Annotated in this window: 55 protein-coding genes and 1 pseudogene (2 of these 56 cut by a window edge); 19 read left to right on the plus strand and 37 right to left on the minus strand. The window is 75.9% G+C overall.

Annotated features, from left to right (window positions below):
• The 4 genes in view from AC1050_RS13060 to AC1050_RS13075 are tightly spaced (at most 44 nt apart) and all read right to left on the minus strand, a layout consistent with a single transcriptional unit that may run on beyond the window.
• Window positions 1-433: the start of a DUF885 domain-containing protein gene (locus tag AC1050_RS13060; RefSeq protein WP_482387817.1), read on the minus strand. It extends 1,292 nt beyond the left edge of the window; the window shows 433 of its 1,725 coding nt (coding positions 1-433); the start codon lies at window positions 431-433; its stop codon lies off the left edge, out of view.
• A 44-nt stretch (window positions 434-477) separates the two neighbouring features.
• The gene (locus tag AC1050_RS13065; protein ID WP_482387818.1) at window positions 478-720 is read right to left on the minus strand and encodes an acyl-CoA carboxylase epsilon subunit; all 243 of its coding nucleotides are present in this window, start codon (window positions 718-720) and stop codon (window positions 478-480) included.
• A complete protein-coding gene (locus AC1050_RS13070) occupies window positions 717-1,316 on the minus strand; it encodes a hypothetical protein (RefSeq protein ID WP_482387819.1) in 600 nt (199 codons plus the stop codon). Before AC1050_RS13070 ends, AC1050_RS13065 begins: the two co-directional genes overlap by 4 nt.
• The gene (locus AC1050_RS13075; protein WP_482387820.1) at window positions 1,313-2,917 is read right to left on the minus strand and encodes an acyl-CoA carboxylase subunit beta; all 1,605 of its coding nucleotides are present in this window, start codon (window positions 2,915-2,917) and stop codon (window positions 1,313-1,315) included. The genes AC1050_RS13070 and AC1050_RS13075 overlap by 4 nt, the downstream gene beginning before the upstream one ends.
• Window positions 2,918-3,042: 125 nt before the next feature.
• Between AC1050_RS13075 and AC1050_RS13080 the strand changes: the two genes are divergently transcribed.
• The 3 genes from AC1050_RS13080 (at window position 3,043) to AC1050_RS13090 (ending at window position 6,413) form a co-directional block, all read left to right on the plus strand.
• Window positions 3,043-3,933, plus strand: coding sequence for a biotin--[acetyl-CoA-carboxylase] ligase (locus AC1050_RS13080; RefSeq protein WP_482387821.1), 891 nt, complete (start codon window positions 3,043-3,045; stop codon window positions 3,931-3,933).
• On the plus strand, window positions 3,930-5,024 hold the full coding sequence (locus tag AC1050_RS13085) for an adenylate/guanylate cyclase domain-containing protein (RefSeq protein WP_482387822.1): 1,095 nt from the start codon (window positions 3,930-3,932) through the stop codon (window positions 5,022-5,024). Before AC1050_RS13080 ends, AC1050_RS13085 begins: the two co-directional genes overlap by 4 nt.
• A gap of 105 nt (window positions 5,025-5,129) precedes the next feature.
• Window positions 5,130-6,413, plus strand: coding sequence for a multidrug effflux MFS transporter (locus tag AC1050_RS13090; RefSeq protein WP_482387823.1), 1,284 nt, complete (start codon window positions 5,130-5,132; stop codon window positions 6,411-6,413).
• Window positions 6,414-6,441: 28 nt separating this feature from the next.
• On the opposite strand, the gene AC1050_RS13095 is transcribed toward AC1050_RS13090, so the two are convergent.
• The 6 genes from AC1050_RS13095 to AC1050_RS13120 form a co-directional block, all read right to left on the minus strand.
• The gene (locus AC1050_RS13095; RefSeq protein WP_482387824.1) at window positions 6,442-7,722 is read right to left on the minus strand and encodes a pyridoxal phosphate-dependent aminotransferase; all 1,281 of its coding nucleotides are present in this window, start codon (window positions 7,720-7,722) and stop codon (window positions 6,442-6,444) included.
• Window positions 7,723-7,851: 129 nt separating this feature from the next.
• Window positions 7,852-7,974, minus strand: coding sequence for a molybdopterin oxidoreductase (locus AC1050_RS13100; protein ID WP_482387825.1), 123 nt, complete (start codon window positions 7,972-7,974; stop codon window positions 7,852-7,854).
• 105 nt (window positions 7,975-8,079) lie between these two features.
• The gene (locus AC1050_RS13105) at window positions 8,080-8,643 is read right to left on the minus strand and encodes a hypothetical protein (RefSeq protein ID WP_482387826.1); all 564 of its coding nucleotides are present in this window, start codon (window positions 8,641-8,643) and stop codon (window positions 8,080-8,082) included.
• 149 nt (window positions 8,644-8,792) lie between these two features.
• On the minus strand, window positions 8,793-11,522 hold the full coding sequence (gene adhE, locus AC1050_RS13110) for a bifunctional acetaldehyde-CoA/alcohol dehydrogenase (RefSeq protein WP_482387827.1): 2,730 nt from the start codon (window positions 11,520-11,522) through the stop codon (window positions 8,793-8,795).
• A 208-nt stretch (window positions 11,523-11,730) separates the two neighbouring features.
• Complete coding sequence (locus tag AC1050_RS13115; RefSeq protein WP_482387828.1) at window positions 11,731-14,244, minus strand: glycoside hydrolase family 65 protein; 2,514 nt, start codon at window positions 14,242-14,244, stop codon at window positions 11,731-11,733.
• Window positions 14,241-15,017, minus strand: a complete 777-nt coding sequence (locus AC1050_RS13120; RefSeq protein WP_482387829.1) for an HAD family hydrolase — start codon at window positions 15,015-15,017, stop codon at window positions 14,241-14,243. Before AC1050_RS13120 ends, AC1050_RS13115 begins: the two co-directional genes overlap by 4 nt.
• 270 nt (window positions 15,018-15,287) lie before the next feature.
• Between AC1050_RS13120 and AC1050_RS13125 the strand changes: the two genes are divergently transcribed.
• Together AC1050_RS13125 and AC1050_RS13130 are read left to right on the plus strand one after the other, a co-directional pair.
• Window positions 15,288-16,520, plus strand: coding sequence for an AGE family epimerase/isomerase (locus AC1050_RS13125; RefSeq protein WP_482387830.1), 1,233 nt, complete (start codon window positions 15,288-15,290; stop codon window positions 16,518-16,520).
• Between the two features lie 53 nt (window positions 16,521-16,573).
• On the plus strand, window positions 16,574-17,746 hold the full coding sequence (locus tag AC1050_RS13130; RefSeq protein WP_482387831.1) for an SLC13 family permease: 1,173 nt from the start codon (window positions 16,574-16,576) through the stop codon (window positions 17,744-17,746).
• A gap of 3 nt (window positions 17,747-17,749) precedes the next feature.
• Here AC1050_RS13130 and AC1050_RS13135 read toward each other — a convergent pair whose 3' ends face one another.
• Window positions 17,750-18,370, minus strand: a complete 621-nt coding sequence (locus AC1050_RS13135) for a helix-turn-helix domain-containing protein (protein ID WP_482387832.1) — start codon at window positions 18,368-18,370, stop codon at window positions 17,750-17,752.
• 90 nt (window positions 18,371-18,460) lie between these two features.
• On the opposite strand from AC1050_RS13135, the gene AC1050_RS13140 reads away from it, so the two are divergent.
• From AC1050_RS13140 to AC1050_RS13150, 3 genes are read left to right on the plus strand one after another with little or no spacing between them, the layout of a single operon-like run.
• Window positions 18,461-19,492 carry an NAD(P)/FAD-dependent oxidoreductase gene (locus AC1050_RS13140; protein WP_482387833.1) on the plus strand — a complete coding sequence of 344 codons (1,032 nt, stop codon included), beginning with the start codon at window positions 18,461-18,463 and terminating at the stop codon, window positions 19,490-19,492.
• Between the two features lie 53 nt (window positions 19,493-19,545).
• The gene (locus AC1050_RS13145; protein WP_482387834.1) at window positions 19,546-20,235 is read left to right on the plus strand and encodes an SAM-dependent methyltransferase; all 690 of its coding nucleotides are present in this window, start codon (window positions 19,546-19,548) and stop codon (window positions 20,233-20,235) included.
• A gap of 30 nt (window positions 20,236-20,265) precedes the next feature.
• Complete coding sequence (locus tag AC1050_RS13150; RefSeq protein WP_482387835.1) at window positions 20,266-20,745, plus strand: heme-degrading domain-containing protein; 480 nt, start codon at window positions 20,266-20,268, stop codon at window positions 20,743-20,745.
• A gap of 23 nt (window positions 20,746-20,768) precedes the next feature.
• Here the strand turns inward: AC1050_RS13150 and AC1050_RS13155 are convergent, their stop codons facing one another.
• The 7 genes from AC1050_RS13155 to rpmB form a co-directional block, all read right to left on the minus strand.
• A complete protein-coding gene (locus tag AC1050_RS13155; protein WP_482387836.1) occupies window positions 20,769-21,431 on the minus strand; it encodes an alpha/beta hydrolase family protein in 663 nt (220 codons plus the stop codon).
• Window positions 21,432-21,577: 146 nt separating this feature from the next.
• Window positions 21,578-21,748 (minus strand): 50S ribosomal protein L32, encoded by a 171-nt coding sequence (rpmF, locus tag AC1050_RS13160; RefSeq protein ID WP_482387941.1) that lies wholly within the window; start codon window positions 21,746-21,748, stop codon window positions 21,578-21,580.
• Window positions 21,748-21,870 (minus strand): type B 50S ribosomal protein L36, encoded by a 123-nt coding sequence (ykgO, locus tag AC1050_RS13165; RefSeq protein ID WP_482387837.1) that lies wholly within the window; start codon window positions 21,868-21,870, stop codon window positions 21,748-21,750. The genes rpmF and ykgO overlap by 1 nt, the downstream gene beginning before the upstream one ends.
• Window positions 21,867-22,130, minus strand: coding sequence for a type B 50S ribosomal protein L31 (locus AC1050_RS13170; protein ID WP_482387838.1), 264 nt, complete (start codon window positions 22,128-22,130; stop codon window positions 21,867-21,869). Before AC1050_RS13170 ends, ykgO begins: the two co-directional genes overlap by 4 nt.
• Window positions 22,131-22,140: 10 nt before the next feature.
• On the minus strand, window positions 22,141-22,446 hold the full coding sequence (gene rpsN, locus AC1050_RS13175; protein ID WP_482387839.1) for a 30S ribosomal protein S14: 306 nt from the start codon (window positions 22,444-22,446) through the stop codon (window positions 22,141-22,143).
• 2 nt (window positions 22,447-22,448) lie between these two features.
• Window positions 22,449-22,616, minus strand: a complete 168-nt coding sequence (gene rpmG / locus AC1050_RS13180) for a 50S ribosomal protein L33 (protein WP_482387840.1) — start codon at window positions 22,614-22,616, stop codon at window positions 22,449-22,451.
• Window positions 22,616-22,852: a 50S ribosomal protein L28 gene (rpmB, locus tag AC1050_RS13185; RefSeq protein ID WP_482387841.1), complete on the minus strand. Its 237-nt coding sequence runs from the start codon at window positions 22,850-22,852 to the stop codon at window positions 22,616-22,618. The genes rpmG and rpmB overlap by 1 nt, the downstream gene beginning before the upstream one ends.
• A 53-nt stretch (window positions 22,853-22,905) precedes the next feature.
• Here rpmB and AC1050_RS13190 point away from each other — a divergent pair, with 53 nt between their 5' ends.
• Window positions 22,906-24,015, plus strand: coding sequence for a CobW family GTP-binding protein (locus AC1050_RS13190; RefSeq protein WP_482387842.1), 1,110 nt, complete (start codon window positions 22,906-22,908; stop codon window positions 24,013-24,015).
• A gap of 67 nt (window positions 24,016-24,082) precedes the next feature.
• A complete protein-coding gene (locus AC1050_RS13195) occupies window positions 24,083-24,352 on the plus strand; it encodes a DUF7218 family protein (protein WP_482387843.1) in 270 nt (89 codons plus the stop codon).
• Window positions 24,353-24,415: 63 nt separating this feature from the next.
• Here AC1050_RS13195 and AC1050_RS13200 read toward each other — a convergent pair whose 3' ends face one another.
• Together AC1050_RS13200 and aztD are read right to left on the minus strand one after the other, a co-directional pair.
• Complete coding sequence (locus tag AC1050_RS13200) at window positions 24,416-25,342, minus strand: metal ABC transporter substrate-binding protein (protein ID WP_482387844.1); 927 nt, start codon at window positions 25,340-25,342, stop codon at window positions 24,416-24,418.
• Between the two features lie 92 nt (window positions 25,343-25,434).
• Window positions 25,435-26,808: a zinc metallochaperone AztD gene (aztD, locus tag AC1050_RS13205; protein WP_482387845.1), complete on the minus strand. Its 1,374-nt coding sequence runs from the start codon at window positions 26,806-26,808 to the stop codon at window positions 25,435-25,437.
• A 134-nt stretch (window positions 26,809-26,942) separates the two neighbouring features.
• Between aztD and AC1050_RS13210 the strand changes: the two genes are divergently transcribed.
• Window positions 26,943-28,745 (plus strand): cation:proton antiporter, encoded by a 1,803-nt coding sequence (locus AC1050_RS13210; protein ID WP_482387846.1) that lies wholly within the window; start codon window positions 26,943-26,945, stop codon window positions 28,743-28,745.
• A 112-nt stretch (window positions 28,746-28,857) separates the two neighbouring features.
• On the opposite strand, the gene AC1050_RS13215 is transcribed toward AC1050_RS13210, so the two are convergent.
• The 14 genes and pseudogenes from AC1050_RS13215 to AC1050_RS13280 form a co-directional block, all read right to left on the minus strand.
• A complete protein-coding gene (locus tag AC1050_RS13215; protein WP_482387847.1) occupies window positions 28,858-29,406 on the minus strand; it encodes a flavin reductase family protein in 549 nt (182 codons plus the stop codon).
• Window positions 29,403-30,026 carry an NADPH-dependent FMN reductase gene (locus tag AC1050_RS13220; protein WP_482387848.1) on the minus strand — a complete coding sequence of 208 codons (624 nt, stop codon included), beginning with the start codon at window positions 30,024-30,026 and terminating at the stop codon, window positions 29,403-29,405. Before AC1050_RS13220 ends, AC1050_RS13215 begins: the two co-directional genes overlap by 4 nt.
• A gap of 44 nt (window positions 30,027-30,070) precedes the next feature.
• A complete protein-coding gene (locus AC1050_RS13225; RefSeq protein WP_482387849.1) occupies window positions 30,071-31,462 on the minus strand; it encodes an FAD-binding oxidoreductase in 1,392 nt (463 codons plus the stop codon).
• 824 nt (window positions 31,463-32,286) lie between these two features.
• Window positions 32,287-33,162, minus strand: a pseudogene (locus tag AC1050_RS13230) (sulfurtransferase); the annotation flags it as partial.
• Window positions 33,159-34,058: a LysR family transcriptional regulator gene (locus tag AC1050_RS13235; protein WP_482387850.1), complete on the minus strand. Its 900-nt coding sequence runs from the start codon at window positions 34,056-34,058 to the stop codon at window positions 33,159-33,161. The pseudogene AC1050_RS13230 and the gene AC1050_RS13235, both read right to left, overlap by 4 nt.
• Window positions 34,055-35,689, minus strand: a complete 1,635-nt coding sequence (locus AC1050_RS13240) for a dipeptide ABC transporter ATP-binding protein (protein ID WP_482387851.1) — start codon at window positions 35,687-35,689, stop codon at window positions 34,055-34,057. Before AC1050_RS13240 ends, AC1050_RS13235 begins: the two co-directional genes overlap by 4 nt.
• Entirely contained in the window at window positions 35,686-36,624 is a 939-nt protein-coding gene (locus AC1050_RS13245; RefSeq protein ID WP_482387852.1) for an ABC transporter permease, read from the minus strand. The genes AC1050_RS13240 and AC1050_RS13245 overlap by 4 nt, the downstream gene beginning before the upstream one ends.
• Window positions 36,621-37,655 (minus strand): ABC transporter permease, encoded by a 1,035-nt coding sequence (locus tag AC1050_RS13250; RefSeq protein WP_482387853.1) that lies wholly within the window; start codon window positions 37,653-37,655, stop codon window positions 36,621-36,623. Before AC1050_RS13250 ends, AC1050_RS13245 begins: the two co-directional genes overlap by 4 nt.
• Window positions 37,652-39,337 (minus strand): ABC transporter substrate-binding protein, encoded by a 1,686-nt coding sequence (locus AC1050_RS13255; RefSeq protein ID WP_482387854.1) that lies wholly within the window; start codon window positions 39,335-39,337, stop codon window positions 37,652-37,654. The genes AC1050_RS13250 and AC1050_RS13255 overlap by 4 nt, the downstream gene beginning before the upstream one ends.
• Window positions 39,338-39,371: 34 nt before the next feature.
• Entirely contained in the window at window positions 39,372-40,556 is a 1,185-nt protein-coding gene (locus AC1050_RS13260; protein ID WP_482387855.1) for an acyl-CoA dehydrogenase family protein, read from the minus strand.
• A complete protein-coding gene (locus tag AC1050_RS13265) occupies window positions 40,553-41,776 on the minus strand; it encodes an LLM class flavin-dependent oxidoreductase (RefSeq protein WP_482387856.1) in 1,224 nt (407 codons plus the stop codon). Before AC1050_RS13265 ends, AC1050_RS13260 begins: the two co-directional genes overlap by 4 nt.
• A gap of 559 nt (window positions 41,777-42,335) precedes the next feature.
• On the minus strand, window positions 42,336-43,016 hold the full coding sequence (locus AC1050_RS13270) for a DUF305 domain-containing protein (RefSeq protein WP_482387857.1): 681 nt from the start codon (window positions 43,014-43,016) through the stop codon (window positions 42,336-42,338).
• Window positions 43,013-43,654, minus strand: coding sequence for a DUF3105 domain-containing protein (locus tag AC1050_RS13275; protein ID WP_482387858.1), 642 nt, complete (start codon window positions 43,652-43,654; stop codon window positions 43,013-43,015). Before AC1050_RS13275 ends, AC1050_RS13270 begins: the two co-directional genes overlap by 4 nt.
• 72 nt (window positions 43,655-43,726) lie before the next feature.
• Window positions 43,727-45,985 (minus strand): putative bifunctional diguanylate cyclase/phosphodiesterase, encoded by a 2,259-nt coding sequence (locus AC1050_RS13280; protein WP_482387859.1) that lies wholly within the window; start codon window positions 45,983-45,985, stop codon window positions 43,727-43,729.
• 147 nt (window positions 45,986-46,132) lie between these two features.
• Between AC1050_RS13280 and AC1050_RS13285 the strand changes: the two genes are divergently transcribed.
• Genes AC1050_RS13285 through AC1050_RS13300 form a run of 4 tightly spaced genes read left to right on the plus strand, consistent with a single transcriptional unit; the run spans window position 46,133 to window position 50,103 of the window.
• On the plus strand, window positions 46,133-48,115 hold the full coding sequence (locus AC1050_RS13285; RefSeq protein ID WP_482387860.1) for a glycosyltransferase family 2 protein: 1,983 nt from the start codon (window positions 46,133-46,135) through the stop codon (window positions 48,113-48,115).
• A gap of 13 nt (window positions 48,116-48,128) precedes the next feature.
• Entirely contained in the window at window positions 48,129-48,464 is a 336-nt protein-coding gene (locus AC1050_RS13290; protein ID WP_482387861.1) for an STAS domain-containing protein, read from the plus strand.
• Window positions 48,451-48,879, plus strand: coding sequence for an ATP-binding protein (locus AC1050_RS13295; protein ID WP_482387862.1), 429 nt, complete (start codon window positions 48,451-48,453; stop codon window positions 48,877-48,879). The genes AC1050_RS13290 and AC1050_RS13295 overlap by 14 nt, the downstream gene beginning before the upstream one ends.
• Window positions 48,880-48,924: 45 nt before the next feature.
• Window positions 48,925-50,103, plus strand: coding sequence for a PP2C family protein-serine/threonine phosphatase (locus AC1050_RS13300; RefSeq protein WP_482387863.1), 1,179 nt, complete (start codon window positions 48,925-48,927; stop codon window positions 50,101-50,103).
• An 8-nt stretch (window positions 50,104-50,111) separates the two neighbouring features.
• Here the strand turns inward: AC1050_RS13300 and AC1050_RS13305 are convergent, their stop codons facing one another.
• Both AC1050_RS13305 and AC1050_RS13310 read right to left on the minus strand, forming a co-directional pair.
• Window positions 50,112-50,618, minus strand: coding sequence for a metallophosphoesterase family protein (locus tag AC1050_RS13305; protein ID WP_482387864.1), 507 nt, complete (start codon window positions 50,616-50,618; stop codon window positions 50,112-50,114).
• 11 nt (window positions 50,619-50,629) lie between these two features.
• Complete coding sequence (locus tag AC1050_RS13310) at window positions 50,630-52,705, minus strand: SpoIIE family protein phosphatase (protein WP_482387865.1); 2,076 nt, start codon at window positions 52,703-52,705, stop codon at window positions 50,630-50,632.
• 218 nt (window positions 52,706-52,923) lie between these two features.
• Between AC1050_RS13310 and AC1050_RS13315 the strand changes: the two genes are divergently transcribed.
• The 3 genes from AC1050_RS13315 to AC1050_RS13325 all read left to right on the plus strand — a co-directional run bounded on the left by AC1050_RS13315 (window position 52,924) and on the right by AC1050_RS13325 (window position 55,199).
• Window positions 52,924-53,679, plus strand: a complete 756-nt coding sequence (locus AC1050_RS13315; protein ID WP_482387866.1) for an SDR family NAD(P)-dependent oxidoreductase — start codon at window positions 52,924-52,926, stop codon at window positions 53,677-53,679.
• A gap of 90 nt (window positions 53,680-53,769) precedes the next feature.
• Entirely contained in the window at window positions 53,770-54,396 is a 627-nt protein-coding gene (locus tag AC1050_RS13320) for a hypothetical protein (RefSeq protein ID WP_482387867.1), read from the plus strand.
• 68 nt (window positions 54,397-54,464) lie between these two features.
• On the plus strand, window positions 54,465-55,199 hold the full coding sequence (locus AC1050_RS13325; RefSeq protein ID WP_482387868.1) for a YcnI family copper-binding membrane protein: 735 nt from the start codon (window positions 54,465-54,467) through the stop codon (window positions 55,197-55,199).
• Between the two features lie 103 nt (window positions 55,200-55,302).
• Here the strand turns inward: AC1050_RS13325 and AC1050_RS13330 are convergent, their stop codons facing one another.
• The gene (locus AC1050_RS13330; RefSeq protein ID WP_482387869.1) at window positions 55,303-55,509 is read right to left on the minus strand and encodes a hypothetical protein; all 207 of its coding nucleotides are present in this window, start codon (window positions 55,507-55,509) and stop codon (window positions 55,303-55,305) included.
• A gap of 74 nt (window positions 55,510-55,583) precedes the next feature.
• On the opposite strand from AC1050_RS13330, the gene AC1050_RS13335 reads away from it, so the two are divergent.
• A protein-coding gene (locus AC1050_RS13335) for a MarR family winged helix-turn-helix transcriptional regulator (protein WP_482387870.1) crosses the window boundary here: on the plus strand, window positions 55,584-55,809 show its beginning. Its footprint extends 263 nt past the window's final position; the window shows 226 of its 489 coding nt (coding positions 1-226); it begins with the start codon at window positions 55,584-55,586; the stop codon falls past the right edge of the window.

The raw sequence follows: 55,809 nt of genomic DNA on the forward strand, positions 1-55,809 counted from the left end.
GCAGGCCGGTGAGGCGCTCGGCGATGGCGGCCCAGGCCTCCGGGCCCTCGTCCGCCTGGATGTCGAAGACGTCGCGGAGACCCTGCACGGGCGAGGCGATCACGTTCAGGTCGGCGAGCGTCTCACCGGCCTCGTGCAGCTCGACCTGCAGGCCCAGGCGCTCGCGCATCGCGGCGAGGGTCACCTGGTCCACCTCGTCGACGGGGTCCTGCCCGTCGAGCGCGCGCAGCGTCGCGCGGGCGGCGTCGGTGCGGGCCTCGTGGCCGGCAGGCGACAGGTCGGTCACCTCGTGGTCGTGGCCGGGGATGCCGAGCACGGTGGCGTCCATCGGGTCCAGCGCGGCCAGCGTCGTGACGTAGGCGTCGGCGATGGCGTCGATCGGGGTCGCGGGACGCTCGGGCGCCCCGCCGTCGGTGGTGGGTGCAGTGGTCACCCGACCGACCCTACCTGCGGGTCCCGGGGCGGGTGGAGCCGACCTCAGCGCAGGCTGGTGCGCCAGGCGTCGGCCCCCGGGCGCCAGGCGGCGGCCGCCCCGGGCAGGGTGCGGGCGCGGTCCGTCCACGCCGCGGACGCGGCACCGTCGTGGGCCGGGTCCTCGTCGTCGTGGTGCGCGGAGGCCGCCACCAGGCCGGCGACCAGCGCGGCGAGCTCGACGTCGTCGGGCGTGCCGCGCACCACCTGGACGTGCGGCGGGCGCGCGGCGCCGGTGCCGTCGGTCACGCCGGGTCCTCGCCGTCGTCGTCCGGGTCGTCGTCGAACGCGACCGGTGCGCCGCGCGCGGCGCCCCAGCCCTCGACGGTGTAGCCGCTGTCCAGCAGGCGCTCGACGATCTCGGCGCCGCCGTTGTCGACGATGCCCAGCACCGCGTCGATGGACTGGTCGCTCGGCCCCGCGGGCACGCTGATGACGAAGCCCAGGTGGAACTCGTCGGTGTCCTCGTCGGCGACGGGCTGCTCGGCGGGGCGGCTCTCGTCCTCCCACGTCATCCCGGTGAGCTCGGAGTGCATCCCGAGGTTCTCGTGCAGCAGGTCGTAGAGCCGCGCGTTCAGGCTGGACACCGCCGACTCCAGGGCCAGCACCCGCGGGTCCTCGTCGGCCTCGGAGGCACCGAACTCCGCGCGCACGCCGGCGGCGGTGTCCACGTACTGGTGCAGGGCCGCGGCCAGCGCGTCGACGGTGTCGTGCAGGGCGGCGGTGTCGACGCCCGGCAGCGGCTCGGGCCCGTGGGCGCCGCCCGCGTGGTCGTGGGCGTCGTGCCCGTGCTCGTCGGGCCCGTCCGGGCCGTGGCCGCCGGGCAGCTGCGGGTCGCCGGTCACAGCGGGATGTTCCCGTGCTTCTTGGCGGGCAGGGCGGCGCGCTTCGTGCGCAGCACGCGCAGCGCCCGCACGATCTGCGAGCGGGTCTCGGCGGGCGCGATGACCGCGTCCACGTAGCCCCGGTCGGCGGCGTCCCACGGGTTCACGATGGCCTCCTCGTACTCACGCGTCAGGCGCGCGCGCTCGGCGTCGACGTCACCGCCCGCGTCCGCGACCTGCTTGAGGGCGCCGCGCTGCAGGATGTTCACCGCGCCCCCGGCGCCCATCACGGCGATCTGCGCGGTGGGCCACGCGAGGTTCACGTCGGCACCCAGCTGCTTGGAGCCCATGACGATGTACGCGCCACCGTACGCCTTGCGGGTGATGACGGTGACGAGCGGGACGGTCGCCTCGGCGTAGGCGTAGATGAGCTTCGCGCCGCGCCGGATGATGCCGTTCCACTCCTGGTCGGTGCCGGGCAGGAAGCCCGGCACGTCGACGAACGTCAGGACCGGGATGTTGAACGCGTCGCAGGTCCGGACGAACCGCGCGGCCTTCTCGGCGGCGTCGATGTCGAGCGTCCCGGCCATGGTGAGCGGCTGGTTGGCCACGACCCCGACGGTGCGGCCCTCGACCCGGCCGAACCCGACCAGGACGTTCCGGGCGAACAGCGGCTGCACCTCCAGCAGCTCGCCGTCGTCCAGCACGTGCTCGACGACGGTGCGCATGTCGTACGGCTGGTTGTCCGAGTCGGGCACGACGGCGTCCAGCTCGAGGTCCTCGGCGGTCACCTCGAGGTCGGCCTCGTGCGGGTACGCCGGCGCGTCGGTCAGGTTGTTCTGCGGCAGGTAGGACAGCAGCGAGCGGACGTAGTCGAGGGCGTCGTCCTCGTCGGACGCGAGGTAGTGCGCCACGCCCGAGCGGGTGTTGTGCGTCGTCGCCCCGCCCAGCTCCTCGAACCCGACGTCCTCGCCGGTGACCGCGCGGATCACGTCCGGGCCGGTGATGAACATGTTGGACGTGCCGTCCGCCATCACGATGAAGTCGGTGAGCGCGGGCGAGTACACCGCGCCGCCGGCCGACGGGCCGAGGATCAGGCTGATCTGCGGGATCACCCCGGACGCCGCGACGTTGCGGCGGAAGATCTCCGCGAACTGGGTGAGGCCCGCGACGCCCTCCTGGATGCGGGCGCCGCCGCCGTCGCTGATGCCGACCAGCGGCATCCCGGTGCGCAGCGCCAGGTCCATCACCTTGGTGATCTTCTGGCCGTGCACCTCGCCGAGGCTGCCGCCGAACACCGTGAAGTCCTGGGAGTAGACCGCCACGGGGCGGCCGTCCACCGTGCCGTGGCCGACGACGACGCCGTCACCGGGGACGCGCTTGCGGTCCAGGCCGAAGTTGGTGGAGCGGTGCCGCACGAACGCGTCGAGCTCCGTGAACGAGCCCGGGTCCAGCAGCTGCTCGATGCGCTCGCGGGCGGTGCGCTTCCCGCGGGCGTGCTGCTTGTCGGCGGCCGTCTGCTCGGGCTCCGTGACGGCGCGGCGGTACCGGTCCGCGAGGTCGGCGACCTTGGCGGCGGTGCCGGCGGGCGGGGTCTCGGGCTGCACGGGGGTGTCGGTCACCCGAGGAAGGCTAGTGCGCGGACCCGCCGGCCGGGGTGGGCGAGGGCGACGGACCTGCGCGTGTCGGATGGTGCGGAAGCGACAACCGGGCGGCTGCGTCGAGCACGTGGGGGACGATGGGACGCGTGGAGGACGGGACGACGCACGACCCGGCGCGCGCGCCGCTGCGGGCGGACGAGGTGCGGGCGGCGCTCCTGGCGCCGGCGGGCCCCCTGCGCCGGTGCGTGGTGCTGCCGCGGGTCGGCTCCACCAGCACGGAGCTGCTGGCGCGGCTGCGCGCGGACCCGGGCTGGGCCGACGGCGGCCTGCTGACCGCGGAGCACCAGGACGCCGGGCGCGGCCGGGCGGGCCACGCCTGGACGACGCCGCCCGGCGCGGCGCTCACGCTGTCCCTGGCGGTGCGCCCGGGGGTGCCGCGCGCGCGGTGGGGCTGGCTCCCGCTGCTGACCGGGCTCGGCGTGGCGCGCGCTCTGCGCTCCGCGACCGGCCTGGACGCCGGGGTGAAGTGGCCGAACGACCTGCTGGTTCCGGCGGCGGACGGGTCGGACGTCCCCGGCTGGGGGTCCGAGCGCAAGGTGGCGGGGATCCTCGCGGAGGTCGCCCCCGACGGCGCGGCGGCGGTGCTGGGCATCGGCGTCAACGTGGCGCAGACCGCGGCCGAGCTGCCGGTGCCGAGCGCGACGTCGCTGGTCGCGGCCGGGGCGCGCGGGGTCGACCGGACGTCCGTGCTGGTCGCGGTCGTCCGCGAGGTGACCGGGCTGCTCGCGCGCTGGCGGGAGCACGACGGCGACGTGGCGGCGGCCGGGCTGGACCGCGAGGTCGCCGCGGCCTGCCGCACGCTGGGCGCCGCGGTGCGCGCGACGCTCCCGGACGGTTCCGAGGTGCGCGGGACCGCCGTGCGGCTGGCCGCCGACGGCGCCCTGGTGCTGCGCGCCCCGGACGGTGCCGAGCGGCTCCTGCTGGCCGGTGACGTACGTCACGTGCGTCCCGTGCGTGAACTAGGGTCGCAGGTGTGACGGACGGAGCTCAGGACGACGACGCGGGTGCCGCCACCCTCGGGACCAGCACGGCGAGGACCCGCGCCGCGGCGCTGGACGCGGAGCTGCTCGGCGGCCCGCGCACGCTGACCCTGCGCGACCTGGCCGAACGCTCCGGCCTGGACCTCGACACGGTGCGGCTGTACTGGCGGACCCTCGGGCTGCCGCACCCCGACGCCGACGACGTCGCCTTCACCTGCCGCGACTCCGAGGCCGTGGAGCGCGTCGCGGCGATGCTGCAGACCGACCACCTCGGCCGCCGCGCGATGATCTCGCTCACGCGGGCCCTGGGGCACACCAGCGACCGGCTGGCCCTCTGGCAGGTGGAGGCGCTGGTCGAGGACATGGCCAGCCGGCGCGACCTGGACGACCCGGCGGCCCGGCGGGCGGTGCTCGACGAGCTCGCGGAGCTGGTGCCGGTGCTGGAGGCCCAGCTGCTGCACTCCTACCGCCGGCACCTCGCCGCGATCACCGCCCGGTACGCCGTCGAGTTCGCCGCGGGCCAGGACGTCGCCGGCGACCCCGCGGCGCTGCCGCTGGCGCGCGCCGTCGGGTTCGCGGACATGGTGTCGTTCACCCGGCGGACGGCCGGGCTCGGGTCCACGGACCTGTCGGACTTCGTGCAGCGGTTCGAGACCGCGGCGCGCGACGTCGTCACGCAGTGCGGCGGGCGCGTGGTCAAGACCATCGGCGACGCGGTGCTGTTCGTCGCCGACGACGTGCGGACCGGCGCCAAGGTCGCGCTCGAGCTCGCGCGGGTGCTGGGCGGGGACCTGGACGTGGAGCGCGAGCGCGCCGCGGGCGGGCTGGCCGAGGGTGCCCGCGGGGTCACCCCGGTGCGGGTCGGCGTGGTCTGGGGGCGGGTGCTGTCCCGGTTCGGCGACGTGTTCGGGCCGTCGGTCAACGTGGCCGCGCGGCTCACCGACATCGCCGACCCGAGCACCGTGCTGACCGACCCGGCGACCGCCCGGCTGCTGCTCGACACCCCCGGCCTGGTCCTGCAGCCGCTGCCCGAGCGCGAGCTCCAGGGCATCGGCCCGCTGGCCCCGGTGCGGATCGCCACCGCCTGACCTGCGGGCCCGCCGGGCCGGCCGCCACGGCCGCCGCCCGTGCCCGCCGTGCGCGGGTCGAATCGATTCGCACCGCTCCGTGGCGCGTGGGACGATGCCGTCAACATGAGTACCGGCGACGCCCCGCTCCGTCCTGCCCCGGCCGAGACCGCACCGGTCGCGGCCGCCGGGTCCACCTCCGCCTTCCGCCCGAGCGCCAGGTACGTCCTGCTGCTCGGCGTGATGACCGCGCTGCCCGCGATCACGACCGACATCTACCTGCCCTCGCTGCCGGACGTCGCGCGCGACCTGGACACCAGCGCGGCGGCCGCCCAGCTGACCATGACGATGATGCTGATCGGCGGCGCCGCCGGTCAGCTCGTGATCGGTCCGCTGTCCGACCGGTTCGGGCGACGCGCCCCGGTGCTGGTCGGCGTCGCGCTGCACATCGTCACCTCGCTGCTGTGCGCCGTGGCGCCGGCGATCCTGCCCCTGATCGGGCTGCGGATGGTGCAGGGGTTCTTCAACGCGTCCGCGTCCGTGGTGGCGATGGCCGTGATCCGGGACCGGTTCGTCGGTCCGGACGCGTCGCGCCTGCTGTCCCGGCTGATGCTGGTCATCGGCGTGGCGCCGCTGTTCGCGCCGAGCGTCGGCGGCCTGATCGCCGGCGAGTTCGGCTGGCGCGCGGTGTTCGTCGCGCTCGCGCTGTACGGCGCGGTGCTGTGGGTGGTCGTGCTGCTCAAGCTGCCCGAGACGCTGCCGAAGGACCGCCGGCTGACGTCCGCCCGCGGGGCGTGGCGCGGCTACCGCGTGCTGCTGCGCGACCGGCACTTCGTGGCGCTGGCCCTCCTGCCCGGCCTCGGCCTGGCGGTCCTGATGAGCTACGTGGTCGGGTCGCCGTTCGTGCTCCGCGAGGGCTACGGGCTGACCGCGGGCGAGTTCGCGCTGATCTTCGCGATCAACGGGATCGGCCTGGTCGGCGGCGCGCAGGTCAACGCCGCGCTGGTGCGCCGGTACGCGCCCATCCAGATCATCCGGGTCGCGCTGCCGATCTCGTTCCTGCTGGTGCTGGTGCTGCTCGTGCTGGCGATCACCGGTGCGGGCGGGCTGCCGGCGCTGCTCGTGGTGCTGTTCCTCATCATGTCGCTGGTCAACTTCACCCCGCCGAACGCCTCGGCGATCGCGCTGTCCCGGCACGGGGAGCGCGCCGGCACCGCGGCCGCGTTCATCGGGGCGCTGCAGGCCGGGGTGTCCGGCGTGGTCGCCCCGCTGGTGGGTGTGCTCGGCGAGTCGGCGTGGGCGATGGCCACGGTGATGCTCGCGGGCGCCGGCGGCGCGCTGCTGGTGCTCGCGCTCGCCACCCCGGCCTACCACCGGGGCGGCTGGACGGAGAGCGAGCACCGCGGCTGACCCGCGGCCGCCCCGGCCGGCGCGCGCGTCAGGCGCCCAGCGCCGCCAGCCGCTCGGCGGCCTCGCGCAGCACGCGCTCCTGCTTGACGTAGGTGAACCGCACCGCGGTGCGCAGCGCGGTGTCCGCCGCCGAGCCGTCGTGCGTGAACGCGCCGACCGGGACGCCCACCACGCCGGCGAGCTCCGGCAGCGCCCGGCAGAGCTCGGCGGCGTCCCGCAGCCCGCGGTGCGCCAGCGGGCCCGCGAGCAGCGCCGTCGCGTCCGCGACGACGAAGTAGGTGCCCTGCGGCCGCACGACGTCGAACCCGGCGGCGACCAGCCCGGCGCTCAGCAGGTCGCGGCGGGCCGCCAGCGAGCCGGCGAGCCCGGCCACGTACCCGGCATCCGGTCCGTCGGTCGTCTCGAGCGCCAGCGCGCGCGCGACCGCGGGCTGGAACGGTGCGCCGGACACGTAGGTGAGGAACTGCTTGACCGCCCGGACGGCGTCGACCAGCGGCGCCGGCCCGGTGACCCAGCCGATCTTCCACCCGGTGAACGAGAAGGTCTTGCCCGCCGACGAGATGGTCAGCGTCCGCCCGGCGGCACCCGGCAGCGTCGCGAACGGCACGTGGCGGACGCCGTCGTAGGTGAGGTGCTCGTAGACCTCGTCGGTGACCACGAGGCAGTCGTGCCGCTCGGCGACCTCGGCGACGACCGCCAGCTCCTCGCGGGTCAGCACGGCGCCGGTCGGGTTGTGCGGCGTGTTGAGCAGGATGACCCGCGTCCGGTCGGTGACGGCGGCCCGCAGCGCGTCGGGGTCCAGCCGGAAGCCGCCGGGCGCGGCGACGAGCGGCGCCGTGGTGTGCCGGGCGCCGGCCAGGCCGATGACGGCGGCGTACGAGTCGTAGAACGGCTCCAGCGTCAGCACCTCGTCGCCCGGCTCGGTCAGGGCGAGCAGCGCCGCGGCCAGCGCCTCGGTCGCGCCGGTGGTGATCAGCACCTCGGTGTCCGGGTCGGGGGAGAGGCCGTAGTGCCGCTGCTGGTGCTCGGCGACCGCGACGCGCAGCTCCGGGGCGCCCGGGCCCGGCGGGTACTGGTTGACGCCGGCGGCGATCGCCTCGGCCGCGACCCGCTTGACCGACTCGGGCCCGTCCACGTCCGGGAACCCCTGGCCCAGGTTGATCGCGCCCGTGCGGCCGGCCAGCGCGGACATCTCGGCGAAGATCGTCGGCCGCGGCACGCCGTCCGCGCCGAGCAGGCCGGCGGACCGGGCCACGTCGCGCCACCGCCCGGCGGGGGCGGTCGTGGCAGGGGTGGGGCTGGTCGTCATCGCGGGTCCTGTCGTGAGGGGACCCGAGGAGGGTAGACCCGTCCGCCGGCGTGCTGCCGGGGCGACCACGGTGCGGGCGGCGGTGACGGGTCTCGGCGGGCCGGCAGGGGGAGACGGCCCGCCGGGGTCCTAGAGGACGCCCGACGCCGCGGCGAGACCGCCGAGGACGAGCAGCGCCAGCGAGCCCCACGCGGACGCGACCCACCACGGCACGGAGTGCCGGGGCCGGGTGCGCGGCTGGTGCGTGGTCATACCCGAGTGATCGGCATCACGCGCGCCCGCTCAAGGGCTCCGCGGCGACTTCCGCGGGTGATCGTCGCGCGGCGGGGCCGAGCCGGGGTGACCCGGCCGGCTCGCTCAGCCCTGCTCGGCCTGCCCGACCTGGTCGCTCAGCTCCTGGACCTGCTGCGCGAGCCGGTCGAGCGCGTCCGCGGTGGTCGCGTCGACCTGCCCCGACGCGGAGTCGAGCGCGCCCTGGGCGGACTCGAGCGCGGCCCGCGCGGAGGCGAGCTGCTCCTCGGCCGCCGCGGAGCCGTCGGCCTGCGCCTGGTCGAGTGCGGTGGTCGCGTCGTCCATCGCGGTGGTGGCCTGGTCGAGCGCGTCCTGGGTCGCGGTGCGGGCACTCGCGTCGAGGTCGGACAGCCGCGCGGTGACGTCGTCGACGGTGGTCCGCGCGGCGTCGACGCGCTCCCGGGCCTGGTCGGCCAGCTCGTTCAGGCGGTCGGCCGCGTCGCGGGCGGTGTCGACCGCGGACTGGGCCTGCGACGCCACCTGGTCCACCTCGGAGCAGGCGCCCAGCAGCGCGGTGGCGCCGAGCACGAGCGGGACCACCAGCACGGTGCGCGTGCGGCGGGCCAGGGCGGTGCGCGCCGCGGTGCGACGTGCGGCGGTGCGGGGGACGGCGGTGCGGCGGGTGGTCATCAGGGCCTCCTCGTCGGGGACCGCCCAGTGTGCCAGCACGACCTGGGTGCCGGCCGGACCGGGGTGCCGGCCGGACGCGGAGGAGCGCCCCGCACCGGCGACACGAGGTCGCGGTGCGGGGCGCCCGTGCGAGCAGCCGACCGGTGAGGTCAGGAGGACGCGACCGCCGCGTCGTCCGTGCCCGGGGCCCCCGCCCCGGCGGGCGCGCGGTCCGCACCCTGCTGCTGCTCGCGGCGACCCCGGACCTCCGTGACGGAGGTGCCGTAGTAGGCCGCGGTCATGATGTCCTTCATGTCCGCCCGCATCGGCATGCGGGGGTTGGCGGGGGCGCACTGGTCCTCGTACGCACCCATGGCGACCTCGTCGAGCCGGGACAGGAAGTCCTGCTCGTCGACGCCCTGCGCCTGGAACGACGCGGGGATGCCGACCTTCGCCCGCAGCGCCTCGATCGCCACGGCGTAGGACTCGACGCCCTGCTCCGGGGTCTCGGCCGGCAGGCCCAGCATCTGCGCGATCTGCTGGAACCGCTCCGGGGCGACGTAGTGCTCGTACTTCGGCCAGCTGGTGAGCTTGGTCGGGATCTGGCCGTTGTACCGGATGACGTGCGGCAGCAGCGTGGCGTTGGTCCGGCCGTGCACCAGGTGGAACGTCGAGCCGATGACGTGCGCCATGGCGTGCACGATGCCGAGGAACGCGTTGCCGAACGCCATGCCGGCGATGGTGCCCGCGTTGTGCATCTTCTCGCGGGCGTCCTTGGTCGCCGGGTCGGCCGGGTCGCCGTTCACGGACTGCGCCAGGTTGTCGAAGATCAGCCGGATCGCCTGCAGCGCCATGCCGTCGGTGAAGTCGTTCGCGTAGACCGCGACGAACGCCTCGGTGGCGTGCGTCAGGGCGTCGAATCCGGAGTCGGCCGCGAGCGAGCGCGGCATCTTCGAGGTGAGCACCGGGTCGATGATCGCGACGGTCGGCGTCAGCGCGTAGTCGGCCAGCGGGTACTTCTTGCCCGCGTCCGGGTCCGAGATGACGGCGAACGGTGTGACCTCCGCGCCGGTGCCCGAGGTGGTCGGGATGCAGACCAGCTTGGCCAGGTCGCCGAGCGTCGGGAACTTGAACGCGCGCTTGCGGACGTCGAAGAACTTCTGCTTGAGGTCCGAGAACACGATCTCCGGGTGCTCGTACAGCAGCCACATCACCTTGGCGGCGTCCATCGGGGAGCCGCCGCCCAGCGCGATGATCGTGTCGGGGCGGAAGTGGCGCATCTGCGCGGCGCCGGCCTGCACGGTCTTCACCGAGGGCTCCGGCTCCACCTGGTCGATGATCTGCACCGAGACCTTGTTCGGGCGCCGGTTCAGCACGTCCAGCACGCGGTCGACGAACCCGAGGGTGGTCATGGTCGAGTCGGTGACGATCGTGACGCGCTCGACGTCGGCCATGTCGGACAGGTAGCGGATGGCGTTCGGCTCGAAGTACGTCTTGGCCGGGACCTTGAACCACTGCAAGTTGTTGTTCCTCCGGCCGACGCGCTTGATGTTGACGAGGTTGATCGCCGACACGTTGTTGGACACCGAGTTGTGGCCGTAGGAGCCGCAGCCGAGGGTGAGCGACGGGATGAAGGCGTTGTAGATGTCGCCGATGCCGCCGAGCGACGAGGGCGCGTTCGCGATCACGCGGATGGCCTTGACCCGGGCACCGAACTCCTCGGTCAGGGCCTCGTCCTGGGTGTGGATCGCGGCGGAGTGGCCGAGGCCGTCGAACTCGACCATCTGCTCGGCCAGCTGGATGCCCTGCTCGGTGGAGCCGGCGCGCAGGACGGCGAGCACGGGGCAGAGCTTCTCGCGGGTCAGCGGCTCGTGCGGGCCGACGCCGGAGACCTCGGCGAGGATGATCGACGTGTCGGCCGGCACGGCGAAGCCGGCCTGCTCGGCGATCCACTGCGGCGACTTCCCGACGACGGTCGGGTTGAGCTTCGCGTCGCCGCAGTTCTTGCCCTTGGCCTCGACCCCGAAGATGAACTTCTCCAGGAGCGCCTTCTCCTTCTTGCTCGCCCGGTAGGCGTGCAGGACGGCGAACTCGGCCAGCGCGGCGTCGTAGATGCCGTCGTCCAGGATGACGGCCTGCTCGGAGGCGCAGATCATGCCGTTGTCGAACGACTTGGAGAGCACCACGTCGTTGACCGCGCGCTTGAGCTTGGCGGACTTCTCGATGTAGGCGGGGACGTTGCCGGCGCCGACGCCGAGGGCCGGCTTGCCGCACGAGTAGGCGGCGCGGACCATCGCGTTGCCGCCGGTCGCCAGGATGGTGGAGACGCCGGGGTGGTTCATCAGCAGGCCGGTCGCCTCCATCGAGGGGGCCTCGACCCACTGGATGCAGTGCTCGGGGGCGCCCGCGGCGATCGCGGCGTCGCGCACGACGCGAGCGGCGGCCACCGAGGACCGCTGCGCGTTCGGGTGGAACGCGAAGATGATCGGGTTGCGGGTCTTGAGCGCGATGAGCGACTTGAAGATCGCGGTGGAGGTCGGGTTCGTCACCGGCGTCATCGCGCAGATGACGCCCACCGGCTCGGCGATCTCGGTGATGCCGTTGATCTCGTCCCGGCCGATGACGCCCACCGTCTTGAGCGCCGCCATCGAGTTCGTGACGTGCTCGCAGGCGAAGATGTTCTTGACGGCCTTGTCCTCGAAGACGCCGCGGCCGGTCTCCTCGACGGCCAGCTCGGCCAGGTGGCCGTGCTGGTCCAGGGCGGCGACGGCCGCCTTCTTGACCAGCCGGTCGACGTCCTCCTGCGTGAAGCGGGCGTACTCGGCCAGCGCCTTGGTCGCGCCGGCGACCAGCTGGTCGATGGCCGCGGCGGTGTCGGTGCCTGTCGCTGTGATGGTCACGGGGACTCTCCCGGATGTGGGTGGTTGGGGTGGGGAGGGCTTCGTCGACCTCACGTCCCCGACGCTATCGAGAAAGTTTTCACAAAGTCTGGGACCGGAGTCCCGCGGACCTAGGTCCCGCCGCGGCAGGGGCCCGCCGGTGGACGACGACGGCCCGCGCCCCCGGGCGGGGGCGCGGGCCGTCGGGACGCGCCGGGCGGGCCGCCGGTCAGTCGTGCGAGAGCGGCGGCGGCGTGAGCACCGTCGGGTGGTCCGGCACGCTGGCGGTCATCAGCGTGCCGTCGGCGCGCCGGGTGCCCTCGATGTCGCGGACCGTCGGCGTGCCGATCAGGCGCGGTGCGGGGTCCAGCGCCACGACGACCGGGTCGCCGGCGGTGACCTTGACGGGCTCGCCCCGCACGACCAGGTCGGCCGCGTCGCCCTCCTCGACGGTCAGCCGCAGCTCGGTGTGCCGCACGTCCACCCGGACGCGGGTCCCGCGCAGCGTGAGCCGGAACGTCAGCCCGTCCCAGACCTCGGGCAGCCGCGGGTCGAGGGACACGACGCCCTCGTGGTCCCGCATCCCGCCGAAGCCGCAGGCCAGGGCGCTCCACACACCGCCGGCGGAGGCGACGTGCACGCCGTCGGCGGTGTTGTGGTGCAGGTCGGCCAGGTCCACGTACAGCGCGGACGTGAAGTACCGCAGCGCGAGCTCCTGGTACCCGACCTCCGAGGCCACGATCGACTGCACCACGCCGGAGAGCGTCGAGTCGCCGGTCGTCAGCGGGTCGTAGTAGTCGAAGTCGGCCAGCTTCTCCTCGAGGGTGAACTGGTCGCCCTGCAGGAACAGCGCCAGCACGACGTCGGCCTGCTTGAGCACCTGGAACCGGTAGATCACCAGCGGGTGGTAGTAGAGCAGCAGCGGGCGCTTGGCCGGGTCGGTGTTGGCCAGGTCCCACAGCTCCTTCTCGAGGAACTGCGTGTCCTGGGGGTGGATCCCGAGGCGCTCGTCGTACGGGATGTGCATCTTCTCGGCCGCGTGCGCCCACTCGTCGAGCTCGGTCTGCGTGAGGTGCAGCCGGGCCACCATCGCGGCGTGGTCGGCGGGCCGCTCGTGCGCGAGCCGGTCCACGGCCTCCACCGCGCCGCGCAGGTTCGCCCGGGCCATGACGTTGGTGAACAGGTTGTCGTTCACGACCGTCGTGTACTCGTCCGGTCCCGTGACGCCGTGGATGTGGAACGTGGACGACCCGTTGCTGCCCCGCCAGAAGCCGAGGTCGGCCCACATGCGCGCGGTCTCCACCAGGATGTCGATGGCCTCGCGGGCCAGGAACCCGTCGTCGCCCGTCGCGGCCACGTACTGCCGCACGGCGTGCGCGATGTCGGCGTCGATGTGGTACTGCGCGGTGCCGGCGGCGTAGTAGGCGGACGCCTCCTCGCCGTTGATGGTGCGCCACGGGAACAGCGCGCCGTTCTGGTTGAGCTCGGCGGCCCGGCGGCGCGCGGCGTCGAGCATCGTGTACCGGAACCGCAGCGCGTTCCGCGCGATCCGCGGCGAGGTGTAGGTGAGGAACGGCAGGACGTAGATCTCGGTGTCCCAGAAGTAGTGCCCGCTGTAGCCGGAGCCGGTCAGGCCCTTGGCCGCGATGCCGTTGCCCTCGGCCCGCGCCGTGGCCTGCGCGATCTGGAACAGGTTCCACCGGATGGCCTGCTGCAGGTCCGGCTGCCCGGGCACCTCGACGTCGCTGCGGGCCCAGAAGTCGTCCAGCCAGGCGCGCTGCTCGGCGAGCTGCTGCTCGACGCCGGTCGCGCGGACGCGGTCCAGCGTGCGGCGGCAGCGGTCGGCGAGCTCGCGCGCGGGGACGCCGCGCGAGGAGTGGTAGGTGACGACCTTGGTGATCGTGACCTTCTGGCCCCGCTTCGCGTCGATCCGGTAGACGTGCTTGGCGAGGTCCTCCTCGACGAGCGTGCGCTCCTCGTAGTCGTTCTCGGTCTCGATGGTGTGGTCCGCCGCCACCGACAGCGTCATCCCGGAGGCCGCGGCGCGGTAGGACAGCACGTACCGGCCGTCGCCGGCCCAGTGGCTGCGCGGCTCCAGGACGCGGGTCGTCAGCGTCTCGGACTTGCGCGGGTCGAAGCCCTCGCCCATCGCGGCGGCGCGGACGTGGTACTCGTCCTGGCCGTCCTGCCGGTTGAGGATCTGGCTGCTCAGGACGACGGGGGCGTCGTCGTCGAGCATCGTCAGCTCGTAGGTCATGACGGCGAGGTGCCGCTCGGCGAACGACACCATCCGCCGGGTGCGGATCTGCACGCGCTTGCCGGACGGCGTCTGCCACACCAGGTCGCGCGAGAGGACGCCGGTGCGGAAGTCGAGGGTGCGCTCGTACTCGTGCAGGTCGGCGACCGTCAGCAGCAGCGGCTCGTCGTCGACGTAGACGCGCATGATCTTGGCGTCGGGCACGTTGACGATCGTCTGACCCACGCGGGCGAACCCGTACGCCTCCTCGGCGTGCCGGATCGGCCAGACCTCGTGGAACCCGTTGATGAAGGTGCCGTGGCTGTGGCTGTCCCGGCCCTCCTCGACGTTGCCGCGCATGCCGAGGTACCCGTTGCCGAGCGCGAACAGGGTCTCGGTCCGGCCGAGGTCGGCGGCGTCGTGCCGCGTCTCGCGCAGCCGCCACTCGTCCTGCGGGAACCGGTGCCGGTCGAGCGGGTCGGGGGTGAACAGGGAGGAGGGGTTCACGGCGTGGTGCTCTCGGGGTCGTCGGGGTGCGTGCGGGGGGTGACGAGCTCGACGAGGTCGTCCACCACGAGGTCGGCGCCCTGCTCCAGCAGGGAGTCGCGACCGGCGCCGCGGTCGACGCCGACCACGAGACCGAAGTCGCCGGCGCGGCCGGACGCGACGCCGGACTCGGCGTCCTCGACCACGACGGCGCGCTCGCGGGGCACGCCGAGCTGCGCGGCGGCGTCCAGGTAGGTCGCCGGGCTCGGCTTGCCGGCCAGGCCGCGCGCGGCGGCGACCAGGCCGTCCACGACGACCTCGAACCGGTCGGCCAGGCCCGCGGCGACCAGCACCGGCACGGCGTTGCGGCTGCTCGACACGACGGCGACCTTCCGGCCGTCGGCGATCAGCGCGTCCACCAGGCGCACCGACCCGGGGTACGGGGTGACGCCCTCGGTCTCGAGCACCTGGGTGAACACGGCGTTCTTCCGGTTGCCCAGCCCGCAGACGGTCGCGGTCTCGGGCGCGTCGGTCGGCTCGCCCCAGGGCAGCTCGATGCCGCGGGAGGCGAGCAACGAGGCCACGCCGTCGTACCGCGGCTTGCCGTCGATGTGCGCGAAGTAGTCGGCGTCCGTGTACGGGGCGGCGCCGCGCTCGTCGAGCAGCGGCGCGAACAGCCGCGCCCACGCGTGCATGTGCACGACGGCGGTCGGGGTGAGGACGCCGTCCAGGTCGAACAGGACGGCGTCGAGGCCGTCGAGGACCGGGGCGGGGCGGTCGAGGGCGAGTGCCACGGGGGGAGCTCCTGAGGGCGTCGGCGTATCCGGTCGCGTGCGGGTCCAGTCTGGTCGGTGGCCGCGCTGACGTCCCGCCGACGGGCAGCGGGTCGCGGACCGACGGTGCGACGCTGACCGAGCCGAGTGCACGAATATCCTCGCGTCGCGCGCGGGTGGTGTCAAAGGCCCGGACGACTCCGGACGAACCCGGCATCCGGGGTGCTGCCAGCGCGTTCACCGCCCGTCCGGCCCGGGTGCGGGGTGCGGCGTGTGACTAGGCTGACACCCATGACGTGGCTGACGACGCCCGCGCACGCCCGCTGGCTGGAGACCGAGACCGACCGCCTGCTCGCCTTCGGGCGGGCGTCCGCCGCCCCGGGTGGCGGGTTCCTCCGCCTTGACGACGTCGGGCGCCCCCTGCCCGGGCCCGTCGAGCTGTGGATCACGTGCCGGATGACCCACGTGTACGCGCTCGGGCAGCTGCTCGGGCGCCCCGGGAACGCGGCGCTCGTCGACCACGGGCTGGCGGCGCTGGACGGGCTGTTCCGGGACGCCGAGCACGGGGGGTGGTTCGCCGAGGTGAACGCCGACGGCACGCCGCGCGACGACGCGAAGGCGGCCTACCCGCACGCGTTCGTCGTGCTCGCCACGTCGTCCGCCGCTGCCGCCGGCCGGCCCGGGGCCGACGCGCTGTTGCGCGAGGCGCTCGGGGTCTCCGAGCGGTGGTTCTGGGACGACGAGGCCGGCATGGCCGTCGAGCAGTGGGACCGGACGTTCACCGAGCTGGACGCCTACCGCGGCGTCAACGCGAACATGCACACCGTCGAGGCGTACCTCGCGGCGCACGGCGTCACGGGGGAGCGGGTCTGGCTGGACCGCGCCGTGCGGATCCTCACCCGCGTCGTGCACGGGTTCGCCCGCGACAACGGCTGGCGGATCCCCGAGCACTTCGACGCGCGGTGGCAGGCCGACCTGGAGTACAACGCCGACGCGCCCGCGCACCCGTTCCGCCCGTACGGTGCGACGATCGGGCACTGGCTCGAGTGGGCGCGGCTGACCCTGCACGCCCGGGCCTCCCTCACCGCGGCCGGGGACGTGGCGCCGACCTGGATGGTGGACGACGCGGTCGCGCTGTTCGACGCCGCCGTGCGCGAGGGCTGGTCCGTCGACGGGGCCCCCGGGTTCGTCTACACGGTGGACTGGTCGGGGCAGCCGGTCGTCCGGGAGCGGATGCACTGGGTCGCCGCCGAGGGCATCGCCGCGGCCGCCGCGCTGCACGCCGCGACCGGCGAGCAGCGGTTCGACGACTGGTACGCCACCTGGTGGGAGTACGCCGAGACGTACCTCCTCGACCGCGAGGGCGGGTCGTGGTGGCACGAGCTCGGCACCGGCAACACGGTGTCGCGCACGGTCTGGGAGGGCAAGGCCGACCTCTACCACGCGGTGCAGGCCACGCTGATCCCGCGTCTGCCGCTGGCGCCGGTGATCGCGCCCGCCCTGGCGCAGGGCCTGCTGGACTGAGCCGCCCGGCCCGCCCGCGCGCCGGGGCGCGGCCGGGGCCCTAGCATCGCCGCGTGTCCCGGCGTCGACGGTCCGTCCCGTGGTGGGCGGCCGGGGTCGTCCTGGCCGCCCTCCTCCTGCTGACCGGGGCCCTGCCCCGGTCCGACGCCGCCGTGCTGGCGGAGCGGGTCGGACCGGTGCTCCTGTTCGTGGCCGCCCTGACCGTAGTCGCCGAGCTGTGCGGGGCGGCCGGGCTGTTCGACGTCGCGACGGACGCCGCGGCCCGGGCCGCCCGCGGCCACCGCTGGCTGCTGTGGCTGCTGGTGGTCGTCATCGCCGTGCTGTCGACGGTGCTGCTGTCGCTGGACACCACCGCGGTGCTGCTGACCCCGCTGGCGATCACGCTCGCCCGGCGGACCGGGACCTCGCCGCTGCTGCTGGTGCTGACCGTCGTGGCGCTGGCCAACACCGCGTCGCTGCTGCTGCCGGTCTCGAACCTGACCAACCTGCTCGCCGACCACCGGTTCGCGGAGCAGGGCGTCGGGTACCTCGGCGTGATGTGGGCGCCGGCGCTCGCGGCCGTCGTGGTGACCGTGGCCGTGCTCGCCGTGCTGCGGCGACGGGAGCTGCGCGGGCGGTTCGAGCCCGGGGAGCGCTACGTGCCCCCGGACCGGCCGCTGCTGGTCGCGACCGGCGGCACGACGGCGGTGATGGCCGCCGGGTTCGTGGCGGGGCTGCCCGTGTGGGCGGTCGCGCTCGCGGCGGCGGTGGTGCTGCTGGTGGCGTTCGCGGTCCGGCGGCGGCCGGTGCCGGGACGGCGGCGGGACCTGGTCCCGTGGCGGATGCTGCTGGTCGTGGCCGCGCTGTTCGTCGTCGTCGAGACGCTGCAGGTGCGCGGGCTGGGCGACCTGGTCGCCGACGCCGCGCCGGGCGGGACCGGCGTCGGGGCGCTGCTCGGCGTGGCGGGGCTGTCCGCCGGCGCGGCGAACCTGCTGAACAACCTCCCCGCCTACCTGCTGCTGGAGCCGGTGGCCGGGCAGGACGTGCACCGCCTCGCGGCGGTGCTGATCGGGACCGGCGTCGGGCCGCTGCTCACGCCGTGGGCGTCGCTGGCGACCGTCCTGTGGTGGCAGCGGTGCCGGCAGGCTTTGGTGCACGTCCCCGTGCGGGCGTTCCTGGTGCAGGGCGCGTGGCTGACGCCGCTCTGCGTGGGCGCGGCCGTGCTGGCGCTCGCGGTCGTCGGCTGACGCTCAGCCGGCCGACCGCCGGGCGGGACGGGCGCGCACGTGCATCCGCTCGCCCTGCGGGCCCCACAGGCTCAGCACCTCCGCGGCCCCCGGGCCCGGGTTGGTGAACCAGTGCGGGGTGCGGGTGTCGAACTCGACGGCCTCCCCGGGGCCCAGCATCAGGTCGTGGTCGCCCAGGATCAGCCGCATCCGGCCCTGCAGCACGTACATCCACTCGTACCCCTCGTGCGTGCGGGGGTCCGGGGGGCCGGGGTTGTGGCCCGCGGGGTACACCTGCTTGTACGCCTGCAGCCCGCCTTGCCGCCGGCTCAGCGGCACGTAGGTGACGCCGTCCCGCTCGACCGGTGACAGGTGCACGCGCGGGTCACCGGTCTCGGGGGCGCCGACCAGCTCGTCGAGCGGGACCTGGTGCGCCTTCGCCAGCGGCAGCAGCAGCTCGAGCGTCGGGCGGCGGTGCCCGGACTCCAGCCGGGACAGCGTGCTGACCGAGATGCCGGTGGTGCGCGCCAGGTCCGCGAGGGTCGCGCCCCGCCGCTGCCGCAGGTCGCGCAGGCGCGGGCCGACCGCGGCGAGGACGGGCTCGAGGTCGGCGTCGGGACGCGGGGTGCCGGTGTCGTCGGACATGACCCCAGTTTGCTGCTTCGGCAACGACGTTTGTCAAGGACCGGCCGGAGCGAGGACCGTGGGACTCGACGACGAGGGGCGGAGGACGACATGGAGCAGGACACCTACGACGTGCTGGTGGTCGGCGGCGGTGCGGCGGGGCTGAGCGGCGCGCTCACCCTGGCCCGCGCGCGCCGCCGGGTGCTGGTGGTGCACGACGGAGCGCCGCGGAACCGGCCCGCGGCCCACCTGCACGCGTACCTCGGGCTGGACGGGCTGTCGCCGGTCGAGCTGCTCGCCCGCGGCAGGGCCGAGGTCGAGGGGTACGGCGGCGAGACGGTCGAGGACCGGGTGCTCGACGTGCGCCGCGACGGCGACGGGTTCCGCGCGGAGCTGGCGGGCGGCCGCGTCGTGACGGCGCGGCGGGTGCTGGTCGCGACCGGCCTCGTCGACGCGCTGCCCGACGTGCCCGGGGTGGCGGAGCGCTGGGGCCGGGACGTGCTGCACTGCCCGTTCTGCCACGGCTGGGAGGTGCGCGACCGGGCCGTCACGATCCTCGGCGCGGGGCCGCTCGCGGTGCACCAGGCGCAGATGTGGCGCGGCTGGACCGCGGACGTCACGCTCGTGCTGCACGCCGGGGAGGAGCCCGCCGACGCCGACTGGGAGCGGCTCGCCGCCCTCGGCGTCCGGGTGGTCGACGGCCGGGTCGGCGCGCTGGTCGTGCGCGACGACGTGCTGACCGGGGTGCGGCTGGCGTCGGGGGTCGAGCTGGCGTGCGACGCGGTCGTGGTCGCCACCGGGCTGGCCGCCCGGCTGGACGGGCTGGAGGGGCTCGGGCTGCCGGTCGAGGACGTGACCATGGGCGGCACGGTGATCGGGACGCGGGTGGTCGCCGGGGCGGACGGCGTCACCGAGGTGCCGGGTGTGCGCGTCGCGGGCAACGTCACCGATCCCCGGGCGCAGGTCCAGGTGGCCGCGGCCGCCGGGCTGACCGCCGGCGCGGGGCTCGTCGGCGAGCTCGCGGCGCAGGACGCGGACGCGGCGGTCGAGCGGTACCGCGCCGAGCAGCGCGCGCCGTTCTCGGCGCGGTCCGAGCGGGAGCTCGCGGACCGGCTCGCGGGGACAGGGCGGCACGGGCTGTGACGGAGAGGAGCGGGTCCGGTCGGTCCGGGTCCGGGGACGAGGAGGAGGAGCGGATGAGCGACGACACGCAGCACGAGCACGAGCACGAGCACGGTCACGGCCACGGGGCGCAGGAGGTCCGGCACGACCGCGAGTTCTGGGAGGAGCGGTACCGGTCCGCGCCGCAGGTCTGGAGCGGCCGGCCGAACCCGCAGCTGGTCGACGAGGTGTCCGACCTGCCCGCGGGCACGGCGCTCGACATCGCGTGCGGGGAGGGCGGGGACGCGCTGTGGCTCGCGGGCCGCGGCTGGCGCGTGACGGCGGTCGACCTGGCGCAGACGGCGCTGGACCGGGTGGACGCCGCCGCGGCGCAGGCCGGGCCCGAGATCGCCGCGCGGGTGCGGACCGTGCGCGCCGACGTCGGCGAGTGGGTGCCGGGCGACGACCGGTACGACCTGGTCACCTCGCACTTCCTGCACCTGCCGCCGGCGGCCCGGGCCGACGCGTTCGGGCGGATGGCCGCCGCCGTGGCGCCGGGTGGCCAGCTGCTGCTCGTGGCGCACCACGCGAGCGACCTCGAGACGACGATCGGCCGGCCCGACGTGCCGGAGCTGTTCTTCGCGCCGGAGGACGTGGTCGCCGCGCTCGAGCCCGGGGAGTGGGACGTGCTGGTGGCGGAGGCGCGGCCGCGGCCGGCGGTCGACCCCGACGGCCGGGAGATCACCATCCGGGACACCGTGGTGCGGGCGCGGCGGCACGGCTGACTCCCCACGCCGGGTGGCAGGATCGGCGCCATGAGCGAGAGCACCGACGTCCAGGCCCTGATCGCCGAGGTCGAGCGGCAGGAGCGCGACCTGCGCTTCGCCACCTTCACCAACGACGACGCGTGGGAGCTCGGCTCCGTGCTGGTGCGGCTGGCCACCGAGCGCGGCCTGCCCGTCACGATCGACGTCCGGCGCGGCACGCAGCAGCTGTTCCACGCCGCACGCCCCGGCACGGTGGCGGACAACGACACCTGGGTCGAGCGCAAGGTCCGCGTGGTCGAGCGGTTCGGGACGTCGTCCTACCTGCAGGGCCTCCGCGCGCGGGCGAAGGGCACGACGTTCGCCGCGGTGCACGACCTGCCGCTGCAGCAGTACGCCGCGCACGGCGGCGCGTTCCCCGTGCACGTCGAGGGCGTGGGGGTCGTCGGCGCGGTGACCGTCTCCGGGCTGCCGCAGGCCGACGACCACGCGCTCGTGACCGAGGCGATCCGGACGTTCCTGCGCGGCTGACCCGCTGCGCGCCGCGGTCGGCGTCAGGGGGCGGCGGGCAGGACGGTGCCGAGCCAGTCGTGGACCGCGGCGGCGACCGCAGGCACGTCCTTCTTCAGCGCGTGGTCGCCAGGTACCACGACGACCCGGCGGTCCGGGCCCTCGGGCGGGACGCCGTACGGGTCGGTGGCGCCCTGCACGACCAGCACCGGGACGCCCGCCGCGTCGAGCTCCGGCAACCGGCTCGGCAGGTCCGGGCGCCCGGGCGGCTGGGTCGGGAACGCGAGGCAGAGCACCGCCACCGCGCCGGTGGCGCTCGCGGTGCGGCACGCGGTGCGCGCGCCGGCGGACCGGCCCCCGGTGACCAGCGGGGCGTCGAGGACGTCCGCGCGCAGGTGCTCGACCACCGCGGTCCACGCGACGTCGAGCGCCGGGCCGCGCGGGCCGACCTTCTTGCCGGCGACGCGGTACGGCTGCTCGACCAGCACCACCGCCAGCCCGAGGCCGGTCGCCGTCGCGGTGACCGCGACCAGGTCCGGCGCGCCGATGCCGCCGCCGGCGCCATGACCGAGCACGAGCGCGCCGGGCACGGCGACGCGGGCGCCGGGCGCGGGGTCGAGGCCGGGGGGCAGGTGCAGGTGCGCGCGGGCGGTGCCCTGCAGGGTGCCGATCTCCAGCACGCGGGCGGCGGCGGGTGCGGACGTCACGCCGCGCACGCTACCCCCGCCCCGTGGGCTGGGTGCTGCGGCCCCGCGCGGCCGCTGCGAGGTCGTCAGAAGGCGGCGAGGTCGTCATGCAGAGATGACGACCTCGCCGACGTGTGACGACCTCGGCGCGAGACCGGGCCGGCCGGTCAGGCCGGGTCGACGAGGCCGCGCTCGACGGCACGCACCAGACGGCGCGGGACCTCGACCACGCGCCCGTCGGGGGTGCGCACCGGAGTGAGCGGGACCGCCGTCGCCTTCCACTGCGACCGGCGGGCGCGGGTGTTCGAGCGGGAGGTCTTCCGCTTCGGGACGGCCATCAGCCCTGCCTCGCCTTCCATCGCGGGTTCTTCTTGTTGATCACGAAGGTCGTGCCGTGGCGACGCACCACGATCGAGCCCTCCTTCTTCTTCAGGGACGCCAGGGAGGCGCGCACCTTCATCGGGTCTCCTCGGGGGCGGTGATGCCGTAGCGCAGGCGGAACTTCTCGACCCGCCCGGCGGTGTCCAGGACGCGCGACCTGCCCGTGTAGAACGGGTGGCTCGCCGAGGACACGTCGACGTCGATCACGGGGTACGTGCTGCCGTCCTCCCACTCGACCGTCTTGTCGGACGTGGCGGTGGACCGGGTCAGGAACGCGAAGTCCGCGCTGATGTCCCGGAAGACCACCGGACGGTAGTCGGGGTGGATGCCCTGCTTCATGACCTGCTCCTCACCAGCTGGACTTCGTGACACCGGGCAGCTCGCCGCGGTGGGCCATCTGCCGCATGCGCACGCGCGACAGGCCGAACGTCCCGACGTAGCCGCGGGGGCGGCCGTCGGCGACGTCGCGGTTGCGGACCCGGACCGGGCTGGCGTCGCGGGGCAGCGCCTGCAGCGCGGTGCGTGCGGCCACCCGGTCGGCCTCGGGCAGGTGCGGGTCCACCGCAGCCGCCTTGAGCTCCCGGCGGCGCTCGGCGTACCGGGCGACGACCACCTTGCGCTGCTCGTTGCGGGCGATCTTGGACTTCTTGGCCATGCTCAGCGCTCCTCGCGGAAGTCGACGTGCCGGCGCACGACGGGGTCGAACTTCCTCAGCACGAGGCGCTCGGGGTCGTTGCGGCGGTTCTTGCGGGTGACGTAGGTGAAGCCGGTGCCGGCGGTGGAGCGCAGCTTGATCACCGGGCGCAGGTCCGCGGCGCGGGCCATCAGACCTTCTCCCCGCGGGCCAGGATCCGGGCGACGACGACCTCGATGCCGAGCCGGTCGATCGTCGTGATGCCGCGGGCGCTCACGGTCAGCCGGACGTGCCGGCCGAGCGACGGCACCCAGTAGCGCTTGTGCTGGATGTTCGGGTCGAACCGGCGCTTGGTGCGCCGGTGGGAGTGGGAGATCGAGTGGCCGAACCCGGGCGAGGTGCCCAGGACCTGGCAGTGTGCGGACATGGCGCCATCATAGGTAATGAGAATCGTTCCCGACAAGCGCTAGTCTGGGTCGCATGTCTCCGCTGACCGCACGCACGCCCCTGATCGTCCTGGCCACCGTCGACCCGCTGCTGCGCGACGCCGTCGCGTTCGGCGTCGTCGTCGACCGGCCCCGCACGGTGGTGCTCCGGCACGACATCGTCGACGGCCCCGAGGGCGGCGGGATCCGCCGGGTCGTCGCCGACGCCGACGGCGTGCTCGAGGACGTGCTCGTGCCGCTCGAGCACGCGTGCCTCAGCTGCTCGGTGCGCGAGGACGCGATCCCGACCCTGGAGCGGCTCGCCCGGGACCCCCGGTGGGACGCGGTGCTGCTCGCGCTGCCCGTCTCCGCCGAGTCGCTGCCCGTGACCCGCGCGCTCGGGGCCGCGACCGGGCGGGGCGGCGGCCTGCGGGGCCTGCGTCTGGCGAGCGTGGTCGCGGCGCTGGACCTCGCGACCTTCACCGAGGACCTGCTCGGCGACGACCTCCTCGAGGAGCGTGGGCTCGCTCTGACCGGGGACGACCGCAGGGCCGTGGGCGAGGCGCTCGCGGCCCAGGTCGGGCACGCCGACGTCGTGCTCGTGGCGGGGGACCCGGGTGAGCACCCGGTCGCCTCCGACCTGCTGGACCACGTCCGGGCGGCGGACGGCCGGCGCGTCGACGGCATCTACGCGGCCGACGTCGCCGCGCTGCTGGACGTCGCCCACGACGTCCGCGCCGGCGACCGCCGGCTGGACCCGAGGTTCGCCGCACCGGTCCCGGGGGCCCCGACGGCGCACGGCGTGTGGACGCTCGACCTGTGCGCCGACCGGCCGCTGCACCCGGAGCGGCTCGTCGCCGAGGTCGCCCGGCTCGGCCAGGGGGAGCACCGCAGCCGCGGCGTGTTCTGGGTGCCGAGCCGGCCGGACTCCGTGTGCCTGTGGGACGGTGCCGGCGGCCAGCTGAGCGTCGGTGCGACGGGCACCTGGGGCCGGCGGGCGCCGCTGACCCGGCTGGTGTTCACCGGGGTCGAGGACGTGCGCGCCGACCTGCTGGCGGCGTTCGAGGACGTGCTGCTCACCGCGGACGAGCACGCCCGCGGGCTGCACCGGTGGCTCGGTGCCGACGACGTCCTGGCCCCGTGGCTGGGTGACCGCGCCGCCTGACGTGCGTGGCGGCGCGGTCGGGGGCATCGTCGGAGTGTCCGCACACCGTCGATGCGAGGAGGCCGTCGTGCCGCGCCGTGACCCGGGACCCAGCGTGAAGGACAAGGGGCTCTACGAAGAGCTCCGCGACGAGGGCAACAGCAAGGAGAAGTCCGCGCGGATCGCGAACGCCGCCGCGGCCCGCGGCCGGTCGTCCGTGGGGAAGAAGGGCGGCGAGTCCGGGTCGTACGACGACTGGACGGTGGCGGACCTGCGCAAGCGCGCCGCGGAGATCGGGATCGAGGGCCGGTCGTCGATGAACAAGTCCGACCTGGTCGAGGCGCTGCGCTCGCACTGAGCCCGCACCGGTACGACGGACGCCCGCCGCAGCAGGTCGGCGGGGCGCCCGTCACAGCGGAGCTCAGGCCGAGCAGACCAGCCCGGCGGTCAGCGCGTCGAGGTTGTCGCGCATGATGTCCAGGTAGTCGCGGTCGTCCTCCTCGGCCAGGCCCTCGAGCGGGTCCAGCACCGCGGTGCCGACGCCGAGCTCGTCGGCGAGGGTCTGCGTGACCTTCGGGCTGGCGAGCACCTCGAAGAAGAGGGTCCGGACGCCCTCGGCCTCGACGGTGGCGGCCACGTCGCGCAGGCGCGCGGGGGACGGCTCCACCTCGGGGTCGATGCCGCTGATGCCGACCTGGTGCAGGTCGTAGCGCTGCGCGAGGTAGCCGAACGCCTCGTGCGAGGCCACCAGGGTCGCCCCGCGGCACGCGTCGAGGCCGTCGGCCAGCTCGGTGTCGAGCGCGTCGAGGTCGGCCGCGAGGTCGTCCGCGGCGGCCGCGAACTCGGCCGCGTGCTCCGGGTCCACCTCCGCCAGCGCGTCGGCGACCTGGTGGCCGACGGCGGCGAGCCGGGCGGGGTCGAGCCAGAAGTGCGGGTCGAGGTCGCCCGAGCCGGTCGACGCGGGCCCGGCGCCGTCGGGGGCGACCTCGAGCGCGGCGGCCTCGGCGGCGTCGACCACGTGCTCGGGCGCGGTCGAGGTGACGGCCTCGTCGGTGGCGGCCTGGAAGCCGGACAGGTAGACGACCAGGTCGGCGTCCCCCAGGCCGGCGACCAGCCTCGGGGACAGCTCGAGGTCGTGCGACTCGCCGCCGGGCGGCGTGAGCGAGCTGACCGCGACGTGCTCGCCACCGATCCGCTCGGCCACGAACTGCAGGGGGTAGAACGCGGCGACGACGTCGTGGCGGTCGTCGGCGTCGGCGGGGGAGCAGGCGGCGAGGCCGGCGGCCGCGAGCGCGGCGAGGCCGACACCCTCGAGGGTGCGGGCGCGGACGGGGTGGGGGAGCGGCACGGCGGGGGTCCTTCCGGGGTGGTGACGCACGGGTGGGGAGACCGGGCGTGCCGGTCTCCCCACCCGTCAGGCGTGCAGGTGCGGGGCGGGTGTCAGCCCTCGGTGCCCTCGTCCTCGTGCGCGTGCTCGTCGTGCGCGTGCTCGTCCTCGGCGTGCGCGTCGTCGCCCTCGGCGTGCTCGTGGGCGTGCGCGCCGTGCTCGGCGGCCGCGCCGGAGACGCCGGTCAGCTCGTTCGGCACGACGTCCAGCTCACCGGTCAGCCACACCTCGCCGGTCTCGACGTCGACCGCGTGCACGGTGCTGGTCGCGGGGTCGGTGATGTACGCGGAGCCGTCCAGGACGGTGATCGCCGGGCGCGGCTCCTGCCAGACCTCGGACTCCTCCCACGCGTCGATGACCGGGATCGAGCGGACCAGCGTGCCGGTCTCGGGGTCGATGACGTGCAGGGCGCCGTCGGTGCCCAGCACCAGGGCCTCGCCGGCGTCGCCGCGGGCGAGCGACCGGAACGTGTACGACGCCGGCAGGTCGACCAGCCGCAGCGACGCGTCGCGGGTGTCGATCAGCGAGACGCGGGTCGGGCGCTCCAGGTCGGCGTCGGGGTCGACCTTGTAGTCGCCGAGCACGAACGGGGAGGCCTCGGTGCCGGCCTGGTTGCCGATGCGGCCGTAGGCGTCGGGCGCCTGGACCTTGCTGATGGTGCCGCCGGAGTAGATGACGGCGCCGTCCTCGCAGCCGATGACGACGGCCTCGCCCGCGGCCATGGCCTCGCCGTGCACGCCCGGGCACTGGTCGGAGGCGGCGATCTCCGCGCCGTCCGCGTCCAGGACGCGGATGCCGGTGCGGCCGTCCTCGGTGCCCTCGGACACGACCAGGCTGCCGTCGGTCAGCTCCACCGCGACGCCGTGGTGCGCGGCCGGGAGCGTCACCTCGCGGGTCTCGGCGTCGGCGTCGCCCAGCTCGTCGGAGTCGACGACGGTGATGGTGCCGGTGCCGTCGTCGAACAGCGCGGTGCGACCCTCGTGCGGCACGACGTGGCCCGGCTTCTCGGCGGCCCACAGCACGTCGGTGAGCACCGGGTCCCCGGTGTACGAGTGCGTGTGGTCGCCGTGCGGCTCGGTCCAGGTGCCGGCGTCGAGCGTCTGGAAGCCACCGGTGGTCGAGACCATCACGTGCCGGTTGTCGCCGGCGCCGTTGACGCGGTTGAAGCCCTCGAGGGGCAGGTCCGCGACGAGCTCGAGCGTGGAGGCGTCGAGCACCTGGATGCCGCCGTCGTAGGTGAGCACGAGGCGCGGCTTGGCCGTGGCGACCTCGGTGGCGACGGGGGTGGTGGTCTCGTCCGGGGTGGCGGACGCGGCGGCCGAGCCCGCGTCGTCCTGCGCGCAGGCGGCGAGCAGGGTGACGGACAGGCCGAGGCCGAGGGCCGCGGCGAGGCGCGGCCGGAGGCGGGGGCGGGTCGTGGAGATCATGGCCGCACGCTAACACAAGTGATACTCAGTCTCATTACAGGTAGGCGGAGCGGGCGGTCCGGGTCAGCACGTAACCTCGACGCGAGTCGCTGGACCGGACAGGGCTCGACGGGTCGGAGGACGAGGGGTACGGCATGGACCTGCTGCTGATCGGGGTCGTCGCGGCCGTCGCGATCGTGACGGTGACGGCCCTCGCGCCGCGGGTCGGGGTCTCCGCCCCGCTGCTGCTGGTCGCGCTCGGCGTCGCCATCAGCCTCGTCCCGGCGGTGCCCGCGGTGGAGATCGAGCCGGAGTGGATCCTCGGGGTGGTCCTGCCGCCCCTGCTGTACGCGACGTCGGTGTCGATGCCGACGATGGACTTCCGGCGCGACCTCACCGCGATCAGCGGGCTCTCGGTGCTGCTCGTCGTGGCCACGTCGGTGGTGCTGGGGCTGCTGTTCTCCTGGCTGGTCCCCGGCGTCTCGCTCGCCACCGGCATCGCGCTGGGCGCCGTGCTCAGCCCGACCGACGCGGTGGCGACGTCGATCGTCCGGAAGTCCGGCGTGAGCCCGCGCATCGTGACGGTGCTCGAGGGCGAGAGCCTGCTCAACGACGCGTCCGCGCTGGTGCTGCTGCGGTCGGCCGTGGCCGCGACGGCCGCGTCGGTGTCGCTGTGGGAGGTCGGGACGGACTTCCTGTTCGCCGTCGTCGTGGCGGTGGTGATCGGCGCGCTGGTCGGCAAGGTCAGCCTGATGGTCCGCACCCGGGTGTCCGACCCGCACCTGACGACCGCGATCTCGTTCATCGTGCCGTTCGTCGCGTACATCCCGGCGGAGCACCTGGACGCCTCCGGGCTGGTCGCGACCGTGGCCGCGGGGCTGGTCGCCGGGTCGGGCAGCGTCCGCCTCCGGCCGCAGGACCGGATCGCGGAGGCCGCCAACTGGCGCACGCTGGAGCTGCTGCTCGAGGGCGCGGTGTTCCTGCTGATGGGGCTCGAGCTGTACGGGCTGGTGGTCGAGGTGCGGGAGGACCACGGCAGCCTCTGGGTCGCGATCGGCCTCGGGGCGATGGCCGCCGCCGTGGTGCTGGTCGTGCGCGCGGGCTACGTCGCCTTCCTGCTGGCGACGCTGCGGCGGCGGGCCCGGCGCGGCGTCACGATGCGCGGCTACCTGAGCGCGATCAACGACCGCACGGACGCGCTGCAGTCGATGAGCCCCGAGGAGCGGGCCCGGGTCCGCGCGCCGGCCCCGCCGCCGGGCGCGCGCCGGCGGCTGCTCCGACGGCGCCGTCCGGTGCTCGACCCGCAGGCGCCGCCCGAGAAGCGGTTCGCCGCCCTGCGCGCGCGGGTCACGCGCCGCATCGCCGACATCGACTACCTGCAGGCCGAGCCGCTGGGTCCGCGGGAGGGCGTCGTGCTCGTCTGGGCCGGGATGCGCGGCGTGGTCACGCTGGCGGCGGCCCAGTCCCTGCCCCGCGAGACCCCGCACCGGGCGCTGCTGCTGCTGGTGGCGTTCGTGGTCGCCGCGGGCACCCTGCTGGTCCAGGGCGGCACGCTGGGCTGGGTGGTGCGCCGGCTCGGGCTCGCGCGCGACGGCGAGGACGACCGCGCGGAGCTGGACCGGCTCACGGGGGAGATGATGCGCGCCGCCACCGAGATGCTCGACCGCCCCGACCTGTGCCGGCCCGACGGCTCCGCCTACGCGCCGGTGGTGCTGGAGCAGGCGCGGCGGATCTCCCAGCGGCAGAAGGAGCAGGTCGACGACGACGTGGCCGCCGACGAGGACCGGGCGTCGGTCGCCGCCCAGGTGCGCGAGCTCCGGCTGGCCGTGCTCGACGCCCAGCGCGACGCGCTGCTGCGGCTCCGGGACCTCGGGACCGCGAGCTCCGGGGCGCTGACGGAGGCGCTGAAGGTGCTGGACGCGGACCAGATCAGCCTGGAGCTGCGCGCCCGCGACTGACCCCGCCCCGGCCCCGCCGACCCGCACCACCGCCGAGGTGGCAGAGCGCGCCTGCGCCGACGACCTCGCGCACAGGCGCCCGCTGCCACCTCGGCGGACGCCCCGCCGGGGGTCAGGGCTGCGGCGGGCGGGGCGTGAGGGCGTAGTACGCGCGGTCCCGGTAGACGAGCGGGGCGGCGTCCGGCCGCGCGCCGTGCTCCAGGGCGCGGACGGAGACCAGGAAGCTGGTGCCGACCGGCGTGCGCTGCACCACCCGCGCCCGCACCCAGCACAGGGCGTCGTCCAGCACGGGCTCCCCGCTCGGCAGCCGGGACCAGCCGCCGCCGGCGAACCGGTCCACCCCGCGCGCGGCGAACCGCGCGGACAGGTGCGCCTGGTCGTCGGCGAGGAACGACACGACGAGCGTCGGGGCCTCGGCCAGCGCGGGCCAGGACGACGAGCCCGAGTCGATGGAGAACGCGAGCAGCGGCGGCGCGGCGGAGACCGAGATGACCGACGTCGCCGTGAAGCCCACGGGGCCGTCGGGGCCGTCCAGCGCGATCACCGCGACCCCGGCCGCGTGCCGGCGGAACACCGCCTTGTACTGGTCGGGGGTCAGCTGCGGCTCGTCCTGCTCGGCGAGCCGGGCCTCGAGGTCCCGCAGGTCGGTGCCGGCGCTCACCGGGCACCACCCGTCGCGGCGCGCAGGGCCGCGCCGTCGGTCGCCCACCAGGCGGCCAGGTGGTCGTGCAGCGCCGGCAGGTCCCCGGCGTTCACCACCAGCGAGCGCGTCGGGACGACGGCACCGAGCTCGACCAGGACCGGGCGCAGGTGCACCTCGCCGACCAGGGCGTGCGCCGGATCGCCCGGCACGACCAGCGGCACCGCGACGACCCCGGCGAGGCCGCGCGGGCCGTACAGGTCGAGGAACGCCTTGAGCAGGCCGGTGAACGACGCCTTGTGGACGGGGGTCGCGACGACCAGGACGTCGGCGGCCGCCACGGTGCGCAGCGCGGCGTCGGCGCGCGGGTGCTCGGCGGCCAGGAGCTCGAGCGCCAGGTCCGCCAGGTCGACCTCGGCCGGGGCCGGCGCCGCCCCGGCGGCTGCGGCGCCGGCGGGCTGCAGCCACGCGGTCAGCCGCTCGCCGACGGCGCGGGCGGCCGCGGCGGTGCGCGAGCCGGGGCGCGGGTTGCCGGTGAGGACGACCACGGCGGGCGGGCGGGACCCGGACGCGGTGGCGGGCACGGCGTCGGGGGCGGTGCCGGGCGCGGTGCCGGGCGTCGGGAGGGTCAGCTGGGTCACGGTGGCTCCAGGTGGTGCGGTGGTCGGTCGGTGGGTCCGGCGGGTCAGATCGCGGTGCCGGGGTTGAGCAGCCCGCGCGGGTCGAGGGCGTCCTTGATGCGGCGCAGGGTGGTGCGGGCGACCGGGTCGAGCGCGTCGTCCAGCCAGTCGCGCTTGAGGACGCCGACGCCGTGCTCGCCGGTCAGCGCGCCGCCCAGGTCGAGCGCCAGCGCCACGACGGCGTCGACGGTCTCCTGGACCCGGGCGGTGACGACGCCGTCGTCCGTGAGCACGAGCGGGTGCACCACCCCGGCGCCGGCGTGCGCGAAGGTGAAGACGGGCACGCCGGTGCGGGCGCTGATCGCCGCGATGCCCCGGACGGCCGCCGCGAGCGCCGACGGGGGCACCGCCACGTCCTCGATGAGCACCCGGCCGCGGCGTTCGACGGACGGCAGCGCGCGGCGGCGGACGGCGACCAGCCGCTCGGCCTGCACGGGGTCGTCCGTGACGTCGACGCGCACCGCCGTGCGCCGGAGCAGGTCCGCGGCGGTGCCGGCGTCCTGGGCCGCGGCCGCGCCCTCGGTCTGCACCAGCAGGAAGGCGCCGCCGGCATCGGCGAGCGTGGTGCCCTCCGCGTCGTCGACGGCCCGCAGCGTGGCGGCGTCGAGCAGCTCGAGGGTGACCGGGCGCAGGCCGGCGGCGCCGAGCGCGGTGGCGCCGGCCGCGGCCGCCTCGACGTCGGCGAACACGGCGGCGACCGTCCCGGTGCGCACCGGCAGCGGCACCAGCCGCAGCGTCGCGCCGACGACGATCCCGAGCGTGCCCTCCGACCCGACGAACAGCGAGGTCAGGTCGTAACCGGTGACGCTCCGGGCGGCGCCCGGGCCGGTCCGGAGCAGGGAGCCGTCGGCGAGCACCACGTCGAGCGCGAGCACGGCCTCGCGGGTGGCGCCGTGCGCGGCGCAGCGCAGCCCGCCGGCGTTGGTGGCGATGTTGCCGCCGATGCTCGAGATGTCGACGCTGCCCGGGTCCGGCGCGTACCGGAGCCCGTGCGCCCGCGCCGCGCGGTCGACGTCGGCGGTCAGCACGCCCGGGCCCGCGACCGCGAGGGAGTCCGCGGGGTGCACCACCAGGTGGTCCAGGCCGCGCAGGTCGAGCACCACCTGGCCCGGGCCGGCTGCCGCGGCACCCGCGAGACCGGTGCCGGCGCCGCGGGGGACCAGCGGCACGCCGTGCTCGCCGGCCCACCGGACGGTGGCGACCACGTCGTCCACGGTGCGTACCCGGACGACCGCGTCGGGCGCACCGGCCGGCGCCCAGCCGGAGCGGTCGGTGCGGGCGGCGGTGCGCGACGCGACGTCGCGGTCCAGGCGGGTGACGCGGGGCGCGAGGTCGTCCAGCACGACGTCGGGCACCGGTGTGCCGGTCGGCAGCACCCCGGCGGCGACGGCGGTCACGCGCCCGCCGCCGTCGCGTCGCGCACGATCACCGGGGCGTCGGCGCCGAGCCGCAGCCGCTCGAGGAACAGCACCACCGTGGCCGCGGCGGAGCGGTGCTGGACGTCGTTCAGCACGTCGTGCAGCACGCGGTCGAGCACGGCGACCGAGGCGCCGAGCCGGCGGTAGACCGGCAGCGCGTCCTCGACCGGGCTGATCGGGTCCGCGCCGCCGTGCAGGGCGAGCGCCGGGACGCCCAGCGGGCGGTCGTCGACGGCCGCCGGCGTCGTGCCGGACGTCAGGACCCCGCCCAGCGCCCCACCGCCCAGCAGCTCACCACCCAGGAGCCCGGCGGAGCGCGACGTCGCCGCGGTGTCGATGCCGCCCCGGGCCGCGCGACCCAGCACGCTCCGGTGGTTCGGGCAGGCGGTGCGCCCCGCGAGCTCGGCGTCCCAGGACCCGCCCCACGGTGCGCCGAGCGGACCGGGCCGGGTCGGCAGGCCGGCGAGGACCACGCCGTCGAGCGCGGGGGTGCCGTCCGGGGACGACGCCGCGAGCCGCCGGGCGACCCGGACCGCGGTGAGCGCGCCGGCGTCGGACCCGAGCAGCACCCGCGGGGCGGGCAGGTCGGGGTCGGCGAGCAGCGTCTCGACGGTGCCGGCCGCTGCGGGGTCGTCGTCCACGGCCACGACGCGGTAGGCGTCGGCGGCGAGCCGGCGGCCGAGCCGCTCGTACACCTCGGGCGTCTCCCCGCGCCCGGCCAGGACCACGACGGTGCCGCGGACGGCGATGCCCTCGGGCCCGGTCCAGGTGCGCGTGGCGGCTGCGGGTGCGCCGCCCGGGGCCGCCCCGAGGGCCGCGGGCCGTGCGGGGTCGTTCGACCACGCCGACCACGACCCCGGGTACAGCACCGGCGTGAACCCCGCGACCGTGAGGGCCAGCGCCTCGTGCGCCGCGGTGACGCCGGAGCCGCAGTACACGCCGACCGGCTCGTCGGCGCGGGCGCCGAGGTCCCCGAACCGCGCGCGCAGGGTGTCGGGCGCCAGCAGCCGGCCGTCGGGCCCCACGTTGGCGGCGGTCGGTGCGCTCACCGCCCCGGGCACGTGGCCGGGCCGCGGGTCGACGGGCTCGGTCTCGCCGCGGTACCGCGCACCGGCGCGGGCGTCCAGCAGCAGGCCCTCACGGGCCAGGGCTGCGGCGGCGTCGGCGTCCAGGGTGGGCAGGCCGCCGCCGGTCAGCAGCACGTCGCCGGTCTCGGGCTCGGGCTCGTCACCCGTGGCCAGCGGCAGCCCGGCGTCCTGCCAGCCGGCCAGCGGCCCGTCCAGGACCCGCACGTCGGCGACGCCGGCCCAGCGCAGCAGCCACCACGCGCGGGCGGCGGACTGCCCGGCCGCGTCGTCGTAGACCACCACGGTGTCGCCGGCGCGCAGGCCCCAGCGGCGGGCCGCGGCCTGCAGGTCGGCCACGTCCGGCAGCGGGTGCCGGCCCGCGGTGGCGGGGCCGCCGTGCGCCGCGAGGTCGGCGTCCAGGTCGACCAGCACGGCGCCCGGCAGGTGCCCGGCGCGGTAGGCCGGCCGGCCGTCGGGCTCGGCGAGCGTCCAGCGGACGTCGAGCACCCGCACCGGCGCGGGCCCGGCCAGGAGGTCGGCCAGAGCACGCGGGTCGATCAGGTGGGTGGTGGCGGGAGAGGGGACGGCGACGCGCTCGGCGGTGGTGGTCATGCGAGGTCCTCCTGGTGGGTCGGCGTGGGGGCCGTGGGGGTGGCGACGAGGGCGGCGAAGAACCGCTCCAGCGCGCCGAGCGCGGCGGCCTCGAGGTCGAGGTCCAGGCCGCGGCGGACGGCGAGGTGCACGGCGACGGCGCCGAGCGGGGGCAGGTCGTGCCGCTCGACCAGCCCGGCGGGGTGCGCGCCCGCGCTGGGCAGCACCGCGACGCCGAGGCCGGCGCGTGCGGCGCCGATGACGCCCTCGAGGCTCGTGGACTCCGCGGTGACCTCGACCTGGTGGCCCGCCGCGCCGAGCTCGGCGAGCGCCCGGCGGCGCATCCCGCACGGCTCGGAGTACGCGACGAGCGGGACGGGCTCCCCGGGGCCGGGCAGCGGCAGGCCGGGCCTGGCGTACCAGCGCAGCGGGAGCGTGCCGACCTGGCGGCCGGGGGTGTCCGGCGTGGTCGACAGCAGGATCGCGACGTCGATGGTGCCCCTGGCGACGGCCTCCGTCATCTGCGTGGACCGGTCGATGGCGAACCGCACCGGCCGGTCCGGGTAGGCCGCGCGCAGCGTGCCGAGCAGGGCCGGCAGCACCTGCTCGGCGGCGGTCTCGGTGGACCCGATGACCACGGTCCGGCGGCTGGAGGCGTCCAGCCGGGCGAGCGCCTCGTCGTGCACCGCGAGCAGGTGCCGGGCCTCGCCGAGCAGCCGCTCCCCGGCGGGGGTGAACCGCGCCTGCCGGCCGTGCCGCTCGACCAGCGTCTGCCGGAGCCGCTTCTCCAGGCCGCGCACGTGCTGGCTGACGGTCGGCTGGCTCAGGTGCAGCGCGGCCGCCGCGCGCCCGAAGCCGCCGCAGTCGGCGATCGCGACGAACGAGCGCAGCTGCGCGAGGTCCAGCGCGGCGGTCACGGTGCGACCTCGCCCGCGGCGACCACGTGCCGGCCCCCGGGGATCGCGGCCAGCAGCGCGCGGGTGTACTCCGCCTGCGGGTCGGCGAACACGGCGGCGGTCGGACCGTGCTCGACCACCCGCCCGCGGCGCAGCACCGCGACGTGGTGCGACACCTGCGCGACGACGGCCAGGTCGTGCGACACGAGCAGGTAGGACACGCCGAGGTCCCGCTGCAGCTCCACCAGCAGGTCGAGGATCTGCGCCTGCACCGAGACGTCCAGCGCGGAGACCGGCTCGTCCAGCAGCAGCAGCTGCGGGTCCAGCGCCAGCGCGCGGGCGATGGCGACCCGCTGCCGCTGCCCGCCGGACAGCTCCGCGGGCAGCCGGGCCAGGTAGGAGGCCGGCAGTCCGACCCGGTCCAGCAGCTCGCGCGCCCGGGCGACCCGGGACGCGCGGTCGCCGACCCGGAACGACACCAGCGGCTCCACGACGCTCTCCAGCACCGTGAAGCGCGGGTCCAGGGCGGCGAACGGGTTCTGGTGCACCAGCTGCACCCGACGCCGCACCGGTCGCCAGCGACGCCAGGACGCGGCGGTGAGGTCCTCCTCGTCCAGCAGCACGCGGCCGGACGTCACCGGCTGCAGCCCGAGGGCGACGCGCAGCGCGGTGGTCTTGCCGGAGCCGGACTCGCCGACGACGGCCAGGGTCTGGCCGGCCGGGACCGTCAGGTCCACGTCGTCCAGCGCGCGCAGCGGCGCTCGTCCCGGCAGCGGGAACTCGACGGTCGCGCCGGTCAGCCGCAGCACCGGCCGGGCGGGCTCGGGGTCGGTGAACCGCGGCTGCACGCGGCCGTCGGTGCCGAGCCCGGGCGCCGCCGCGATCAGCCGGCGGGTGTACGCCTCCTGCGGGTCGACCAGCACGTCGGCGGGGCGGCCCTGCTCGACGACGCGGCCGTCCTGCAGGACCAGCACCCGGTCGGCGCGGTCGGCGGCCACGGCCAGGTCGTGCGTGATGATCAGCAGCGCGATGCCCTGCTCCCGCACGAGCCGCTCCAGGTGGTCCAGGATCGTCCGCTGCACCGTGACGTCCAGGGCCGAGGTCGGCTCGTCGGCGACCAGCAGCCGGGGCCTGCCCGCGAGCGCCAGCGCGATCAGCGCCCGCTGGCGCAGCCCGCCGGACAGCTCGTGCGGGTACTGCCGGGCGCGCAGCCCCGGGTCGTCCACGCCGGCCTGGGCCAGGGCCTCGAGGACCTCGGCGCCGACGGCCGGCCGCGGGACGCCGCGGAGCCGGACGGCCTCGGCCACCTGCGCGCCGACCCGGCGCGTCGGGTTCAGCCCGACCATCGGGTCCTGCGGCACCAGGCCGACCACGCCGCCGCGGACCGAGCGCAGCACGCGCTCGCCGGCGCGGGTGAGGTCGACGCCGCCGACCTCGACGCGGCCCGCGGTGATCCGGCCGGACCGGGGCAGCAGGCCGAGCAGCGTGTGGGCGGTGGTCGACTTGCCCGAGCCGGACTCCCCGACCAGGGCGACGACCTCCCCGGGGGCGACCTCCAGCGAGACGCCGCGCACCGCCGGGGCGCCGCGGCCGTAGGTGACCTCCAGGTCGCTGATGCGGGCGACGGGCTGCGGGCGGGGCACGGCGGTCACCGGCCGACCTCCTCGAGGGTCTTGGCCACGTGGTTCAGCGCGAAGACCAGCAGCCCGACGAACAGGCCGGGCAGCAGGCTGAGCCAGGGGCTGGTCACCAGGTAGCTCCGGCCGGCGGAGATGAGGGTGCCCCACTCCGCCGCGGGCGGCTCGGCGCCGAACCCGAGGAACGACAGCGCGGCGACCGCGATGACGGCGGCCCCGAAGTCGAGCACCGCGAGAACGGCGACGGGCCCCCAGGAGTTCGGCAGCACGTGCCGGACCAGGACGCGCCCCCACGAGGCGCCGCCGGTGCGGGCCGCCTCGACGTACGGGAGCGTCCGGACCCGGAGCACCTCGGCCCGGGTGGTGCGGGCGAACCCGGGCACGATCCCGATGCCGACGGCGATCGCGACCGGCACGGTGCCGAACCCGACCGCGGTGACGATCGCCAGCGCGAGCAGCAGGCCGGGGACGGCGAGCAGCACGTCCACGCCGCGCATGAGCACCGCGTCGACCCAGCCGCCGAGGAACCCGGTCAGCAGGCCGATGACCAGGCCGCCGGCCAGCGCGATGCCGATCGCGAGCGCGGTGGCCTGGATGGTCAGCAGCCCGCCGTGCAGGACCCGGGCGAACAGGTCGCGGCCCAGCTCGTCGGTGCCGAACGGGTGCGCGCCGCTCGGCGGCAGCAGCTTGTCCGCCGGGACGGTGGCGTACGGGTCGACGGACGTGAACAGCGTCGGGGCGAGCGCGGAGACCAGCACGAACGCGACGAACACCGCGGCGAGCAGGAAGCCGGGCCGGCGCACGAGGGCGCGGGCGGTCGCGACCCGGCGCGCGCCGCGGCCGTGCTCGGTGAGCGCGCGACGACGGGCCCCGGCCGCGCGGGTCGTCGGGGGTGCCGGGGTCGGGACCGGGAGCGTCCGGGTGGCCGAGCGGGTCAGGTCGAGGGTCATCGGGTCACCGCCTTCGGGGTGCGGGTGATGCGCGGGTCGAGCAGCGGGTAGAGCAGGTCGACCAGGAGGTTCACCGCGACGAACGCGGCGGCGGCCAGCACCACGACCGCCTGGACGACGGGCACGTCCTGGGTCAGCACGGCCTCCTGGGCGAGCGTGCCGACGCCCTGGCGGGCGAAGATCGTCTCGGTGACGATCGCGCCGGTCACGGTGCCGCCGACCAGCAGGCCGAGGATGGTCAGCGTCGGCAGGGCGGCGTTCCGGAACGCGTGCCGCCACTGGATCGCCGCCCGGGACAGCCCGGTCGCGCGGGCGGTGGTGATGTAGGGCTCGGCGAGCGTGTCGGCGAACGACCGGGTCAGCACCTGGGCGAGCGCGGCGGCCGTCGGGATCGCCATGGTGACCGCCGGCAGGACCAGCGCCCGCCAGTCGGCGCTGCCGGTCGACGGCAGCCAGCCGAGCGAGAACGCGAACACCTGGATCAGCAGCAGCCCGACCCAGAACGACGGGAACGCGACGCCCACCGAGGGCAGCCGGGTCAGCACCGCGCGAGCCGGGCGCCACCGCACCGCGGTCGCCAGCGCCGCGACCGCGACCCCGGAGACCAGAGCCAGGGCGAGTGCCAGCGCGCTGAGCTGCAGCGTGCCGGGCAGCCGGTCCGCGATCAGCGTGGTGACCGGCAGGCCCTTGGTGATCGACGTGCCGAAGTCGCCGCGCAGGGCGCCGGTCAGCATCGACCCGTACTGGGCCAGCACCGGCTGGTCCAGGCCGTACCGGGCCTGCGCTTGCGCCAGCTGCTCCGGGGTGAGGGAGTCGACCTCGACGTTGTTGGCGGACAGCAGCAGCGCCAGCGGGTCCGACGGCAGCAACCAGAGGATCGCGAACGTCACCGTGTACGCGGCCCACAGCACGAGGACCGCCTGGCCGACCCGGCCGAGCAGGTAGCCCGCCAGGCCCAGCCGCCGGGCCGCGGCGCCGGTGCCGGACCGGGGCGCGAGCGCCTCGCCGGCGGTGGCGACGACGGCCGTCACGACGTGATCCAGGTGTCCGCGAAGTCGCCGAACGACTCCGAGGTGAACCGGAACCCGTGCACCTCGGCGGCCACGCCGGCGGTCTGCACCCGCTCGAACGTCGGGAACGCCAGCGCGTGGTCCAGGTAGTACTGCTGCAGCTCGCCGTAGACCGCCGCGCGCTCCGCGGGGTCGAGGGTCGCGGTGCCACGGTCGAGCAGCGCCTGCACCTGCGTGGCCTGCTCGGGGGTGAGGGCGTTGACCGCCTGCGCCTGGGAGCCGGCGTACCGGGCGTCGACGATCCACTGGATCACGCCGGGGTCGGCCCGGGTGTAGTAGGTGGAGATGAGGTCGTAGTCGCCCGCCGACAGCACCTCGGACCGCTGGGCGGCCGTGATGACGTCCAGCTGCAGGTCGATGCCGACCGCCTTGAGCTGGTCCTGGATCAGCTGGTCGCCGGAGGAGAACTGCGCGACCACCGGCGTGTGCAGGGTCAGGCGCTCGCCGTCGCGGTACCGGTAGCCGTCCTCGTCCAGCTCCCAGCCGGCCTCGTCCAGCAGCGCGGCGGCGCCGTCGGGGTCGAAGGCGAGGTCGTCGGAGTGGTCGGCGTAGGCCGGCGTCGTCGTGTCGTAGATGCTGGTGACGGACGGGTACTCGGCCCCGAACACCGTGCTGGCGTAGGTCTCGCGGTCGATGGCCTGCTGCAGCGCCCGCCGGACCCGCTCGTCGGCCAGGACCTTGCCCTCGGCGAGGTTCGGGTAGTAGTTGTTCGCCGGGCCGGGCAGGGAGCGGCTGACCACGGAGTCGCCGCCGGAGGCGATCAGCGCCTGGTCGTTCTCGCTGATCGGGTTGCGCGGCCACGCGATGTCGATGGCGTCCGAGGTGAGCTGGCCGACGCGGACGGAGTCCTCGGCCACGTAGGTGAACGTGATCCCGTCCAGGTACGCCTCGCCGGTGTTCTCCCGCAGGGTGGAGCCCCACGCGTAGCCGTCGCGCCGGGTCAGCACGGTCCGCTCGGCCGGCGTGTACTCGTCGAGCACGAACGGCCCGGACCCGACGACCTCCCCGAGGCAGCGCTGCTCGGGGGTCGCCGCGTAGGACGAGGCCGCGAGGATCGCGAGGTTGGTCGTCGACGTGCCCTGCAGGAAGGACGCGTTCGGGGTGTCGAAGTGCACCACGACGGTGTCGTCGTCCACCACCTCGGTCGACGCGTAGCCGGCCAGGTAGACGCCGCCGTACGCGGTCGGCAGCTCCTCGAGCGTCGCCGCGCCGCTGTCGAGCGCGAGCCGCACCGACTCCGCCGTGAACGGCGTGCCGTCCGAGAACGTCACGTCGGTGCGCAGGTCGAAGGTGTACGCCAGCCCGTCGTCGGACACGGACCACTCCGTGGCGAGCCACGGCACCAGCTCGCCGGTCTCCGGGTCCTGGTCCGTGAGCGAGTCCGCGAAGTTCCGGATCACCGTGCGGTGCTCGATCCAGTACGTCTGGAACGGGTCGACGCAGGAGAACGCCGCGTTGTCCGGGAAGAAGGCGACGTCGAGCGTGCCGCCGGCGACCGGGTCGCCGACGTCGGCGCCGGCAGCGCCTCCGGTGCCGGCGGTGCCCCCGCCGGACGCCGAGCACGCGGACAGGGCCAGCACGGAGACGAGCACGGGGACGACGGCCTGCGCAGCGCGGCGGCCGGGGGAGCGGGAGAGGGTCACGGTGGTCCTCGCGGGATCGGGGAGGGACAGGGGGTCAGGCGGGGTCGGCGAGCGTGCGCCGGCCCGCGGCCAGCAGCGCGGCGTCGTCCTGCGGCGGGTGCACGCGGGACGCCAGCACGTCGCGCAGGTGCCGCTCGAGCGGGCGGTGCCGGGTCAGGGCGGGGTTGCCCAGCGCGGCGACGGCGGTCTCGACCGCGGTGATCGCGGCTCGGGTGGCGAGCAGCTTGGCGACGCCCGTGCGCGGCCCGGCGGCGGGGTCGCCCGCGTCGATCCGGGCGGCCAGGCCGAGCAGCACCTCCTCCGCCTGCACCAGCTGGGCCTCGACCTCGCCGGCCACCTGCTGGATGCGCTCGGTGGTGGCGATCGGCCGGCCGAGCGAGGTGGGGACGCGCTCGCGGGCGAACCGCACGAGGAACGCCTGGGCGGCGCGGCCGACGCCGACGTAGAGCGCCGGGACGCCGAGCGCCACGGGTCCCCAGCCGCCGGCCTGGTCGCCGCGGCCGACCCGGGACACCGGGACGCCGCGGAAGTGCTCGGCCGGGATGGTGACCCGGTCGTACACGACGTCGTGCGTGCTGGTCGCGCGCTGACCGAGGTGGTCCCAGGTGCGCTCGACCCGGACGCCCGGCGCGTCGCCCGGCACGACCGCGTGCGCGACCTCGGGCTCGCCCGACGGGCCGTGGTGGTCCACGGCCCACACCAGGTGGTACGCGAGCCCCTCGGAGCCGGTGGCGAAGCCCTTGCGGCCGTCGACGACCCAGCCGTCGCCCGTGCGGGTCGCCGTCGTCGCGGGCAGTCCGCCGCGCGCCGGTGCGCCCCACTCGGGCTCGGCCCGCACGGCGTTGAGCAGCGTGGGTTCCGTCGCCGAGCGGGCGACGACCGCGGCGTACACGTCCTCCGGCCACCAGGGTGCCCGGTCCTGCAGGGTGTGCTGCGCGATCGTCATCGCGGCGATCAGGGCCACGGCCGGGTCGCCCTGGCCGAGCGCCTCCAGGACGCGGACCGTGTCGACGGCCGTCAGCGGCCGGCCGCCGTACCGCGTGCCGACGCCGAGCGTCAGCAGGCCGGCCCCGTGCAGCACGCGGATGCCGTCCCACGGGAACTCCGCGGTGCGGTCGTGCCGCTCCGCGTGCTCGGAGAGCCGCGCGGTGACCGTGGACAGGGCGGCGTCGGACAGGTCGGGTGCGACGAGCGCGGGCGCCGCGGCGGTGGCGGTCACGCGGACGCCCCGGCCGGCACGCGCCGGCCGGCCCCGTCGGCCCCGTCGGCACGGGCTGCCCCGTCGGCGAGCGGCAGCGGCGGCTGCGCGACGACCTCGCCGCGGCGGCCCGTGGCCTCGCGGTGCGCCAGCTCCTCGCGGACCAGCGGCAGCAGGTAGCGGCCGTAGTCGATGGCGTCGTTCAGGTTGTCGTACCCGCGGACCGAGATCAGGTCGGCACCGAGGTCGACGTAGTCGAGGATCGCGGCGGCGACCGTCTCCGGCGTGCCGACCAGGGCGGTCGACGCGCCACGGGCGCCGGTCGCGGTCGCGGTCGGCGTCCACAGCGCCCGGTCGTGCAGGTCGCCGCGGGCCGCGATCTCGAGCAGCCGCTGCGAGCCGACGTTCGCCGGCCCCGTGGCTCCCGGCGTCTGCACCCAGCCGCCGCGGTACAGGCCGCCGGGCTGCCCGGCGCCGGCGGAGCGCGACTCCAGGACCGCGAGCGTGCGCTCGGCCTTCTCCCAGGCGAGCTCCTCGGTCGGCGCGATGATCGGCCGGAACGTGACCCAGGTGCGCGGGGTGCCGGTGCGGCCCGCGGCCCGGGCGGCGGCGGCCACCCGGTCGATCTGCTCCCGGGTGTCGGCCAGCGGCTCGCCCCACAGGCCGAAGATGTCGGCGAGCGCGCCGCCCTGGGCGTACGCCTCCGCGCTGGAGCCGCCGACCGAGACCGGGATGGTGCCGTGCACCGGCCGCACGTGCGAGACGAAGTCCTCGAACCGGTAGTACGTCCCGGCGTGGTCGAACGGCTCGGTCTCGGACCAGACCCGGCGCAGGATGCGGAGGTACTCCTCCTGCCGGGCGTACCGCTCGGCCTTGCCCAGCCGGTCGCCCTCGCGGGCCTGCTCGTGGTCGTCGCCGCCGGCGATGAGGTGCACCACCGCGCGGCCCCCGGACAGCTGGTCGAGCGTGGCCAGCTGCTTGGCGGCGACCGTGGGGTAGACCGTGTTCGGCCGCAGCGCGACGATCGGGCGGAGCCGCTCCGTGACCTGGGTGAACGCCGCGGCGATGCCGAACGGGTCGTGGCCGGAGGACCCGTAGGGGACCAGCGAGTAGTCGAACCCGCCGTCCTCCAGGACCCGGGCGTACCGGCGCAGGTACGCCACGTCGATCGCGGGGTCGCGCAGGCCGTTCAGCTCGTTGGACGGGTTGACGTTGATGGCGGAGATGAACTCGACGGTCATGGCGGTGCTGCCTCCTGCTGAGGGTCCGCCGGCGCGCGTCGGGGCGCACCGGCGGGGCGGACGAGGGTGTGCGGGACCGCACCCGCGGCGCCGGTGGGCGCAGGGGCGTGCGGTGGTGGTGCCGGGATACGGCGGGGTACGCGGGGTACGGCGGACGCGCGCCCGGACACCTGGACGCCGCCGCGGACGACGGCGACGACGGCCGGGAGGACGTGGGCGGCCCCGCGGATGCGGTGGGCCCGGTGCGTCAGCGGCTCGGCGTGCGCGTCCCCGCCACCGGTGCGGCGGACGCCGCCAGTGCGGGCGTCAGTGCCGGAGCGGTGCGCGGGGAGCCGGCGCAGCGGGGCGCGCGGGCGGACGCGTCGGGGCGTCCGCGGGTCGGCTCAGCGACCCGGACAGCGACAGGCGCGACCCGAGGAGGCCGGGGCGCCCAGCGGCGCGCGGCGGTCCAGGTGGGGGGTCGGGCTCATGACGGACACGCTAGGTCGGCGTCTCACCTGACGTCCAACGACGTTTCTGCATCTGGACTCATCGAACACGGTGATGAGTGCGCCGCAGGTCAGGGGAGCGGGCCACCGCGGGCGTCGAGCATCGCCTGCAGGGCGACGAGCTCGCGGTCCTGGGACCGCACGATGTTCTCCGCCAGCGCGACCACCTGCGGGCGCTGCGCGTGCTCGACGGCGTACTCCGCCATCTGCACGCCGCCCTCGTGGTGCGGGATCATCAGCTCCAGGAACAGCCGGTCGGCGTCGCTGTCGGTGGCGTCCGTGAGCCGGAGCATGTCCTCGCGCGACACCCACCCGGGCATCGCGGCGTAGCCGGTGGCGCCGTCGCCGGACGCGCCGGCGGTGGCGTGGGCGTGGTCGCCCGTCATCCAGGCCATCGGCGGGGCGGACGCGGCGACCGGCAGGCCCCACGTCGACAGCCAGCCGGCCATCTGGCCGATCTGGTTCTGCTGGGTCAGCAGGATGTCCAGGGCGACCGTGCGGACCTCCTCGTCGGTGCTGCGGTCCCGCACGAGCACGCTCAGCTCGACGGCCTGCGCGTGGTGCGCGGCCATGTCGCGGGCGAACCCCGCGTCGACGGAGCCGTCGGCCGCGGCGGTGATCGGCGGCTGGCGCGCGAGCAGCGCACCGACCAGCGCGCCGACGGCGAGGGCGGCCAGGACGACCACGACGAGCACGGCGCGCCCGCGACCGGAGCCGGCCGCGGGCGCGTCGTGCGGGTCGGGGGTGGTCACGCCGGGGTGCCCACGCCGCTCGAGCACGGGGCGCCGACCTCGGCCAGCTCCGGGTTCAGCAGGTACTTCTGGATGAAGACCGGCAGGCGCGGGTCGTCGGCGGACTCGACCTGGAGCTGGTAGCCCCAGGCGCTGATCGCGACGTCCGTGTCCATGCCCTCGAACGGCGTGACCAGCACGTAGCTCTGGTTCTCGGCGAACGCCTCGAGCGTGGCGACCTGGTCGGCGGGCAGCGACGGGTCGTAGGTGATCCAGACCGCGCCGTGCTCCAGGGAGTGCACCGCGTTCTCGCTCGGCACCGGCTCGGTGTAGACGCCGCAGTTCAGCCACGCGGCGTTGTGGTCGCCGCCGGCCGGCGGGGTCTGCGGGTAGTCGACGGCGGTCGTGACGTGGTTGAACGTCAGCCCGTCGAACGTCTCGACGCCCTCGATCTCCGCGGCGGCCTCGGCCTCGACGGCGGCCTTGTCGCGGCCGGCGTCGACGATCACCCAGGCGCTGATGCCGACCAGGGCGAGGACCAGGACGCCGGCGACGGAGCCGATGATCACGCCGCGACGGCGCTCGGACCGGCGCTGCTCGGCTCGGACGGCGGCCAGGCGGGCCTGGCGCTCGGCCGCGGTGGGACGGCGGTCGGGCATGAGGTGCTCCTGTCGGTGGTGCGGCACGGCGCGGGGCGCCGGTCGGTCCGCCGAGAATACTTGAAGTGTCTACTAATTGACAGGGACCGGCGTGGTGCCGGTGACCAGGAGGGCGTCGAGCGCCGCCGCGGGGCCCGGCCGGCCGAGCGCCCAGCCCTGCGCGGCGTCGCACCCGAGGTCCCGCAGCAGCGTCAGCGTGCGCAGGTCCTCGACGCCCTCGGCGACCACCCGCATCCCTAGAGCATGGCCCAGGTCGACCGTCGAGCGCAGGATCTCCGCGCAGACCCGGTCGTCGGCCGCGGGCGCCACGAAGGCACGGTCCACCTTGAGCACGGTGAACGGCAGCCGGCGCAGGTAGTCGAGCGACCCGTACCCCACGCCGTAGTCGTCCACCGCCAGGTGCACGCCGAGCTCGGCCAGCGCCCGCAGGGTGCGCTCGGCGCGGACCCCGTCCCGCATCGCCATGGTCTCGGTGACCTCGAGGCCCAGCGCGTCGGCCGTGAGCCCGTGCCGGTCCAGCGCGGCCCGCACGTCGTCGACCAGGCGGGCGTCGTCCAGGTCGTGCGCGGAGACGTTGACCGACACGGCGAACGCGGGCGACCCGGCCGCGCGCCAGCGGGCGCACTGCGCGAGGGCCGCGTCCAGCACGTGCAGGGTGACGGGGCGGACCAGCCCGGTGCGCTCGGCGGCCGGGATGAACGCGAGCGGCCCGAGCAGCCCGTGCTCGGGGTGCTGCCACCGCACCAGCGCCTCCGCGGCGTGCACCCGGCCGTCCGGCACCGTCGCGACGGGCTGGTAGTGCACCACGAGTTCCCCGCGGTCCACCGCGGCCGCGAGCCCGCGCAGCAGGTCGGCACCGGGCAGCACGGCGGAGGCGCTGCTGCAGTCGCCGGTCCGGTCCAGCGCGACCCGGTCCGGCCGGCCGCGTGCCACCGACAGGGCCGCGTCCGCACGCGCGGTCAGGTCGTCACCGGACGCCGGGCGCGCGGTGCCGACCGCGATCCCGACCAGCGCGCCGACGGCCAGGTCCATGCCGCGCACCGGGACGGGCGCCGCGAGCTGCTGCAGCAGGCGGCGTCCGGCCGCCTCGGCCTGATCGGGCCCGGTGACGTCCGCGGCCACCGCGAACACGTCACGGCCCATCCGGCCCACGGTCGTGCCCGGCTCGGCACCCGCGGCGACCACGCCGGCGACCGAGCGCAGCAGGTCGTCCGCCACCCCGTAGCCGAGGGTCTCGACGACCTCCCGGTAACCGTCGAGCGCCACCAGCAGCACCGCGGGCAGCGTGCCGGCGGGGGCGTCGTCGCTCCCGCGCTCCAGGTGCCGGGCGAGCCCGGTGGCGTTGGCCAGGCCGGTCAGCGGGTCCGTGACGGCGAGGTGCTCCAGGCGGGCGTGCTGCCGGCGCATCTGCTTGACCAGGCCGCCGAACCGGGTGAAGAACACCCCGATCAGCAGGACGCCGACCGAGCACACCTCGACCAGGTGCACGTCGCCGCCGCGCAGCGTCTCGACGATCATCGTCGCCGGCAGCACGCAGACGGACGCGACCAGGAACGTGAGGTGCATCCCGGTCAGGGCACCGTCGGGGCGGGGCGGGGCGACGTGCGCGGCGGACGGGTGCGCGGCGGCGGCCGCCAGCAGGACGTACCCGACGAGCCACATCGTGTCCAGCAGGTACGCGTACTCGTCGAGGACCGGCCAGGCGGCGCCCAGCTGGAACAGCACGTCCGCGAGCATGATCACGAGCACGGCGAGCGAGGTGAGCTGGTGGGCGCGGGACCAGCTGCCGACGGCGCCGAACGACCGGGCCAGCACCACCAGCAGCAGGGCGTCGCCCACCGGGTAGAGGGCGCCGATCAGCGTGGCGAGCGGGGCATCGGCCCACTCGGCCAGCGCCGGGTCGAGCACGAGCAGCCACAGCATGAGCAGACCGCCGCTCGCGACCATGACGGCGTCGAGCAGCCACACCGGGCGCTGGTCCCGCGGGGCGGGGAACGCGCGGACCAGGCCCGCGGCGAGCAGCGGGTACGAGGCGAGGTAGAAGACGTCGGCGAGTGACGGGAAGGGGTCGATGCCGAGCACCCGCTCGAGGAACGACCAGATCGCGTCCCCGACCACCCACGCGACCACGCCGAGCGCGAGGAGCACCCACGCCCGGCGCAGGGGGCCGCTCGCGCGCACCGCGGCCCTCCCTGCGGTCACCGCCGCGGCGGTGCCGATCGCCACGTACAGCGCGTCGCGACCCCCGCCCGCGGGCAGCACGGCGTGCAGCACGAGGGCGGCACCGACCACGAGGGCGGTGCGGCGCGGGTGGTGGGCAAGCGCTGTCACTCCGGTCCGATCGGCACCTGCGGCTCTTCCTTGACCTGTCAGGCGGGTGAGGCCGCACCGGCCCGTCTCGTCGAGCGCCCACCCGGGCCCGTGGTTAAGGTCGGGCCACCAGGGGCGGAACCGCCGCGCCCCGCGGAGGGGGCGTGCGTGAGGCAGCAGCTGGTGCTCCGGGTCATCGTGACGATCACGCTGGTCCTGGGCCTGAACTACGTCGTCTGGCGCTGGCTGGAGTCGGTGAACTGGTCCGCCTGGTGGATCGCCGTCCCGCTCGTCGTCGCGGAGACGTACTCGTTCCTGGACGTGTGCCTGTTCGGGATGACGATGTGGCGCGCGAAGCGCCGGCCGGAGCCGCCCGCGCCCGCGCCCGACCTGACCGTCGACGTGTTCGTCACGACGTACGACGAGCCCGTGGACCTGGTCATGGCGACCGCGGAGGCGGCGCGGGACATCCGGTACCCGCACCGCACCTGGGTGCTGGACGACGGGTCCCGGCCCGCGCTCGCGGCCGCGGCCCGGGCGGCGGGCGTCGGGTACATCGAACGGTCCGCGGACTGGGTGGACCGGCCGCGGCACGCCAAGGCCGGCAACCTCAACAACGCCCTGTTCGTCACCGAGGGGGAGTTCCTGCTCATCCTGGACGCCGACCAGATCCCGGACCCGGCGATCCTGGACCGCACGCTCGGGTACTTCGCGGACGACCGGGTCGCGCTGGTGCAGACACCGCAGTTCTTCACCAACGTGACGGAGGCCGACCCGCTCGGCAGCCAGGCGCCGCTGTTCTACGGGCCGATCCAGCAGGGCAAGGACGGCTGGAACGCGGCGTTCTTCTGCGGCTCGAACGCCGTGCTGCGCCGGGACGCGCTGATGCAGCTCGGCCTGGTCGGGTACGTCCGGGAGACCGAGCGCTCGGTCCGCGACGCCCTGCACGGCTCGCGCCGGCTGCTGGCCCGGGCGCAGCGGAGCGCACCCGACCCCGGCCAGGCGGCGGCCCTCGGCGAGGTGCAGGACGCGGCGGCGCACGCGCTCGCGGCCCTGGACGCCGGCGAGCCGCTGTCCGACGTGACCTACGCGTTCCAGCGCCGGGTGGACGCGATCTCGGCCTCCGTGGTGGCCCACGACCTCGCGGGCATCCAGGCGGACCTCGCCGCGATCGCCCGCATGCCCATCGCCCGGGACGACCAGATCGGCGCGGTGGTCGTGGACGAGCGGGCGCTGGCCCGGCTCGCGGACCGCGAGTGGTCGCCGCTCGGTGCGATCGAGTCGGTGCAGGCGCTGCTGCGGGCCGTCGACGTGGACCGGTCCGCCGAGGCCCAGGCCGTCATGCCGGTCGCGACGCTGTCGGTCACCGAGGACATGGCCACCGCGATGCGGCTGCACGCGCTCGGCTGGCAGACGGTGTACCACCACGAGAGCCTGGCGCACGGGCTGGCGCCCGAGGACCTCGGCACGATGATGACGCAGCGGCTGCGCTGGGCGCAGGGCACCATGCAGGTGATGCTCAAGGAGAACCCGCTGGGCGTCCGCGGCCTCGCGGTCGGCCAGCGGCTCATGTACTTCGCGACCATGTGGTCCTACCTGTCCGGCTTCGCCGCGCTCGTGTACCTCGCCGCGCCGATCATCTTCCTGTGCTTCGGCGTGCTGCCGGTCACCGCGTGGACCGTCGACTTCTTCGCGCGGTTCATCCCGTTCTTCCTGGCCAGCCAGCTGCTGTTCCTGGTCGCGGCCCGCGGGGTCCGGACCTGGCGGGGCCAGCAGTACGCGCTGGCCCTGTTCCCGGTGTGGATCAAGGCGGTGTGGACGGCCGTCGCGAACGTCTGGTTCGGCCGTCCGCTCGGGTTCGCCGTGACGCCGAAGGTGCGGCCCGACGGCACGCCGAGCCAGTGGCGCCTGGTCTGGCCGCAGCTGCTCGCGATGGTGCTGCTCGTGGTCGCGGCGGTGATCGGCGTCGTCCGGACCGCCCTGGGCTTGTCCTGGTGGGTGGGCACCGCCGTCAACGTCGTCTGGGTCGTCTACGACCTGGTCGTGCTGAGCGTGGTGGTGCAGGCTCTGCGCTACCGCGGGTACACGTCGGCCGGTACGGGTACGGTCGCAGCGGCCACGGACGCGACGCGACCGGGTCCGACGGAGTGAGGAGGAACGCGCGATGGAGCTGGTGACCGATCAGGTCGGGCAGGCCGGGGTGCTGCACGTCCAGGGGCGGCTGACCATGGCCGCCGCCGGGGAGCTCAAGGCGGCGGTCGACCGGGAGGTCGCGGCCGGGCGGTCCCTGGTCGTGGTCGACCTCGCGGGGACCACGTTCCTCGACTCCTCCGGGCTCGGGGCCCTGGTCGGCGGGCTGCGGTCCGCGCGCGCCGCGGGCGGTGACCTGCGCATCGCCGGGGTCGGCGCGCAGGTCCGCACGGTGCTGGAGCTGACGACGATGGACCGCGTGCTCCGGCCCTACGACACCGTCGAGGACGCGGTCGGTGCCGGCGCCTGACGGCGGCGCCGTCGAGGTCCGCGTCGAGGGCGACGCCGAGCCGGCGTGGCTGGAGGCGGTGCACGAGGGTCTCGCCCGGCTCTGGTCCCTGGCGCCCGCGGTGCCGGAGCTGGACCGGTTCCGGTTCGAGACGGCCGTGATCGAGATCGCCACCAACGTCGTGCAGCACACGGTGCCCGTCGGCGACGGACCCGTCCGCGCCACGACGCTGCTGCGGGTCGACGCCCCCCTGGTCGAGGCGGAGATCTCCGACGACGGGACGGTGGTCGAGGTCGACCTGGACCCGCGCCCGGTGGACGACCTCGCGGAGAGCGGCCGCGGCATCGCGCTGGTGCAGCGGGCCGTGGACACGCTGACGTTCGTGCGCCGGCCCGGACGCAACACCTGGCGGATCACCCGCGCCTGGTCGGCCTGAGCAGACCGTGCACCCGGTCGACCGGGTGACGTAGCGTCGGGGGCCATGATCACCGGAACGCAGCCCGCGGAGCAGGACCGGGTCGCCGCCCTGCACCGGCTGGGCGTCCTCGACAGCCCCGCCGAGGACCGGTTCGACCGCGTCGTGCGGCTGGCGCGCCAGCTGTTCGGCGTGCCGACCGCCCTGGTGTCGCTCGTCGACCGCGACGTCGTGGTGCACAAGGCGATGTCGGGGTTCGACGAGCGGGTCGTGCGGCGGGAGGACTCCTTCTGCCACACCGCCGTGCAGTCGGACGACCTGCTGGTCGTCGAGGACGCGTCCCTCGACCCGCGCTTCGTGGACAACCCGTACGTCACGGCGCCCGGCGGGCTGCGGTTCTACGCGGGCCGGCCGCTGGTCGCGCCGGGCGGGTTCCGGGTCGGCACGCTGTGCATCGCCGACAACCGGCCACGGCGGTTCGACGCCGAGAGCGCGGCCCTGCTGCGGGACCTCGCGTCGTGGGTCGAGAAGGAGCTCGTGATCGACTCCGAGCTCGAGCGCGCGGCCGAGGTGCAGGCGGGGCTGCTGCCGCGCAGCGCGCCGGACGTGCCGGGCTACCAGGTGGCCGGCGCGTGCCTGCCGAGCCGGGCGGTCGGCGGCGACTTCTACGACTGGGCCACGACCCGGGACGGCGGCCTGGTGCTCAGCCTCGTCGACGTCATGGGGAAGGGCGCGGGCGCCGGCATCATGGCGGCGTCGATCCGGGCGGTGCTGCGCGGGTCGGTGCACGGTGCCGACGTCGCCCGGTCGCTGCTGTACGCCGGCGCGATCCTGCACGGCGACCTGTCCGGCGCCGGGGTGTTCGCCACCGCGTTCCACGCGGCCCTCGAGCCGGCGTCGGGCGAGATCCGCTACGCCGACGCCGGGCACGGTCTGACCCTGGTGCTGCGGGTGGACGGGACGACCGAGCGGCTGGCCGCGACCGGGCTCCCGCTCGGAGTCGTGGACGAGGAGCAGCGCGAGCAGCGGTCGGTCCGGCTCGACCCGGGCGACCTCCTCCTGACGTTCTCCGACGGCGTGCTGGACCTGCACGACGGCACGCTGGCGACGGTGCCCGTCGTGGTCGACGCGGTGCGCGGAGCCGTGTCCGCCGGCGCCGCGGTCGAGGCCGTGCTCCGGCTGGCGCGCGGGGTGCACGAGCGCCCGGACGACCTGACCGTGGTGGCGTTGCGCCGGGACGGCTGAGCGGCGCGTCAGCGGCTGCCGGGCGGCAGGGCGTGCCGGCTGACGTCCACGAGCGCGCCGTCGGCGACCCGGGCCGTCACGTAGGTCCCTGCCGGCTGCCGGCGGCGGTCGGTGGGCGAGCCGGGGTTGAGCAGCCGCAGCCCCCGGGGCGTCGTCGTGTCCCACGGGATGTGGCTGTGCCCGAAGACCAGCACGTCCACGTCCGGGTAGGCGGCGTCGCAGCGGGCCTCGCGGCCGGTGCGCTGGCCGGTCTCGTGGACCACCGCGAACCGCACGCCGCCGAGGGTCGCCCGGGCGACCTCGGGCAGCCGGGCGCGCAGCTCGGCGCCGTCGTTGTTGCCCCAGCAGCCCAGCACCCGCCGCGCCCGCGCCTCGAGGGCGTCCAGCAGGGCGACGTCCACCCAGTCCCCGGCGTGCAGCACCACGTCCGCCGCCGCGACCGCCGACCAGACCTCGGCGGGCAGGTCGCGGGCCCGGCGGGGCACGTGGGTGTCGGCGAGCAGCAGCAGGTCCACGCCCGGCCGCCTCAGGCCGCGCGACGCAGGGTCAGCACGGTCAGGTCGTCGTCGGCCTGCCGGACGTCGTCCACCAGCGACAGCACCGCGTCGGCCGCCTCCTCCGCCGAGGTGGTCCCGCGGACCGCGCGCCGGACCTGGTCGAGGTCGCCGATCGAGCCGCCGAGCGCGTCGAGCACGCCGTCGCTGAAGGTGACCAGCACGTCCCCCGGCTCCAGCCGGTCCTGCGCGCTGACCCGGGCGGGTCCCGGCAGCATGCCCAGCGGCAGCCCGGTCGCCGACAGCCGCCGGCTGCTGCCGTCCGCGCCGATGATCAGCGACAGGCCGTGGCCGGCGTCGGTGTACTGCACGCGGCCGTCCGACGCGTCGACGTAGGCCCGGAACATCGTGACGAACGCCCCGGCGTTCACCAGGTCGGCGTCCATCGCGCGCTCGGTCGCGGCGAGGGTGCCCGCCACGTCGCGCAGCCCGGGCTGCGCGTGCAGCACCGAGCGCGTCGTCGCGGCCAGGATCGCCGCCGCCGGACCCTTGCCCATGACGTCGGCCATCGTGAGGACCAGCCCCTCCGGCAGCTGCTGCCAGTCGTAGAAGTCCCCGCCCACCGAGCCGGCCGGGACGAACCGCGCCGCGAGGTCGAACCCCGGGACGTCGAGCCCGCGCGCGGGCAGCAGGCTCGCCTGCACCTGGGCCGCCCGGCGCAGCTCCGTGCGCTCCGCCGTGACGTCCCGCAGGACGGTCACCACGCCGCCGCCCGACTGCTGCGGGATCTGGGTGGAGGAGAAGGTGACGATCCGGGGCTCCCGGCTGCCCGGGACCCGCACCAGCAGGTCGGCGTCGCGGACCTGCTCACCGGCGAGCGCCCGGCGGAACGGCAGCTCCTGGTCGGGCAGCGGTGAGCCGTCCAGGCGGGCCAGCCCGGCGAGGTCCGTCGTGCTGTCCGCCGGGTCCAGGTGCGCCGCACCGGCCAGCAGCAGGGTCGCCGTCGGGTTCCGCACGATCACCCGGCCCGCCGCGTCCACGACCCGCACGCCCTCCGACATCGTGTCGACGACGGTGGTGAGCAGCGCCGCCTGCTCCTGGGCCCGGTCCCGGGCGGCAGAGAGATCGGCCATCAGCCGGCCCCGCTCGTCGCGGGCCAGGGCGAGGGCCATCCCGATGACGGTCACCAGGCCGACGTACAGCTGGGCGACGGCGACCTGCGCCGTCGGGTCGGGCAGGCTCGCGAACGGCCCGACACCGACCAGGGTCAGCTGGATCGCGACGACGCCGCACAGCGCCGTGTGCAGCACGACCGAGCGCGTCGGCAGGCGGGAGCCCGCCCAGACGGTGAGGCCGATCAGCGGGAACACCACGGCCAGGTCGGACAGCTGCAGGAACCACACGAGGTACAGCAGCGGCGCGAGGAGCACGGCCGACAGGAAGTCGGCGCCCCGCCCGTCCGTCCACCGCTCGAGGCGGTGCTGCGTGTCCGGACGCGTCCGCCGCTCGTGCAGCCAGGCGCCGAGCGTCCAGCCGAGCGTGCCGATCGCGAGCATGCTCACGGTGTTCCGCGCCGTCCACAGCAGGGCCGTGTCCCACGTGGCCGGTCCGCCCCGGAGGACGACCGCGAGCTCGGCCAGGGGCGCGGACAGCGCGGCACCGAGGGCGGCGCCCAGCACCACCACCCACAGGTCCGGGACCCGGCGCAGCTGCCGGTGGCCCCGCGCCGCCCACAGGTGCGGCGCGTACCGGGCGACGACGGCGACGCAGACCACCGCCTGGGCGGTCGCGGCCGCGGCACCGACCGCGGCGGCGACCGGCGTGGACCCGGTGAGCCGCACCACCGCCGCGGTCGTCAGGGTGAGGACCACCAGGTCCAGCCACGGCCACGGCCGGCGCGCCCGGGCCACCAGCCACAGGACCGACACGCCCGCCGCCGGCCACACGAGGCTCACGGTGGCGCCCTCGACGCGCGTCGCGCGGCCGAGCAGGCAGGCGGCGGCGTACAGGACCGCGAACACCGCGACGACCCGCAGGTCGCGCGCGTCGGGGACGCGGTGCCGTCGCCCTCGCGTGGGCGCGGGCGGGCTGGGCCGCTCTGCGGTCACCGCACCTCCTCCGGAGTCGTCCGACGTCGTCCCCGCAGGCTACGGGGCCCCGGGGCGGTCCGCGCCCGGTGCGCCGAGGCACCGGTGGGCGCGGGCGGGGCGCGCCGTGTGACCGGCCAGACACCCGCCGCGCGCCACGACCTACCGGTCGGTCGGTGTTCACTGAGGGGTCGGGTCGCACGGTGCGGCCGGCGGTACGGGCGAGGGAGTGACGCGGGATGACGCGGTTCGACGGCAAGGTGGCCCTGGTGACGGGTGGCGGCAGCGGGATCGGGGAGGCGGTCGCGAAGCGGCTCGCCGCCGAGGGCGCGTCGGTCGTCCTCACGGACATCCGGCTGGCGCCGGCGCAGCGGGTCGCGGACGAGATCACCGCGGCGGGCGGCACCGCGACCGCCTTCGAGCAGGACACGGCCGACGCCGAGCAGTCGCGGGCGGCGGTCGACTTCGCCGTCGCGACCTACGGGGCGCTGCACCTGGCCGTGAACAACGCCGGTGTCGCCGCGCGGCACCAGCTGCCGGTGGGCGAGCTCGACCTGGACGCGGACTGGCGCCGCGTGATCGACATCAACCTCAACGGCGTGCTCTACGGCCTGCAGTACGAGCTGCCCGCCATCGAGGCCGCCGGTGGCGGTGCGGTCGTCAACATGGCGTCGATGCACGCGCTGGTCGCCACCCCGGGCAACGCCGCCTACGTGGCGTCCAAGCACGCGATCAACGGCCTGACCAAGAACGCGGCGGTGGAGTACGGCACCCGCGGCGTGCGGGTCAACGCGGTCGCGCCCGGCAACATCTGGACCCCGCTGATGGCCGAGCTCCCGCAGGACCAGATCGACGCGATCACCGCCCGGCACCCGATCGGCCGCATCGGCACGCCGGAGGAGGTCGCGTCGCTCGTGGCCTACCTGCTGAGCGACGAGGCGTCGTTCATCACCGGCAGCCTGCACCAGGTGGACGGCGGCTACCCGGCGGTCTGACCTCCGGGCCGACCAGCGACCCGGGTGATCCGGGCCCGGGCGGCGCGCACCCCGGGGCCCCGGCTCCGGCGGTGCCGTAGCGTCTCCGGCGTGGAGATCCCGGCACCCGTGCAGCGCGCGCTCGTCGCGTGGCGCCTGCTCGCGGTGACCACCACGGTGCTGGCCCTCGGCTCGGGCGCGCACGTGCTCGCGGGCGGCCACGCGCCGTCCACGGGCGTCGTCGCCCTGCTCGGCGCCCTGGTCCTGCTCGCCGCCGCGGCCGTGGCACGCCGTCCGCTGACGGTGCGACTGCTGCTGCCCGTCGCGGTCGGCGCACAGCTGGGCGTGCACGTCGCGCTCACCTGGCTGGGGTCGGCCGGCGGCGAGCCCGGTCCCCCCGGGGCGCACGGGCTGCACGGCGCGCCCGCGCCGGTGGTGGACGTCGTGGCCGTGGACCCCCACGCCGGGGCGTCCGGCCTGCTGATGCCGGCCGCGCACGCCGCCGCGATGGCCGCCACGGTGCTGCTGCTGGTGGCGACGGAGCGCGGCGCCCTCGGCCTGGTCCGGCGCTGGTCGGCGCTGCTGCCCGCCCTCGGTCCGGGCGCGCCGGTCCCGGTCGCCGGCCTGCCGCGACCGGTGCTGGTGGGTGCAGGACCGGCGCGGCGCCTGCGGGTGCTGGCCGGTGACGTGGCCCGCCGGGGCCCGCCCGCAGCGCTGCGTCCCCGCGCGACCGCCTGACCTCCCGCCGCACCGGCAGGGCGGCGGCGTCGCGCTGCCCTGCCCAGCCGCACACCGGAGGAACAGCCATGTCCGCACGTCCCCGCACCACCACCGCCGTCCGCGCCGCCGCCGGCGGCGCGCTCGCCGCCGCCCTCGTCCTCGGCTCGGCCGCCGCGGCGTCCGCGCACGTCCACGTCGACCCCGCGACCACCGAGGCCGGCGCCTACGCCGTGCTGACCGTCCGCGTCCCGAACGAGTCGCCCACCGCCGCGACGACCCAGGTGTCCGTCGACCTGCCGACCGACCGGCCGCTGACCTACGTCGGCCTCGAGCCGGTGCCGGGCTGGACCGGCGTCGTCGAGGAGGGCGACCTGCCCGAGCCCGTCGAGGTCGACGGCGCCACGATCACCCGCGCCCCGGTCCGGGTGGTGTGGACGGCCGAGGGCGCCGGCATCGGCGACGGCCAGTTCCAGCGGTTCACCGTCTCGGCAGGCCCGCTGCCGGAGGCCGGCACCGAGGTCGTGCTGCCCGCGCACCAGACCTACTCCGACGGCACCGTCGTCGACTGGGACCAGCTGGCCGAGGGCGGCGCCGAGCCCGAGCACCCCGCACCGGTGTTCACCACGACGGAGGCGGCGCCGGCGGGCGGTGGCGCGGCCGACGACGCGTCCGATGCCGCCGCCGCCGCCGGCGCCGCGACGTCGACCGCGCCCGCCGCCGACGACAGCGCCCTGCCGGCGGTCCTCGGCGGCATCGGACTGGCGGCCGGCCTCGTCGCCCTGGTCGTCGCCACGCTCGCCTGGCGCCGCACCACCCGCTGACCCGGCCCGCACCGCCGGCGGATTCTCGCTCGGCCCACCGACAGGTCGGCCGGCGACGCGAGAATCCGCCGGCGATGCGCGGAGGGCGACTCCCTCGGGGAGGTCAGGGCTCGACGGTGCGCTCGACCAGGTAGGAGCGGCCGTCCGCGCCCTCCACCCGGACGAACTCGGTGCGCAGGGCCCGGTCGCGCTCGCGGTCGGCCTCGCCGACCTCGCGGTCCGGGGCCAGGGGGTCGCCGACCTGCGCGGGTCCGAACACGCTGAGCAGCGCCGCCTCGCGCTTGTCGCCCGCCCTGCCGATGGTCGCCATCTGCCGCCCTGTCGTCGATTCGATGAGTGCACACATCATACGTGCACTCACCGCTTCCGGGTAGCATCGGGTCCGTGACCACCGCCGCACCCACTGCCCTCGACGCGCCCGACGCCCCGGTCGACCCGCTCGCCGTCGAGGCGCAGGTCTGCCTGACGGTGTCCGCCGCCTCCCGGGCGCTGGTGGCGTTCTACCGGCCGCTGCTGGAACCGCTGGGCCTCACGCACCCGCAGTACCTGGCGATGCTGGCGCTGTGGCAGCACGGGGACCTCACCCTCAAGGCGCTGGCGGAGCTGCTGC

The organism is Cellulomonas sp. NEAU-ZC6, from assembly GCF_056844425.1.

Coding starts and splice junctions, on each gene's coding strand:
- AC1050_RS13105 (WP_482387826.1), bottom strand. CDS start 8,643: ATGACCACCCGCCGCACCGCCGTCCCCCGCACCGCCGCACGTCGCACC.
- ykgO (WP_482387837.1), bottom strand. CDS start 21,870: ATGAAGGTGCGCGCCTCCCTGGCGTCCCTGAAGAAGAAGGAGGGCTCG.
- rpmB (WP_482387841.1), bottom strand. CDS start 22,852: ATGTCCGCACACTGCCAGGTCCTGGGCACCTCGCCCGGGTTCGGCCAC.
- AC1050_RS13265 (WP_482387856.1), bottom strand. CDS start 41,776: ATGACCGTCGAGTTCATCTCCGCCATCAACGTCAACCCGTCCAACGAG.
- AC1050_RS13150 (WP_482387835.1), top strand. CDS start 20,266: ATGAGCGAGAGCACCGACGTCCAGGCCCTGATCGCCGAGGTCGAGCGG.
- AC1050_RS13190 (WP_482387842.1), top strand. CDS start 22,906: ATGTCTCCGCTGACCGCACGCACGCCCCTGATCGTCCTGGCCACCGTC.
- AC1050_RS13135 (WP_482387832.1), bottom strand. CDS start 18,370: ATGTCCGACGACACCGGCACCCCGCGTCCCGACGCCGACCTCGAGCCC.
- rpsN (WP_482387839.1), bottom strand. CDS start 22,446: ATGGCCAAGAAGTCCAAGATCGCCCGCAACGAGCAGCGCAAGGTGGTC.
- aztD (WP_482387845.1), bottom strand. CDS start 26,808: ATGATCTCCACGACCCGCCCCCGCCTCCGGCCGCGCCTCGCCGCGGCC.
- AC1050_RS13300 (WP_482387863.1), top strand. CDS start 48,925: ATGATCACCGGAACGCAGCCCGCGGAGCAGGACCGGGTCGCCGCCCTG.
- AC1050_RS13325 (WP_482387868.1), top strand. CDS start 54,465: ATGTCCGCACGTCCCCGCACCACCACCGCCGTCCGCGCCGCCGCCGGC.
- AC1050_RS13210 (WP_482387846.1), top strand. CDS start 26,943: ATGGACCTGCTGCTGATCGGGGTCGTCGCGGCCGTCGCGATCGTGACG.
- AC1050_RS13145 (WP_482387834.1), top strand. CDS start 19,546: ATGAGCGACGACACGCAGCACGAGCACGAGCACGAGCACGGTCACGGC.
- AC1050_RS13095 (WP_482387824.1), bottom strand. CDS start 7,722: ATGACGACCAGCCCCACCCCTGCCACGACCGCCCCCGCCGGGCGGTGG.
- AC1050_RS13140 (WP_482387833.1), top strand. CDS start 18,461: ATGGAGCAGGACACCTACGACGTGCTGGTGGTCGGCGGCGGTGCGGCG.
- AC1050_RS13330 (WP_482387869.1), bottom strand. CDS start 55,509: ATGGCGACCATCGGCAGGGCGGGCGACAAGCGCGAGGCGGCGCTGCTC.
- AC1050_RS13290 (WP_482387861.1), top strand. CDS start 48,129: ATGGAGCTGGTGACCGATCAGGTCGGGCAGGCCGGGGTGCTGCACGTC.
- AC1050_RS13315 (WP_482387866.1), top strand. CDS start 52,924: ATGACGCGGTTCGACGGCAAGGTGGCCCTGGTGACGGGTGGCGGCAGC.
- rpmG (WP_482387840.1), bottom strand. CDS start 22,616: ATGGCCCGCGCCGCGGACCTGCGCCCGGTGATCAAGCTGCGCTCCACC.
- AC1050_RS13245 (WP_482387852.1), bottom strand. CDS start 36,624: ATGACCCTCGACCTGACCCGCTCGGCCACCCGGACGCTCCCGGTCCCG.
- AC1050_RS13090 (WP_482387823.1), top strand. CDS start 5,130: ATGAGTACCGGCGACGCCCCGCTCCGTCCTGCCCCGGCCGAGACCGCA.
- AC1050_RS13125 (WP_482387830.1), top strand. CDS start 15,288: ATGACGTGGCTGACGACGCCCGCGCACGCCCGCTGGCTGGAGACCGAG.
- AC1050_RS13275 (WP_482387858.1), bottom strand. CDS start 43,654: ATGCCCGACCGCCGTCCCACCGCGGCCGAGCGCCAGGCCCGCCTGGCC.
- rpmF (WP_482387941.1), bottom strand. CDS start 21,748: ATGGCCGTCCCGAAGCGGAAGACCTCCCGCTCGAACACCCGCGCCCGC.
- AC1050_RS13170 (WP_482387838.1), bottom strand. CDS start 22,130: ATGAAGCAGGGCATCCACCCCGACTACCGTCCGGTGGTCTTCCGGGAC.
- AC1050_RS13100 (WP_482387825.1), bottom strand. CDS start 7,974: ATGACCACGCACCAGCCGCGCACCCGGCCCCGGCACTCCGTGCCGTGG.